The organism is Lysobacter sp. HA35, assembly GCF_054061195.1.
Map to the genome: position 1 here is coordinate 779,486 of NZ_JBSSDY010000001.1, position 57,671 is coordinate 837,156.

Annotated in this window: 42 protein-coding genes and 1 pseudogene (2 of these 43 running past the window's edge); 20 read left to right on the forward strand and 23 right to left on the reverse strand. The window is 66.8% G+C overall.

Annotated elements, in window-relative coordinates; translation table 11 throughout:
• The 6 genes and pseudogenes from nusA to pnp form a co-directional block, all read left to right on the forward strand.
• Positions 1-382 carry the 3' portion of a transcription termination factor NusA gene (nusA, locus tag ACVWZN_RS04030; protein ID WP_027082993.1) on the forward strand. Its footprint begins 1,130 nt before the window's first position, so only the last 382 of its 1,512 coding nucleotides appear in the window; its start codon lies beyond the left edge, outside the window; its stop codon occupies positions 380-382.
• Positions 383-507: 125 nt separating this feature from the next.
• Positions 508-3,096: a translation initiation factor IF-2 gene (gene infB / locus ACVWZN_RS04035; protein ID WP_456952709.1), complete on the forward strand. Its 2,589-nt coding sequence runs from the start codon at positions 508-510 to the stop codon at positions 3,094-3,096.
• A 3-nt stretch (positions 3,097-3,099) separates the two neighbouring features.
• Positions 3,100-3,495: a 30S ribosome-binding factor RbfA gene (gene rbfA, locus ACVWZN_RS04040; RefSeq protein WP_456952710.1), complete on the forward strand. Its 396-nt coding sequence runs from the start codon at positions 3,100-3,102 to the stop codon at positions 3,493-3,495.
• Positions 3,496-3,504: 9 nt separating this feature from the next.
• A complete protein-coding gene (gene truB / locus ACVWZN_RS04045) occupies positions 3,505-4,488 on the forward strand; it encodes a tRNA pseudouridine(55) synthase TruB (RefSeq protein WP_456952711.1) in 984 nt (327 codons plus the stop codon).
• Between the two features lie 163 nt (positions 4,489-4,651).
• Positions 4,652-4,912, forward strand: coding sequence for a 30S ribosomal protein S15 (rpsO, locus tag ACVWZN_RS04050; protein ID WP_027082997.1), 261 nt, complete (start codon positions 4,652-4,654; stop codon positions 4,910-4,912).
• A 114-nt stretch (positions 4,913-5,026) separates the two neighbouring features.
• Positions 5,027-7,136 (forward strand): annotated as a pseudogene (gene pnp / locus ACVWZN_RS04055) (polyribonucleotide nucleotidyltransferase).
• 874 nt (positions 7,137-8,010) lie between these two features.
• Here the strand turns inward: pnp and ACVWZN_RS04060 are convergent.
• Together ACVWZN_RS04060 and ACVWZN_RS04065 are read right to left on the reverse strand one after the other, a co-directional pair.
• On the reverse strand, positions 8,011-9,471 hold the full coding sequence (locus tag ACVWZN_RS04060; protein ID WP_456952712.1) for a DUF1501 domain-containing protein: 1,461 nt from the start codon (positions 9,469-9,471) through the stop codon (positions 8,011-8,013).
• Positions 9,472-9,481: 10 nt separating this feature from the next.
• A complete protein-coding gene (locus ACVWZN_RS04065) occupies positions 9,482-11,275 on the reverse strand; it encodes a DUF1800 domain-containing protein (protein ID WP_456952713.1) in 1,794 nt (597 codons plus the stop codon).
• A gap of 182 nt (positions 11,276-11,457) precedes the next feature.
• On the opposite strand from ACVWZN_RS04065, the gene ACVWZN_RS04070 reads away from it, so the two are divergent.
• The 7 genes from ACVWZN_RS04070 to mtnA all read left to right on the forward strand — a co-directional run bounded on the left by ACVWZN_RS04070 (position 11,458) and on the right by mtnA (position 19,415).
• Entirely contained in the window at positions 11,458-12,072 is a 615-nt protein-coding gene (locus tag ACVWZN_RS04070) for a CDP-alcohol phosphatidyltransferase family protein (RefSeq protein ID WP_456952714.1), read from the forward strand.
• A 50-nt stretch (positions 12,073-12,122) separates the two neighbouring features.
• Positions 12,123-13,049: a poly(R)-hydroxyalkanoic acid synthase subunit PhaE gene (locus ACVWZN_RS04075; RefSeq protein ID WP_456952715.1), complete on the forward strand. Its 927-nt coding sequence runs from the start codon at positions 12,123-12,125 to the stop codon at positions 13,047-13,049.
• Positions 13,049-14,143 (forward strand): class III poly(R)-hydroxyalkanoic acid synthase subunit PhaC, encoded by a 1,095-nt coding sequence (locus tag ACVWZN_RS04080; RefSeq protein ID WP_456952716.1) that lies wholly within the window; start codon positions 13,049-13,051, stop codon positions 14,141-14,143. Before ACVWZN_RS04075 ends, ACVWZN_RS04080 begins: the two co-directional genes overlap by 1 nt.
• Positions 14,144-14,147: 4 nt before the next feature.
• Entirely contained in the window at positions 14,148-16,499 is a 2,352-nt protein-coding gene (gene ligA, locus ACVWZN_RS04085) for an NAD-dependent DNA ligase LigA (protein WP_456952717.1), read from the forward strand.
• On the forward strand, positions 16,499-17,473 hold the full coding sequence (gene epmA / locus ACVWZN_RS04090; RefSeq protein WP_456952718.1) for an EF-P lysine aminoacylase EpmA: 975 nt from the start codon (positions 16,499-16,501) through the stop codon (positions 17,471-17,473). The genes ligA and epmA overlap by 1 nt, the downstream gene beginning before the upstream one ends.
• A gap of 97 nt (positions 17,474-17,570) precedes the next feature.
• Entirely contained in the window at positions 17,571-18,314 is a 744-nt protein-coding gene (locus tag ACVWZN_RS04095; RefSeq protein WP_456952719.1) for a DUF3011 domain-containing protein, read from the forward strand.
• A 45-nt stretch (positions 18,315-18,359) separates the two neighbouring features.
• Positions 18,360-19,415, forward strand: a complete 1,056-nt coding sequence (mtnA, locus tag ACVWZN_RS04100) for an S-methyl-5-thioribose-1-phosphate isomerase (RefSeq protein WP_456952720.1) — start codon at positions 18,360-18,362, stop codon at positions 19,413-19,415.
• 118 nt (positions 19,416-19,533) lie between these two features.
• On the opposite strand, the gene ACVWZN_RS04105 is transcribed toward mtnA, so the two are convergent.
• Entirely contained in the window at positions 19,534-19,725 is a 192-nt protein-coding gene (locus tag ACVWZN_RS04105) for a hypothetical protein (RefSeq protein ID WP_456952721.1), read from the reverse strand.
• Between the two features lie 73 nt (positions 19,726-19,798).
• On the opposite strand from ACVWZN_RS04105, the gene gyrA reads away from it, so the two are divergent.
• From gyrA to pbpC, 5 genes are all read left to right on the forward strand, one after another.
• A complete protein-coding gene (gene gyrA, locus ACVWZN_RS04110; RefSeq protein WP_456952722.1) occupies positions 19,799-22,504 on the forward strand; it encodes a DNA gyrase subunit A in 2,706 nt (901 codons plus the stop codon).
• Positions 22,505-22,764: 260 nt separating this feature from the next.
• On the forward strand, positions 22,765-24,030 hold the full coding sequence (locus ACVWZN_RS04115; RefSeq protein WP_456952723.1) for an HD-GYP domain-containing protein: 1,266 nt from the start codon (positions 22,765-22,767) through the stop codon (positions 24,028-24,030).
• A 3-nt stretch (positions 24,031-24,033) separates the two neighbouring features.
• Positions 24,034-25,341: a putative bifunctional diguanylate cyclase/phosphodiesterase gene (locus ACVWZN_RS04120; RefSeq protein WP_456952724.1), complete on the forward strand. Its 1,308-nt coding sequence runs from the start codon at positions 24,034-24,036 to the stop codon at positions 25,339-25,341.
• Positions 25,342-25,429: 88 nt separating this feature from the next.
• Positions 25,430-30,376, forward strand: coding sequence for an alpha-2-macroglobulin family protein (locus tag ACVWZN_RS04125; RefSeq protein ID WP_456954709.1), 4,947 nt, complete (start codon positions 25,430-25,432; stop codon positions 30,374-30,376).
• 79 nt (positions 30,377-30,455) lie between these two features.
• Positions 30,456-32,798: a penicillin-binding protein 1C gene (gene pbpC / locus ACVWZN_RS04130; RefSeq protein ID WP_456952725.1), complete on the forward strand. Its 2,343-nt coding sequence runs from the start codon at positions 30,456-30,458 to the stop codon at positions 32,796-32,798.
• A 20-nt stretch (positions 32,799-32,818) separates the two neighbouring features.
• On the opposite strand, the gene ACVWZN_RS04135 is transcribed toward pbpC, so the two are convergent.
• The 10 genes from ACVWZN_RS04135 to ACVWZN_RS04180 form a co-directional block, all read right to left on the reverse strand.
• Positions 32,819-33,877 (reverse strand): protein-glutamate methylesterase/protein-glutamine glutaminase, encoded by a 1,059-nt coding sequence (locus ACVWZN_RS04135; RefSeq protein WP_456952726.1) that lies wholly within the window; start codon positions 33,875-33,877, stop codon positions 32,819-32,821.
• Between the two features lies 1 nt (position 33,878).
• A complete protein-coding gene (locus ACVWZN_RS04140; RefSeq protein WP_456952727.1) occupies positions 33,879-34,724 on the reverse strand; it encodes a CheR family methyltransferase in 846 nt (281 codons plus the stop codon).
• The gene (locus tag ACVWZN_RS04145) at positions 34,724-35,260 is read right to left on the reverse strand and encodes a chemotaxis protein CheW (RefSeq protein WP_456952728.1); all 537 of its coding nucleotides are present in this window, start codon (positions 35,258-35,260) and stop codon (positions 34,724-34,726) included. Before ACVWZN_RS04145 ends, ACVWZN_RS04140 begins: the two co-directional genes overlap by 1 nt.
• Before the next feature lie 11 nt (positions 35,261-35,271).
• A complete protein-coding gene (locus ACVWZN_RS04150; protein WP_456952729.1) occupies positions 35,272-36,897 on the reverse strand; it encodes a methyl-accepting chemotaxis protein in 1,626 nt (541 codons plus the stop codon).
• 10 nt (positions 36,898-36,907) lie between these two features.
• Positions 36,908-39,139 carry a chemotaxis protein CheA gene (locus tag ACVWZN_RS04155; protein WP_456952730.1) on the reverse strand — a complete coding sequence of 744 codons (2,232 nt, stop codon included), beginning with the start codon at positions 39,137-39,139 and terminating at the stop codon, positions 36,908-36,910.
• Positions 39,136-39,519, reverse strand: a complete 384-nt coding sequence (locus tag ACVWZN_RS04160) for an STAS domain-containing protein (protein ID WP_456952731.1) — start codon at positions 39,517-39,519, stop codon at positions 39,136-39,138. Before ACVWZN_RS04160 ends, ACVWZN_RS04155 begins: the two co-directional genes overlap by 4 nt.
• The gene (locus ACVWZN_RS04165; RefSeq protein ID WP_456952732.1) at positions 39,516-41,708 is read right to left on the reverse strand and encodes a putative bifunctional diguanylate cyclase/phosphodiesterase; all 2,193 of its coding nucleotides are present in this window, start codon (positions 41,706-41,708) and stop codon (positions 39,516-39,518) included. Before ACVWZN_RS04165 ends, ACVWZN_RS04160 begins: the two co-directional genes overlap by 4 nt.
• Positions 41,709-41,835: 127 nt before the next feature.
• Positions 41,836-42,480 carry a response regulator gene (locus tag ACVWZN_RS04170; RefSeq protein WP_456952733.1) on the reverse strand — a complete coding sequence of 215 codons (645 nt, stop codon included), beginning with the start codon at positions 42,478-42,480 and terminating at the stop codon, positions 41,836-41,838.
• Positions 42,477-43,820: a CHASE3 domain-containing protein gene (locus tag ACVWZN_RS04175; protein ID WP_456952734.1), complete on the reverse strand. Its 1,344-nt coding sequence runs from the start codon at positions 43,818-43,820 to the stop codon at positions 42,477-42,479. The genes ACVWZN_RS04170 and ACVWZN_RS04175 overlap by 4 nt, the downstream gene beginning before the upstream one ends.
• 96 nt (positions 43,821-43,916) lie before the next feature.
• The gene (locus ACVWZN_RS04180; RefSeq protein ID WP_456952735.1) at positions 43,917-44,396 is read right to left on the reverse strand and encodes a redoxin family protein; all 480 of its coding nucleotides are present in this window, start codon (positions 44,394-44,396) and stop codon (positions 43,917-43,919) included.
• A 139-nt stretch (positions 44,397-44,535) separates the two neighbouring features.
• Between ACVWZN_RS04180 and ACVWZN_RS04185 the strand changes: the two genes are divergently transcribed.
• Positions 44,536-45,015 (forward strand): Hsp20/alpha crystallin family protein, encoded by a 480-nt coding sequence (locus ACVWZN_RS04185; RefSeq protein WP_456952736.1) that lies wholly within the window; start codon positions 44,536-44,538, stop codon positions 45,013-45,015.
• A gap of 123 nt (positions 45,016-45,138) precedes the next feature.
• Complete coding sequence (locus tag ACVWZN_RS04190; protein ID WP_456952737.1) at positions 45,139-46,044, forward strand: DnaJ C-terminal domain-containing protein; 906 nt, start codon at positions 45,139-45,141, stop codon at positions 46,042-46,044.
• 72 nt (positions 46,045-46,116) lie between these two features.
• Here ACVWZN_RS04190 and ACVWZN_RS04195 read toward each other — a convergent pair whose 3' ends face one another.
• The 10 genes from ACVWZN_RS04195 to bla form a co-directional block, all read right to left on the reverse strand.
• Entirely contained in the window at positions 46,117-46,482 is a 366-nt protein-coding gene (locus ACVWZN_RS04195) for a response regulator (RefSeq protein ID WP_027083018.1), read from the reverse strand.
• A 57-nt stretch (positions 46,483-46,539) separates the two neighbouring features.
• Positions 46,540-47,529, reverse strand: a complete 990-nt coding sequence (locus ACVWZN_RS04200) for a YhdH/YhfP family quinone oxidoreductase (RefSeq protein WP_456952738.1) — start codon at positions 47,527-47,529, stop codon at positions 46,540-46,542.
• A 19-nt stretch (positions 47,530-47,548) separates the two neighbouring features.
• Positions 47,549-48,142, reverse strand: coding sequence for a TIGR00730 family Rossman fold protein (locus tag ACVWZN_RS04205; RefSeq protein WP_027083020.1), 594 nt, complete (start codon positions 48,140-48,142; stop codon positions 47,549-47,551).
• A gap of 8 nt (positions 48,143-48,150) precedes the next feature.
• Positions 48,151-49,011 carry a class I SAM-dependent methyltransferase gene (locus ACVWZN_RS04210; protein WP_456952739.1) on the reverse strand — a complete coding sequence of 287 codons (861 nt, stop codon included), beginning with the start codon at positions 49,009-49,011 and terminating at the stop codon, positions 48,151-48,153.
• Positions 49,012-49,083: 72 nt separating this feature from the next.
• The gene (gene lpdA, locus ACVWZN_RS04215; RefSeq protein WP_456952740.1) at positions 49,084-50,514 is read right to left on the reverse strand and encodes a dihydrolipoyl dehydrogenase; all 1,431 of its coding nucleotides are present in this window, start codon (positions 50,512-50,514) and stop codon (positions 49,084-49,086) included.
• A gap of 60 nt (positions 50,515-50,574) precedes the next feature.
• Complete coding sequence (gene sucB / locus ACVWZN_RS04220; RefSeq protein WP_456952741.1) at positions 50,575-51,807, reverse strand: dihydrolipoyllysine-residue succinyltransferase; 1,233 nt, start codon at positions 51,805-51,807, stop codon at positions 50,575-50,577.
• A gap of 60 nt (positions 51,808-51,867) precedes the next feature.
• Positions 51,868-54,696: a 2-oxoglutarate dehydrogenase E1 component gene (locus ACVWZN_RS04225; protein WP_456952742.1), complete on the reverse strand. Its 2,829-nt coding sequence runs from the start codon at positions 54,694-54,696 to the stop codon at positions 51,868-51,870.
• A gap of 232 nt (positions 54,697-54,928) precedes the next feature.
• Positions 54,929-55,747 carry a GNAT family N-acetyltransferase gene (locus ACVWZN_RS04230; protein WP_456952743.1) on the reverse strand — a complete coding sequence of 273 codons (819 nt, stop codon included), beginning with the start codon at positions 55,745-55,747 and terminating at the stop codon, positions 54,929-54,931.
• Positions 55,748-55,821: 74 nt separating this feature from the next.
• On the reverse strand, positions 55,822-56,997 hold the full coding sequence (locus tag ACVWZN_RS04235) for a ribosomal protein uL16 3-hydroxylase (protein WP_456952744.1): 1,176 nt from the start codon (positions 56,995-56,997) through the stop codon (positions 55,822-55,824).
• Positions 56,994-57,671, reverse strand: partial view of a subclass B3 metallo-beta-lactamase gene (gene bla / locus ACVWZN_RS04240; RefSeq protein WP_456952745.1) — the 3' portion only. The gene runs 219 nt beyond the window's last position; only the last 678 of its 897 coding nucleotides appear in the window; its start codon lies beyond the right edge, outside the window; the stop codon is at positions 56,994-56,996. The genes ACVWZN_RS04235 and bla overlap by 4 nt, the downstream gene beginning before the upstream one ends.

Consider the following 57,671-nt stretch of genomic DNA (forward strand, 5'->3'; position numbering starts at 1 on the left):
GGTGTCGGAAGGCTTCAACACGGTCGAGGAAATCGCCTACGTGCCGGTCGGCGAACTGCTGGCGATCGAAGGCTTCGACGAGGACATCGTCGAAGAGCTGCGCTCGCGTGCCCGCGACTCGCTGCTCAACGACGCGCTGGCCGAGGAAGAGTCGCTGGAAGGCCAGATGCCGGCCGACGACCTGCTGGCGCTCGAGGGCATGGACGAGGCGACCGCGCATGCGCTGGCCGCCAACGGCATCCGCACCAGCGAGGACCTGTCGGACCTCGGCGCGGACGAGGTGGTGGAGTTCGGCATCGAGGGTCTCGACGAGGCCCGCGCGGCCGCTCTGATCCTCGCTGCACGCGCCGAAGAAATCGCACGACTCGAGCGCGGCGAGTAAGCCGCGCCATCGGGCCGCTGCCGCAGGGCGGACGGCGGCCCGGGTGACGGGGGCGGACCACCCACCCGCGCTAGAATTCAATGGATAGCCCGGCCTCGGCCGCGCAACGAGAACACGGAAACCGAATGTCGCAGCAAACCACGATTCGCAAGCTCGCCGAACTGGTCAATACGCCGGTCGAGAAGCTGTTGGAGCAGCTGGCGGAAGCCGGCATGAGCTTCAGCGGCCCCGATCAGGTCGTGACCAGCATGGAGAAGGTGAAGCTGCTCGGCTTCCTGAAGCGTGCGCACGGCAAGAGCGATGCGGCGGCCGCCGAGGTCGACGCGCCCAAGAAGATCACGCTCAACCGCAGCCGCAAGCAGGAAATCACTGTCGGCGGTGGCAAAGCCAAGCAGACGGTCGACGTCGTCGTCCGCAAGAAGGTGACGCTGGTGCGCGACGCCAACTCGCCTGGCGGCGGCCCGACCGACGAGCGCGCCGAGATCCTGCGCAAGCTCGAGGAGTCGCGCCAGCGCAACCTCGACGAGCAGCAGCGCCTGGCCGAGTCCGACCGTCGCCGCGCCGAGGAAATCGAGCGCGCGCGTCAGGAAACCGAAGCGGCCGCCCGCGCGCGCCTCGAAGCCGAGCGCGCAACCGCCGCTGCCGCCGAGGGTGAAGCGGAAGTCCGCCGCCCCGCCGCGGCTGCCGGCCATGCGCACGGCCGCCCCGCGCCGCGCGCTGCCGAACCCGCACGTGCCCCGGCGCACGACCCGAAGCACAAGACCCGCGGCTCGCACGCGATGGTTGCGGGCGTCGAGGACGACGACCGCGCCAGCCGCTTCGCCGGCCAGATGCACCTCAGCGCCTCCGAGCGCGCCCGTCGTGGCGCCGCCCGTGGCAAGCCGAAGACGCAGCAGCGCCGCCAGCCGGACCAGAGCCGCACGGGTTCGGGCTTCCAGCGCCCGACCGCGCCGGTGCGCCGCGAAGTCGCCATCGGCGACACGGTGACCGTCGCCGAGCTCGCGCAGAAGCTCGCGCTCAAGGGCGGTGACGTCGTCAAGGCGCTCTTCAAGATGGGCGTGATGGCGACCATCAACCAGACCGTCGACCACGACACCGCGGTGCTGGTGACCGAGGAACTGGGCCACACCGCGGTCCGCGCGTCCGAGAACTCGGCCGAGGAGCTGCTGATCGCGCACGTCGAGGATGTGCAGGGCGACAAGACCCCGCGTCCGCCCGTCGTCACGATCATGGGTCACGTCGACCACGGCAAGACCTCGCTGCTCGACTACATCCGTCGCACGAAGGTCGCGTCGGGCGAAGCGGGTGGCATCACGCAGCACATCGGCGCGTACCACGTCGAAACGGCGAAGGGCGTCATCAGCTTCCTCGACACCCCGGGCCACGCCGCGTTCTCCGCGATGCGTGCCCGCGGCGCCAAGCTGACCGACATCGTGGTGCTGGTCGTCGCTGCGGATGACGGCGTCATGCCGCAGACGATCGAAGCGGTGCAGCACGCGAAGGCGGCTGGCGTGCCGGTGGTGGTCGCGGTCAACAAGATCGACAAGTCCGACGCCGACCCGAGTCGCGTCAAGAACGAACTGCTCGCGTACGACCTCGTGGCCGAGGAGTTCGGTGGTGACGTGCAGATGGTCGAGCTGTCCGCGAAAACCGGGCAGGGCATCGACGATCTGCTCGATGCGATCTCGCTGCAGGCCGAAGTCCTCGAGCTGCGCGCGGTGCCGACCGGTCGTGCGACCGGTGTCGTCATCGAGTCGTCGCTCGACAAGGGCCGCGGCCCGGTCGCGACGCTGCTCGTGCAGTCGGGCCAGTTGCAGAAGGGCGATTACGTGGTCTGCGGCGTGCAGTACGGCCGCGTGCGTGCGCTGTTCGACGAGACCGGCCAACAGGTGCAGTCGGCGGGTCCGTCGATTCCGGTGCAGGTCCTCGGTCTCTCCGGCGTGCCGGATGCGGGCGACGACCTCGTCGTCGTCGATGACGAGCGCCTGGCTAAGGACGTCGCGCAGCAGCGTGACACCAAGCGTCGCGAGCATCGCCTTGTCGCGCAGCCCGGCAACCGCATGGAAGACATCCTTGCGCAGATGGGCGAGGGCGCCGGCCAGCTCAACCTCAACCTCGTCGTCAAGGCGGATGTGCAGGGCTCCGTGCAAGCACTGCGCGATGCGCTGACCGGCCTGTCGAACGACCAGATCCGCATCAACGTGATCGGTTCGGGCGTCGGTGGCATCACCGAATCCGATGCGCAGCTCGCGGCGACGTCGAAGGCCACGGTCATCGGCTTCAACGTCCGTGCCGATGCGTCGGCGCGCAAGGTCATCGAGAACCAGGGCGTCGACCTGCGCTACTTCTCGATCATCTACGACGTCATCGACCAGGTGAAGCAGATCGCGTCGGGCGTGCTCGGCGTCGAGATCCGCGAAGAGATCATCGGTACGGCCGAGGTTCGCGACGTGTTCCGCTCCTCGAAGTTCGGTGCGGTGGCGGGTTCCATGGTCATCGAAGGCGTCATCCGTCGCGGCAAGCCGATTCGCGTGCTTCGCCAGGAAACGGTCATCTTCGAAGGCGAGCTGGAATCGCTGCGCCGCTTCAAGGAGAACGTCGACGAAGTGCGTAACGGCACCGAGTGCGGCATCGGCGTCAAGGCGTACAACGACGTCAAGCCGGGCGACAAGATCGAGTGCTTCGAGCGCATCGAAGTGCAGCGCACGCTGTAATCCATGCCTTCCAAGAGCTTCCATCGAACCGATCGCGTTTCCGCCCAGCTCCGTCGTGAGCTGGGCACGCTCGTGCACGAGGCCGTGCGCGAGCTGGGGCTGCCGTCCGTCAGCGTTTCCGACGTCGAAATCACCCGCGACATGGCGCACGCCAAGGTCTTCGTCACCGCGCTGCAGCCCGAGCGTGCGGACGAAGCGCTGAAGGGCCTGAAAGAGGCCGGCAAGCAGATCCGTTACGAACTCGGCCGTGCGATGAAGCTTCGCCACGTGCCGGAACTGCATTTCCATTACGACGCCTCGTTCGACCGCGGCGAGCGCATCGAGCAGTTGCTGCAGGCGAATCCGCGCATCGACGACACGTCGGGCACCGACGACGCTGCGTCCTCGCCCGACGCCTGAGCAACGCGCGTGAGTCGCAAGACGCGATTCCGTCGTCTCGACGGCATCCTGCTGCTCGACAAGCCATCGGGCATGAGCTCGAACGAGGCGCTGCAGCGCGTCCGCCATCTCTTCCGCGCCGAAAAGGCCGGGCATACCGGTAGCCTCGATCCGCTGGCGACCGGGCTGCTGCCTGTGTGCTTCGGCGAGGCGACGAAGATCGCGGGCCTATTGCTCGGCGCGCACAAGGCGTACGAGACGGTCGCTCGACTCGGCGCTACCACCGATACGGACGATGCAGACGGCGTCGTGCTGCGCGAGCGGCCGGTACCGTCGCTCGATGACGACGCGATCCGATCTGCGATGTCGTCGTTCGAAGGCCGAATCCGCCAGCGTGCGCCGATCTATTCGGCGCTGAAGCAAGGTGGCGAGCCGCTCTATGCCAAGGCGCGACGCGGCGAGATCGTCGAAGCACCGGAGCGCGAAGTCGACGTCGCGTCCTTCCGCCTCATGCATCGTGAAGGCAACGATCTGACGGTATCGGTCGAATGCGGGTCGGGCACCTACGTACGCAGTCTTGTGCGCGATCTCGGCGAGCTCCTCGGCTGCGGCGCGCATGTCACGTCGCTGCGGCGACTGTGGGTCGACCCGTTCCGCGCGCCGCGGATGTCGACGCTCGAGGCGTTGCAGGCGCTCGCAGCGGACGACGAAGCGGCAATCGACGGCTGCCTGATGTCGATCGAGGAAGCGGTCGCGCATCGCGCGCAGGTCGCCCTCGACGCCGATGAAACCCGCCGGTTCGGGTATGGGCAGTCCATCGACTTGCCGCAAGCGGCCGTCGCACAACTGCCAGCCGTGCAGAGTCCGGTGGAATCGAGCGCTGCCGCGCATGGCGACGCCGGTTTGCTTGTCGTAACCGGGCCCGACGGTCGCGTCATCGGCTTGGCGAATGTCCAAGACGGCCGCCTGCGTCCCCAGCGGCTTTTCAGTTGGGCGTCGACGTCCGCCGCTTAGCGGTCGATCGATGTTTCGCCTTGTTGGGGTCGAGCCCCGCGGCTACAATACGCGCGCCCTTTCGGGCACCCCTTTATTTCACCCGGCGGACCATGCGGTGCGTCGGCTCGGAAAATTTCCGTCGCCGATTGCCTCTGCGGGTCCCGCGTCTCAAGGAAAACTGATGTCCATCGACACCTCCAAGGTTATTGGCGAGCACGCCCGCGGCACCAACGACACGGGCTCGCCGGAAGTGCAGGTCGCTCTGCTCACCGCGCGCATCGAGCAGCTCACCGGCCACTTCAAGATCCACAAGCAGGATCACCACAGCCGTCGTGGCCTGCTGCAGATGGTCAACCGCCGTCGCAGCCTGCTCGACTATCTGAAGCGCAAAGACAACGAGCGCTACAAGGCCCTGATCGAGAAGCTCGGTCTGCGCCGCTAAAGAAACACCGACCGCGGCGCAGTGATGCGCCGCGGTTCGTTTTTGGGTAACGAAAAGCAGTACGGCTGGGGCAGGGGCTCCGGACGAACCAAAGCGATACAAGGGAATAACAACGTGGCGAAAATTACCAAGACCTTCCAGTACGGCGCCCACCAGGTCACGCTGGAGACCGGCGAAATTGCCCGCCAGGCGGGCGGCGCGGTCCTCGTGAAGATGGACGACACCGTGGTGCTCGTTTCGGCCGTCGCGGCCAAGACGGCACGGGAAGGCCAGGACTTCTTCCCGCTCACCGTCGACTACCAGGAGCGTTTCTACGCCGGTGGTCGCATTCCGGGTGGCTTCTTCAAGCGCGAAGGCCGGCAGACGGAGAAGGAGACGCTGATCTCGCGCCTCATCGACCGTCCGATCCGCCCGCTCTTCCCGGAAGAGTTCAAGAACGAAGTCCAGATCATCGCAACCGTGGTTTCGATGAACCCGGAAGTCGACGGTGACATCCCGGCGCTGCTTGGCGCGTCCGCCGCAATGGCGCTCACCGGTGCCCCATTCCAGGGCCCGATCGGCGCTGCGAAGGTCGGCTACATCGACGGCCAGTACGTGCTGAACCCGACCGCCGCGCAGCTGAAGGAATCGGCGCTGGAACTCGTCGTCGCCGGTACGAAGGACGCCGTGCTGATGGTCGAATCGGAAGCCGACGTGCTGTCCGAAGATGTGATGCTCGGCGCCGTGATGTTCGGTCACCAGGCGTCGCAGATCGCGATCAACGCGATCAACGAACTCGTCGCCGAAGCCGGCACGCAGTCGTGGAACTGGGAAGCGCCCGCGAAGAACGAGTCGATGATCGACGCGCTGCGTAACGCCGTCGGCGATCGCCTGAGCGCCGCGTACCAGATCGTCAACAAGGCCGAGCGCCGCACGTCGATCCAGACGCTGAAGAAGGCGGCGATGGAAGTGCTGCAGCCGCACGTCGAGTCGAACGGCTGGAACACCGCCGACGTCTCGAAGGAATTCGGCGAGCAGGAATACCAGACGATGCGCAACTCGGTGCTTCGCACTCGCAAGCGTATCGATGGCCGCGACCTGACGACGGTCCGCCCGATCACCTCGCGCGTCGGCGTGCTTCCGCGTACGCACGGCTCGTCGCTGTTCACGCGTGGCGAGACGCAGGCGCTCGTGGTCGCGACGCTCGGTACCGCGCGCGACGGCCAGATCATCGATGCCGTCTCGGGCGAGTACAAGGAACACTTCCTGTTCCACTACAACTTCCCTCCGTACTCGGTGGGCGAGACCGGCCGCATGATGGGCCCGAAGCGTCGCGAGATCGGCCACGGCCGTCTTGCCAAGCGCGGCATTCTCGCCGTCATGCCGACGATGGAAGAGTTCCCGTACACCATCCGCGTCGTGTCGGAAATCACCGAGTCGAACGGTTCGTCGTCGATGGCGTCGGTCTGCGGTTCGTCGCTGGCGCTGATGGACGCCGGCGTGCCGATCAAGGCGCCGGTCGCGGGTATCGCGATGGGCCTGATCAAGGAAGGCAATGACTTCGCCGTGCTGTCCGACATCCTGGGTGACGAAGATCACCTCGGCGACATGGACTTCAAGGTCGCCGGGTACGTCGGAAGGCATCACCGCCCTGCAGATGGACATCAAGATCCAGGGCATCACCGAAGAGATCATGCGCATCGCGCTCGACCAGGCCAAGCAGGGTCGCCTGCACATCCTCGGCGAGATGGCGAGCGCGCTGACCACGCCGCGCACCGAGCTGTCCGAGTACGCGCCGCGCCTGCTCACGATGAAGATCCACCCGGACAAGATCCGCGAAGTCATCGGCAAGGGTGGCGCGACCATCCAGTCGATCACCAAGGAAACCGGTACGCAGATCGACATCCAGGACGACGGCACGATCGTCATCGCCTCGGTCAACGCCGCTGCCGCGCAGGCCGCGAAGGCGCGCATCGACCAGATCGTCTCGGACGTCGAGCCGGGCCGCATCTACGAAGGCAAGGTCGCGAAGATCATGGACTTCGGTGCGTTCGTCACGATCCTGCCGGGCAAGGACGGCCTGGTGCACGTGTCGCAGATCTCCAACGAGCGCGTCGAGAAGGTGTCCGACAAGCTCAAGGAAGGCGACGTGGTAAAGGTCAAGGTGCTGGAAGTCGACAAGCAGGGCCGTATTCGCCTCTCGATGAAGGCTGTCGAGGAAGGCGAGGGCGTCGCGGCGGAGTAATCGCGGCGGTCATTGCTGGAATTGGAGGAAGCGGGCTTCGGCCCGCTTTTTCTTTGTGTGGTGTTTCGACGTTTCTACGTTTGCGGTTCGCGCGTGCCGGGAAGAGCAAGGGCGTTTCGTCCGCTGAAGCGGCCGAGTCACTTTTCTTTGCTCGTGCAAAGAAAAGTAACCAAAAGAAAGCACTTTTCCCCGACGGATCTACAGCTCGCGATCGGGCCGCCTTATCGAGATCGCCACACTCGCCATCCTGGCTCGGGTGGCGACGGCGCGCGTCCTGCGCGCCGCCCCGTCGGGGTCTTCACGAATTGGGCGGCTGTTGATGTGAAGTGGAAGCGCGCACGCATCTCACGCGACGGCTCGGCACTCGAGAGCCCACATTGGCGTTCGGCGCCTGGGCGTGACATCGCGAAGTCGCGTTTACACGCAGTCCTTGTCGAGAGCACTGCGCCGATGACGTCGCGCGTTCAGTGGTTGCGTTTAGATCGATTGCCCCGCGGAACAACTGAAGACTCGGCCAGCACCAAAGCTGCTAGCTGCAACGCGTTAGTACTACTGGCCGCAATACGGCGACGCGCAAGCGAGCGCACGTGCGCGTTCGCGTCGCGACTCAAATCGTGGGACCCGAAGGGCGGCGGCCATGGAGGGCCGCCGTCCGCACCCGAGCCAGGATGGCGAGTGTGCGGATCGTGCGGAACTACGAGCTGCGCGCTGTAGATCTGATCGGGGAAGGTGCTTTCTTTTGGTTATCTTTTCTTTGCACCAGCAAAGAAAAGTAACTCGGGCGCGTCAGCGCACGAAACGCTTCTAACGCGGTGCCGCGACGAAATAGATCAGTCGACCAGACGCACCCTGCGGCCAAACGACAGGCGCGCGATCAGAACATCCGCCGCAACACCTGATCCCGCACCGCCCCACCGCGTGCCCGCAGACCCTGCTCGATCGCAACATCCTGCTCGCTCTGCACCGGCGCATCGACCGCGCTCGCCGACGAACTCGCCATCATCGGTGCGATCGCAGCCGCCACGTCGGCACCCTGCATGATGCCGAGCGGTGTGTAACCGCTGTAGCCCGGAAAGATCGTCGACAGGTTGTTGTTGCCCATGCGGCGAATCAGGATCTCCGAGACGACGCGTCGATAGTCGGTTGTGACCGGAAGGTCGCCATTCGCCGCTGCGATCACGGTGTCGGTAAGCCCCGGCCACTGTCCGTAGAAGCGGCGTCCATTCACCGCGCCGCCCATCACGAGCATCAGATTGCCGTAGCCATGGTCAGTGCCGCCCGCGGCGTTCTGCCGCATGCGTCGACCGAATTCGGACATCACGATCGTGGTGACTCGTGGCGCATTGCCGTTCGCTTCAAGCTCGACCTGGAACGCCGACAACGCCTGCGAGAGCTCGGCGATCTTGTTCTGGTAGTAGTGATAGCCCGAACCCGCCGTGCCTTGTGCGTCGTGCGTGTCCCAGCCGCCGAGGTCGACGGCGGCATAGCGCAGGCCGACGCCGAACCTGATCGACTGCGCGACGGTCCACAGCTCGTTGCCGATCTGCGTGCTCGGCCACGTCGACGGCAGCGCGCCGTACGGCTGCGCCGCGACCACGCGCAGTGCTTGCTCGGCGAGCGCGCCATTCGATTCAATCGACGTCTGCCCGCCCCACAACTGCTTGAGGGTTTCCTGCATGCCGACGAGGCCAGCCGGCGAATCCGAGCGGGTCTTCATCCACGCCCATGCGCCGAGGTTGAGCTGGAAGTCCGACGGACTGTCCATCGTGATCGCGCGCGTCGTGCCGTTGAGCGATACCGGCTCGCGCGGCATGCAGGCCAGCGCGGCCATGCTGGAGGCTGCGATATTCGGCTGCGTCGCGATGGCGCGCGCCATCCAGCCCGTGTTGAGCCCGCGCGCGACGCCCTGTTCGATCGCCATCTGCGCATCGAAGTGGCTGCGCGATGCCGACGTCATCAAGCCCGCGGCATGCACCACGGCGACGCGCCCGGCATTCCACAGATCGCGCAGGCCCGTCGCCGACGGATGCAGACCGAAGCTGCTCGCGGTTCCGTCGCTGTACGTCAGCGGCAATGCGCCGTACGTGCCGCTGGCGGCGATGTTGAGGTTCGGTCGAACGGTCTCGTAGTACGCGCGGTCGCTGCTGCCGAGCGGTACAACGAAGTTGAGGCCGTCCATCGCGCCGCGCAGGAACAGCATGACGACGACATCGCCGTCGCCACTCGCCGCGCGTGCGTCGTTACCGAACATGAGCCGCGGGCCCGCCGCGGCCGTTGCAGCGGTCGCGCAGACGCCCTTGAGGAACTGGCGACGGGTGAATCGTGGCGTATGCATGGCGTCGCCCTCAGCGGCTCAGGAATTCGGGCGAGAGCAGGATCATCGACACCGTGCTCTTGAGCCGCGACTGGTTGTAGTGCTTCTTGAAGTCGCTGCCGGACCAGACTTCGTTGTCGGCGATCACGTATGTCGCCGGGTCGCCGTTCTGCGCGAGGAATTTCGTCAGCACGTTGCGACGAGTGGCATCGGGCGTGTAGCCGAGCAGGCGGCCGCACCAGTAGTCGACGAGGTTGTTCGCGGTCCACGAACCGGCGGCGACGTTCGCGCGGGTTTCCTGCAGCACCGGCAGCAACGAAAAACCGCCGTCGGTGGTGTCGGTCAACCAGTCGAGCATTCGCCACGTCTGGCCGTAGCTGTTCGAGCCTGACCACGGCGCGGTAATGTCGGGATACCCGTTCGGCGCGGGCCAGCCGAACGGCGTATGGCCGGTGAAGCCGAAGCGCCAGACGAATTCGTCGCTGCGTTCGCCGGTGGTCGCGAGCGTCCAATCCGAACCGCCGGCACGCATTGCAGCGACGATCGCGGTGAACGGCTTGCGCGTCTTGTTGCCCCACGCGTTGTACATCTCGGTGGAGTTGAGGATGTGGCGCAGAACCTTCGTCAGCTGGTCGGGGGCCTGCCAGTTGTCGCGGAACACCTGCGCGGCGCTCCAGATCAGCGACTGCGACGGCGTGTCGCTGATGAAGCGACGAATGATCTTCGCGCAGATGTGGCGGGCGACCGCCGGATGCGAGGCGAGGCGATCCAGCACGTCGCGACCGTCCTTCATGTCCGGCTGCTCGGGAAAGAGCTGCTTGCCGAGGATGGTCTTCGGGTTGGTGTCGTGCCACGCGGCGCGATAGACGAAGCCGCCGTCGTTCTCGTTCGGGAACTGCCAATTGCCGTCGCGCAGCGTCCAACCGGTAAATGCGGCGGCGACTTCGTAGACGTCGATGTCGGTGTAGCCGGCGGGGTAGCTCGAATCGGCTGGGTCGCGCGGGATCGTCGCCGGGTCCTGGAAGCCGTAGTAGTTCTCGCTGCCGAGCGTGTGCAGCTCCATCAGCTCGCGCGCCCAGTTCTCGTTCTGGCCGGCCTTGGTATTCGAGTAGTTGTCGAGGAAGTAGAGCATCGACGGGCTCTTGGCCACGTCCTCGAGCATGGTGCGGAAATTGCCGAACGCGTTCTTGCGGATGACATCGCGATCGAAATGCGGAAACACCGGCCCGGCGGAATAGTCGTAGCCGAACACGCTGAAGTGGTCGTGCCAGAAGTCGACGGTCATCTCGAACAGCTGGCGCCGCGAGTACGTCGCACGCACGAACGCGGCGCGCTGCATTTCGAGCGCGGGCAGCATGCGGACTTCCCACGCCGGGTTCGGCACGACGTGGTCGGCCCAAAGCTGCGCGAGTGGCTTGCCGAGCGTGACGTAGCCGCCGCGCGAGAGACGTGCGGCGACGGCGCTGTCGTCGATCGATGTGTAGTCGAGCTGCCAGTCGACCCAGTTCGCGAGGCGCTGCGGGTCGGTCGATCCCAGCCCCTGGAATTCGGCGAGCGATGTCTTGGTCGGGCCGAAGCTCAGGTTGCGCAGCATGCGCACTGCGAACGGTGCGCGGGCGAGGGTGAGCACCTCGGCGGGCAATGCGGCACCGGCGCCGACTTCGGGCGCAACGCTGCGCACGAAGGGCTGGCTGCGGATGCGCAGGCCGTCGCCGTACTTCTGGGCGAGGGAGTAGACCGGGGCCGGGGCGCGGCGCGTGACCGTCCAGAACCCACCACGGCGGGCGACGCGGGCGGCCCGCATCGCATACATCGAACGCTTCATATCCTTCCCCTGGATCCCCCTCCAGTAGGAAGCACTATAGAAATCAACAGCTTGCCGAACCGGGTACGCCGTCACGGCTACGTGTCAAAAATTTGGCGACCGCCGGTTGGAAATGTGAAGCAGCAGTGTTGCGTGCGTCACACTCGGTTTGGCACGCTGCCACGAAACCGCCGGATGCCCCGATGAAACGCCACTTCTCGATGATCCGCGACTTCCAGCTCGCGGACTGGTTCACCCTCGGCAACGCGTTCTGCGGCTCGGGCGCGGTCTTCGCGGCCATGCGTTTCCTGCAGGACGGCGTGGTGCGCGACCTGCTGTTCGGCATGGCGCTCATCCCGCTCGCGTTCGTGTTCGATGCGCTCGATGGGCGCGTCGCGCGCTGGCGTCAGTCGGCATCGACGCTGGGTCGCGAACTCGATTCGCTCGCCGACGTGATCTCGTTCGGCGTCGCGCCCGCCGCGCTGGCCTATGCCTGCGGCCTTCAGGGCGGCTGGGACTGGGTCGTGCTCAGCTACTTCGTCTGCTGCGGCGTCAGCCGCCTCGCGCGCTACAACGTCACCGCCGAGCAGCTCTCGGGTGGCGGCGACAAGGTGAAGTACTTCGAAGGCACGCCGATTCCCACCAGCCTGCTGCTCGTCATCGTGCTGGCGATCGCTGCGATGCGTGGCGCGCTTGGGTCCAGCACATGGGGCGGCGTCGTGCAGCTCGGGCCGTGGCAGCTGCACCCGCTGGTGCTGATGTTCGCGCTGTCCGGCTCGCTGATGATCAGCAAGACCGTGCATATCCCGAAACCGTAACCGGGCCGTACGACGCGTTCGTTATCATCGACGCTCGATCGGAGAACACCATGTCGACATCCCCGTTCGGAGCCGCCGGCTTCGGATTTCCCGCGTTCGATCCCGCCACGTTCGAGCGTCTCGGGCGTCAATGGCTTTCGGCTATGAGCCCGCAGCCCGCCGCGCCTGCGCCCGATCCGTTCGCATGGTGGAAGCCCGCGGCGCCGCAGCCAGCTCCGGGCTTCGACCCCACTGCGCTTGCGAGCCAGTGGATGACGCAGATGCAGCAGCTCGCCGCGCAGTTCGGCAGCAGCGGCGAAGCGCAGGCCGCCGACATCGCGCGCGCCTGGCGTTCGATGCTGGGCGACAACCCGTTCGCGCAGTCGGGTTTCGCCAGCGCGTTCATGCCGGCGGCGTTCTTCGGTGGTGCGCCTGGCGCCACGCGCGGACCGTTCGAGATGCCGGCGTTCGGCTTTACGCGTGAGTCGCAGGAACGCATGCAGGCGTTCGGCAAGGCGACTGCCGACTTCCAGCAGGCATCGCGCGCGTTCAACACGATCGTCGCCGAAGCCGGGCAGGACGCGTTCTCGCGTTTCGAATCGCTGCTCGCCAAGCGCGGTACCGACGGCAAGCCGGTCGAATCCGCACGCGCGCTGTTCGATCTCTGGATCGACGCCGCGGAAGACGCGTACGCCGACATCGCGCTGAGCGATCGCTTCAAGGCCGCGTTCGGCGAATACATCAACGCACAGATGCGCGTTCGCGCGGCGATGCAGCAGGAAGTCGAACTGGCCTGCGCGCAGTGGGGCATTCCCGGCCGTTCGGAAGTCGACGCCGCGCATCGCAAGGTCGCGCAACTCGAGCGCGAACTTCGCCGTCTTCGCGAAACGGTCGAAGCGATGTCGCAACCGGCATCCGATACACGCACCGCAGCGGCGCCCGAACCCGCCAAGCCCCGCGCCGCCAAGGCCGCGCCCCGCAAGACCGGTAAACGCTGATGGACAACCCGTTCGGATCGCCGATGAACATCGGCCTCGACGCGCTCGCGCGCGAAGCGCTGCAGACGCAGGCACGCCTGCGCAAGGGCATGGAAACGCTTGCGACGCTCGATCCCGTCGACATCGGCGCAAGTGAACGCGAGGAGGTCTGGCGCGACGGCAAGGTCGCGGTCTACCGCTTCCACCGCGACGGCGTTACGCCGACCGAAACCGTGCCGCTTCTGATCGCCTACGCGCTGGTCAACCGCCCGTACATGGTCGACCTGCAGAGCGACAAGTCCATCGTGCGCGGCCTGCTCGAGCGCGGGCAGGACGTCTACATCATCGACTGGGGCTATCCGGATCGTTCGGACCGTTACCAGACGATCGAGGACTACATCCAGCGCTACCTCGGCGGTGCGGTGGATTACCTGCGTCGTGCGCATGGCGTCGATGCGATCAACCTGCTCGGCATCTGCCAGGGCGGCGCATTCTCGCTGTGCTACGCCGCTCTGAATCCGCGCAAGGTGCGCAACCTCGTCACGATGGTGACGCCGGTCGACTTCCACACCGACGACAACATGCTCGCCGGCTGGGCGCGTTCGCTCGACATCGACCTGATGGTCGACACGCTGGGCAACGTGCCGGCGGACGTCATGAACTGGTGCTACCTCACGCTCAAGCCGTATCGGCTGCTCGTGCAGAAGTATGTTGGGCTGGTCGACATCCTCGAGGACAAGCGCGCGGTCGAGGATTTCCTGCGCATGGAAACGTGGATCTTCGATTCGCCGGATCTCATCGGCGAAGCGTTCCGCGAGTTCATGAAGCAGTTCTACCAGGAGAACGGGCTGGTCAACGGCACGGTTCGCGTTGGCGATCGAACCGTCGACCTGAAGGCGATCGACATGCCGGTGTTCAACATCTACGCCGAGCAGGATCACCTCGTGCCGCCGTCGGCATCGAAGCCTTTGCGTGGTCTCGTTGGCACGAAGGATTACAGCGAGCTCTCGTTCCGTGGCGGCCACATCGGCATCTACGTGTCGGGCCGAGCACAGCGCGACATTCCGCAGGGCATCCACGACTGGTTGTCGCAGCGATCGAAGGGCGCCCGCTGACCGCATGGCCAAATCTGCTGCACGCATCGACGAACTGCGCCGGCTGATCGCCGACGCGAACCATCGCTACTACGTGCTCGACGATCCGTCGGTGCCCGACGCTGAGTACGACCGCTGGATGCGCGAACTGCTCGCGCTGGAATCGGACAATCCCGACCTTGCGACGGACGATTCGCCGACACAACGCGTTGGTGCGGTGCCCGCTAGTGCGTTCGCGCAGGTGCGCCACGTCGTGCCGATGCTGTCGCTGTCGAATGCGTTCGCGGATGAGGAAGTCGCCGACTTCGTGCGCCGCATCGAGCAAACGCTCGAAGTGGATAATCCGGCGTTCTCGGTTGAACCCAAACTCGATGGTCTCGCGATCAGCCTTCGCTACGAACAGGGTCGACTGACGGTCGCGGCGACACGCGGCGACGGTGCAACCGGCGAAGACGTAACGCTCAACGTACGCACCATCCGCAGCGTGCCGCTCAGCTTGCGTGGCAGCGGCTGGCCGGACGTGCTCGAAGTGCGCGGCGAAGTGTTCATGCCGATCGCGGCATTCAACGTCTACAACGAGAAGGCGCTCGCGGAAGGGACGAAGCCGCTCGCGAATCCACGCAACGGCGCTGCAGGCTCACTTCGCCAGCTCGACCCGCGCATCACTGCGCAACGTCCGCTCGCGTTCTACGCGTATGCGATCGGCGCTGTGGAGGGCGGCACGTTGCCGGACACGCACTCGCAGGTGCTGGCGAAGCTGCGTGACTGGGGCTTTCCCGTCAGCGCCGAGAATGCGGTCGTACGCGGGGCGAATGGCCTGCTCGATTACTACCGCGGCATGGGCGAACGCCGCGCATCGCTGCCGTTCGACATCGATGGCGTCGTCTACAAGCTCGACGACTACGCCGGCCAGCGCGAGTTGGGTTTCGTATCGCGTGCGCCTCGATGGGCGATCGCGCACAAGTTTCCGGCGCAGGAACAGATGACCGTTCTGGAGTCGATCGAAATCCAGATCGGTCGCACCGGTGCCGCGACGCCCGTCGCTCGCCTGCGCCCGGTGCAGGTCGCCGGCGTCGTCGTGACCAGCGCCACGCTGCACAACGCCGACCAGGTCGCACGCCTCGATGTGCGTGTCGGTGACACCGTGATCGTGCGGCGCGCCGGCGATGTTATTCCCGAGATCGTGCGCGTCGTCGAATCGGAACGTCCACGCGGCGCCACCGCGTGGCAGATGCCGACGACGTGCCCCGTGTGCGGCTCGGAAATCGTGCGCGAGGAAGGACAGGCGGTCTGGCGTTGTTCCGGCGAACTCACCTGCGCGGCGCAGCGAAAGGAAGCCGTGCGTCACTTCGCCTCCCGCCGCGCCATGGACATCGAAGGTCTCGGCGATCGCTTCATCGAGGATCTCTGCGACCTCGGCTACGTGAAGCAGCTCGGCGATCTGTATGCGCTAACGCTCGACGACCTGCTCGCGATGAAGCGCGAGGTGGATGCGCGCGGTGCGGAGGCCGAAGACGTCGAACCCGCGACAAAATCGCGTGGCAAGGTCGCGACCAAATGGGCGGAGAACCTGCTCGTGTCCATCGACCGCAGCCGCAGCACGACTCTCGAACGCCTGCTGTTCGCACTCGGCATAGAACACGTCGGCGAAAGCACCGCGAAAGCACTTGCCGCATGGTTTGGCTCGCTCGAGGTCGTGCGCCGCCTGCCTTGGCCGCTGTTCAAGGCGCTGCCGGACATCGGCGGCGAGGTCGCACGGTCACTCGGCCATTTCCTCGATCAACCAGGCAACCAGCAGGTGATCGATACGCTGCTCGAGCGCGGCGTCGCGCCGACCGATGAGCATTCGCCATCGCCCAAGCTGCGCGAGCGACTTGATGTCGCGACGCTGCTGGTCGATCTGGAGATCCCGAAGGTCACGCGACTGCGCGGAGAACAGATTGCTGCTGCGACCAAGCCCGATGCCCTACCGACGGTCGAGGCGACGACACTCGTCGACGGCGGCGTGCCGGAAGCGGTCGCGGACGCGTTTGTCGCGTGGCGCGACATGGACGCGAACCGCGCACTTCTGGACGCAGCCGTCGCCGCGCAGGCTCGACTTCTCGACGCGCTACCCGCGGTCGCGGAAACGGCGGGACCGCTCGACGGCACCACGGTCGTGCTGACCGGCTCCCTGTCATCGATGACCCGCGAGCAGGCGGGCGAGAAACTCGAAGCGCTCGGCGCCAAGGTGTCCGGCAGCGTGTCGAAGAAGACGGCCTTTGTGGTCGCGGGCGAAAGCGCAGGTTCGAAGCTCGAGAAGGCGCAGCAGCTCGGTGTCGACGTGTGGGACGAAGCGAAGCTGATCGCGTTCCTCGCACAACACGGCGCCGCCTGATGGACGTCGCATGGCAGCCATCGGCGACGCCGGAGGCGCTGCGGCTGCGTGCATCGGTCAATCGCCGCATCCGCGAGTTCATGGCCGAGCGTGGCGTGCTCGAAGTCGAAACTCCGGTGATGTCGCGCGCCGGCAACACCGATCCGAACATCGCATCGTTCGCCGTCGAGTTCAGCGGTCGCACCGACGGCGCGCCTCGCACGCGATGGCTGCGTACGTCGCCGGAGTTTCCGCTCAAGCGCCTGCTCGCGGCGGACATTGGCGATTGCTACGAGCTCGGTCGCGTATTCCGCGACGGCGAGGCGGGTGGGCGGCACAATCCCGAATTCACGATGCTGGAGTGGTATCGCACGGGCATCGATCACGTGGCGCTTGCACGCGAAGTCGCGGATCTCGTCGAACGATGCCTGTCGCTGGTGGGGCGGAATGCCCGCGTCGACGAGACCACCTACGGCGCGCTGTTCCATGCGCACCTCGGCGTCGACGCGCATCGCGATGGCGTCGAAACCCTGCGTGCGGCGCTCGGCGACGTGCACGTCGATCCGAACGGCCTCACGCGCGACGACTGGCTCGACCTGCTGATGACGCACCGCATCCAGCCGACGTTCGCCGCCGACACCATCCACGTCGTGCATGACTATCCGGCGTCGCAATGCGCGCTCGCCCGAGTGCGCGAGGGTGATCCGCCGGTCGCCGAACGTTTCGAGGTCTACCTCGGCGCGCTCGAACTCGCGAACGGCTACCACGAGTTGGCAGACGCCACGGAACAGCGTCGCCGCTTCGACGCGGACATCGTGCGCCGCAACATGCACGGCGCCCCGAACGTGCCGCGCGACGACGCGCTGCTCGATGCGCTGGCGAATGGTTTGCCGGACAGCGCGGGTGTCGCACTCGGCGTCGATCGCCTGCTGATGGCGCTGCTGGGCGCGTCGCGTATCGCCGACGTGCTCGCGTTCGATTTCGCGCGCGCCTGACGGCACATAAATGAACGCCGGCCGGTCGCGATCTGGACGAGCACCGTTCACCTTGGCGCGCTACAGTCGGTATGCAACGAACTGCTGGAGACGAACGATGATGACGCGCGGAGCGATCGGTTTTGCGATCGCGGTCGGGGCATGCGTCGTCGCGCCGTGGCCAGCGCGCGCGTGGGGGCCGCCGCCCGACGGCCGCACCCTGCGTTGCGAATCTTCGGACGGCCACACGAAGGAATGTCCGGTCGATGCCAGCGGCGGCGCGCGTCTGCTGCGCCAGCTGTCGAAGACGCCGTGCATCGAGGAACAGACCTGGGGCCGCACGCGTCGCTCCATCTGGGTGACGCAGGGCTGCCGCGGCGAATTCCTCGCGGTTTCCGATGGTGACGGCCGCGGACCGATCGGCCCGATCAGTGGTGGCGAGCGACTGTTCCGCTGCGGCTCCGATAGTGGCCGCTGGACGCACTGCACGACGCGCACCGGTGCGCAGGTCGAGATCGTCCGCCAGCTCTCGCGCTCGCAGTGCATCCGCGGGCAGTCGTGGGGCATGGATCGCGAAGGCGTCTGGGTCAGCGGTGGTTGCCGTGCCGAGTTCCGCATCGTCGGCGGCTGGAACCGGCCTGAAGCGGTCGCGCCGTCGCGCGTGCGCTGCGAATCCGACAAGGGCCGCATCCACAGCTGCGCGATCGCGCCGCGTGCGAATGTGCGCTTGCTCAACCAGCTTTCGCACACCGCCTGCGTCGAAGGGCAGACCTGGGGCGTGGACGACCGCGGTCTCTGGGTCGACGGCGGTTGCCGCGCCGACTTCGAAGTCGGTGGCGGCGTACTCGCGAGTGGCCGCTGACGCACGACTGCGGGGCCGTCGCACCGCCGCGCTTAGAATGCGTGCATGGACCCCGCATTCGATTTCGACCGCTACGACCGCGTCCGTCCCATTCGCTGGACGGGCGACGCCCTCGAACTTCTCGACCAGCGCAAGCTTCCGTTCGCGGTCGAGTACGTGCGCTGCGACGACTACGCGGCAGTCGCGGACGCGATCACCAACCTGACGGTGCGCGGTGCGCCCGCGATCGGTATCGCGGCGGCTTGGGGCGCGGTGTTGGCGTCGCGCGATGTCGATGCGACTGATGGCGCGGACGCGATGCAGAAGCTCGATCCGGCATTCATGCGACTCAACGCATCGCGGCCGACTGCAGTGAATCTCGCATGGGCGCTCGCGCGCGTGCGGCGCGTCGTACAGACGGCGGGTGCCGATTGGCGCGACGTACTGCTTCGCGAAGCCGAAGCGATTGCGACCGAAGACCTCGCCGCGAACCGTCGCATGGGCGCGCTCGGTGCCGCGATGATCGCGCCGGGAAGCCAGGTGCTGACCCACTGCAATACGGGCTCGTTGGCGACCGCGGGCTTCGGCACCGCGCTCGGCGTGATCCGCGCCGGCGTCGCGCAGGGCCGCATCGACAAGGTGTACGCGGGCGAGACGCGGCCGTGGCTGCAGGGCGCGCGTCTTACCGTCTGGGAACTCGAGCAGGACGGCATCGTGCCGACCTTGATCGCTGACGCGGCGGCCGCGCACCTGATGCGCACCGGTGCCGTGCAGTGGGTCGTCGTCGGTGCGGACCGCATCTGCGCGAACGGCGACACCGCGAACAAGATCGGCACGTACCAGCTTGCGATCGCCGCGCGCCACCATGGCGTCAAGTTCATGGTCGCCGCACCGTCGTCGACCGTCGATCTCGACACGCCGAACGGCGACGCGATCCACATCGAGGAGCGCGAGGCCACGGAGCTGTTCTCGCTCGGCGGCGTACGCACGGCGGCCGAGCGCGTCGAGGCATGGAACCCGGTGTTCGACGTCACGCCTCACGACCTGATCGACGTGATCGTGACCGAGCGCGGCGTCATCGAGCGCCCGGACGAAGCCGCGATGCGGGTGGCGTTTCGGTAGCTGAGGACAGCGGTTCGGACGGGTAGATGTCCTAGCCGAACGCGCAACGGCGCGGTCGGTGAGGCTGCGTCGACACGGTGCGGTCGAGGCGGCGTCCCACCGATCCGTGTCACCAAGCTCAGCCGGTGTTGGGCCGTTCCGCTATCCGGTTCAGCGCCTCGAAACGGGCTTCCTGGTCGCAGCAGTTGCGACCCGTCTGAATCGCCCCGTGTTCCACGCGTAAGTACTTGTTTTGCGGCCGGAAATCGCGTGCTTCCGGCCGCCGCGCGTGATAGAATTTCACCACTTCCGGACGCGTATCCGAAGGCATGGCACGGCCGCTTGGAAAGCGCCCGCACGCCAGCCGCTTCGGCCGGCGCGTCCTCGCCCCAAACGGAATCCCGATGACGGAACTCGCCCGAGAAATCATCCCGGTCAATCTCGAAGACGAGATGCGCCGCAGCTACCTCGATTACGCGATGAGCGTGATCGTCGGCCGCGCTCTCCCGGACGTGCGCGACGGCCTGAAGCCGGTGCATCGCCGCGTGCTGTATGCGATGCACGAGCTCGGTGCGCATAGCAACCGGCCGTACTACAAGTCGGCCCGTATCGTCGGCGACGTCATCGGTAAGTACCACCCGCACGGCGATACCGCGGTGTACGACACGCTGGTGCGCATGGCGCAGCCGTTCTCGCTGCGCTACATGCTGGTGGACGGGCAGGGTAACTTCGGCTCGATCGACGGCGACTCCGCCGCAGCCATGCGTTACACCGAGGCGCGCATGTCGCGCATCGCGCACGAGCTGATGGCGGATATCGACAAGGAAACCGTCGATTTCCAGCCCAACTACGACGAGAAGGAACTCGAGCCCACCGTCATGCCGACGCGTGTGCCGAACCTGCTGGTCAACGGTTCCGCCGGCATCGCGGTCGGCATGGCGACGAACATCCCGCCGCATAACCTCAGCGAAGTCATCGACGCGACCATCGCGCTGATCGACAACGCCGACATCGACGTCGACGGCCTGATGGAGTACATCCCGGGCCCGGATTTCCCGACCGCCGGCATCATCAACGGCACCGCGGGCATCATCGCCGGCTATCGCACCGGCCGCGGCCGCGTGCGCATGCGCGCGAAAGCCGAGATCGAGACGATGGACAACGGCCGCGAGGCCATCATCGTCACCGAGATCCCGTACCAGGTGAACAAGGCGCGGCTGATCGAGAAGATCGCCGAGCTGGTGAAGGAAAAGCGCCTCGAAGGCATCAGCGAACTGCGCGACGAGTCCGACAAGGACGGCATGCGCATCTACATCGAGGTCAAGCGCGGCGAATCGGCCGACGTGGTGCTCAACAACCTCTATCAGCAGACGCAGATGGAGTCGGTGTTCGGCATCAACATGGTCGCGCTGGTCGACGGCCGCCCGAAGCTGCTGAACCTCAAGGAATTCCTCGACGCGTTCGTGCGCCACCGTCGCGAAGTGGTGACGCGCCGCACGATCTTCGACCTGCGCAAGGCCCGTGCGCGTGCGCACATCTTGGAAGGCCTGACGGTCGCGCTCGCGAACATCGACGAGATGATCGACCTGATCAAGACGTCGGCGAATCCGGTCGAAGCGCGCGAGCGCATGCTTGCCCGCACGTGGGAGCCGGGCCTGGTCAGCGCGCTGCTGGCGTCAGCGGGCGCCGATGCATCGCGTCCGGATGACCTGCCCAACGGCGTCGGCCTGCTCGACGAGAACGGCGCGCAGCGTTATCAGCTCACCGAGACGCAGGCGCAGCAGATCCTCGAGATGCGCCTGCATCGCCTCACCGGGCTTGAGCAGGAAAAGCTCACCGACGAATACCGCGCGCTTCTGGAGACGATCCGCGGGCTGATCGAGATTCTCGTGAATCCCGATCGCCTGCGCGAAGTGATCCGTACCGAGCTCCTCGACCTCAAGGCCGAGTTTGGCGATGCGCGCCGCAGTGAAATCCGTCCGAGCGAAGAGGATTTCGACATCCTCGACCTCATCGCGCCGGAAGACGTGGTGGTCACGCTGTCGCATTCGGGCTATGCCAAGCGTCAGCCGGTCGCCGCGTATCGCGCGCAGAAGCGCGGTGGTCGCGGTCGTAATGCGGCCAAGACCAAGGACGAGGATTTCATCGACCAGCTGTGGCTGGTGAACACGCACGACACGCTGCTGACGTTCACCAGCACCGGCCGCGTGTTCTGGCTGCCCGTGCACCAGTTGCCGGAAGCCGGTGCAACGTCGCGCGGCCGCCCGATCATCAACTGGATTCCGCTGGAAGCCGGCGAGCAGGTGCAGGCCGTTGTGCCGGTGCGTGAGTACACCGAGGGCAAGTTCGTGTTCTTCGCGACGCGCAACGGCACGGTCAAGAAGACGCCGCTTACCGAGTTCTCGTTCCGCCTGCAGCGCGGCAAGATCGCGATCTCGCTCGACGACGGGGACGCGCTGGTCAACGCCGAGCTCACCGACGGCACGCGCGACATCATGCTGTTCGCGAGCAACGGCAAGGCCGTGCGCTTCTCCGAGTCCGAGGTGCGCCCGATGGGTCGTACGGCGACCGGCGTACGCGGCATGCGCTTGGCGGAAGGCGAGGAGGGCAGCGACGGTGCGCGCGTCGTCAGCCTGATCGTGGTCGACGGCGATGGCGATGTACTGACCGCCAGCGAACACGGCTACGGCAAGCGCACGCCGCTCGAGGAATACCCGTGCAAGGGTCGCGGCATCCAGGGCGTGATCGCGCTGAAGACCACGGACCGCAACGGCGAGCTCGTCGGCGCGATCCAACTCAGCGACCACCACGAGGTGCTTCTGATCTCCGACCGCGGCACGCTGGTGCGCACGCGCGCGTCGGAGATCTCGCAGGTCAGCCGCAATACGCAGGGCGTCACGCTGATCAAGCTCGGCTCGGAAGAGTCGCTGCAGGCGATCGAGCGCGTCGACGTGTCGCTTGAGGAAGAGGACGAGATGCTGACCGGCGCGGTCGTGCCGACGGAGGAGGGCGCCGATCCGACGATCGACCGCCACGTCCTGAACGTCGCCGGCCATGACCCGGACGCGATCGAGCCCGACGCCTCGGCGGACGACGAACCCGCGGTCTGATCGCCGATTCGCGCCGCGAAACGCCGACCTCCGGGTCGGCGTTTTCGTTTGTGCCGCCGGTCGGCACGCGGACGCGCGATGAATCTTTCAGCGCTTTGGAAGCGCGACGGGGGTCAAGCTTGGGCCGTGGCGGCCGTTAGGCCTTCGAGAGGCTCCCAGCGATCGCGAATGCACCACCTGACCGTCCCCTGCCGCCGTGTCCTGTCCGACGTCGCGACGTGCGTCGTTGGCGACGCGTGTCCTGCCCGAGGCCCGGCGCGATGAGTGGCGCAACGGCGACGACGGATTTTCGCCAGGAACTGCGCATCACCACGGCAGGCCTCGAGCGCGGCATGTTCGTCAGCGAACTCGATCGCCCGTGGCTCGGCAGCGGCTTCGCCTTCGAAGGCCTGCTGGTCGAGACCGAGGACGAGCTGCGCCGCGTCAGGGCCATGTGCAAAGAAGTGCGCGTCGACATCGCGCGCGGCAAGGCGCCGTCGCCGCAGTTCGTCATCTTCGATGGCGACTCGCCGGCCGCAACCCTCGATGCGATGCCGCCGCCTGCAGCGAAAGGCCCGATGCGCTCAATCCTGTCGCGCGTGTTCGGGGCCGAAACCGCCGCCGCCGAGAAGGCGCATGAAACGCTTGAAGCCGGCGTGCGCGACGTCATCGACGGCCTGCGCAGCGGCGGCAAGCTCGACGCCGACAAGCTGCGTGAAGGCGTCGACACCATGCTCGACTCGATCACCCGCAACCCGACCGCGTTGCCGTGGGTGATGGAGATGCGCCGCAAGGGCGACTACGTCTACCAGCACGGCATCGCCTGTTCGATCTGGGCGGCGGCGTTTGGCCGCCACCTCGGACTGGAGCGCGACGACCTGCGCGATCTCGCACTCGGCGCATTGCTGTGCGACGTCGGCAAGGTGCGCTTGCCCGATTCGCTGCTTACGAAGACCGAGGCGATCGACGACGACGACCTGCAGCGCCTGCGCGGACATGTCCGCGAAAGCCGCAGCATCATGGAGGAGACGCCGGGCCTGTCGCCCATCGTCCACCAGATCGTCGAAAACCATCACGAGCGACACGACGGCTCGGGTTATCCGCGCGGCCTTCAGGGCGCGTCCATTCCGATGTTCGCGCGCATCGCCGGCATGGTCGACAGCTACGACGCGATGGTCAGCCAGCGCCCGTACGCGCGTGCGCGTTCGCCGCACGAAGCGGTGATGGAGCTGTACGAAACGCGCGACCGCCTGTTCCAGTCCGAACTCGTCGAACAGTTCATCCGCACCTGCGGCGTGTATCCGACCGGCACCCTGATCGAGCTATCGGACGGTTCGGTCGGCGTCGTCATGTCGGTCAACACGCTCAAGCGCCTGCGCCCATCGGTGATGCTGATCCTTGCGCCCGACAAGCAACCGCTCGCGGAATTCCGTCTTATCGACCTCGCCGAAGTAGCGACCGACGCTGACGGCGCGCCCTTGAACGTGCGCGGCGGACTGCCGGCTGGCGCCCACGGCATCGACCGCGCTGCGCTGTTCCTGGACTGACGCGTGCTCGCGGCAAACAACGATGAAGTGACCGGTCTGCGCGATCGACGCGCGTTCCTGCCGTTGCTCGGTCGCCAAGTCGTGCATGCGTCCGACAAGCGCACCGCGATGGCATTGCTCATCATCGACATCGACGGTTTCGCGCAGATCAATGGCGTGCACGGGTTTGCCACGGGCGACAGGCTGCTCAACCATCTCGCACGCCAGCTCGAATTCGTCACGCGTCCGCAGGACTACGCCGCGCGCATCGGCGACAACCGCTTCGCGCTGATCCTCACCGGCATGATGAATGCCGGGCACGTCGAACTCGCCGTGCAGAAGTTGTTCCGACTGCTCGCGCGGCCGATGCGCGAAGGGCAGGCGGAATTGCATGTGCCGGTGACCGTCGGCATCGCGATGGCGCCACGGCATGCAACGCATTCCGAGTTCCTGCTGCGTCGCGCCGAGGCCGCGTTGTCGCGTGCGCGACGTGCAGGGGTTCGCCACATGTTCGCGCCCGATACCGCTGGCGATGTCGACATCTCGGATCAGTGGGACCTCGAAGTGCAGCTCGGCGGCGCGATCGAGCGAGGCGAGCTTTCGCTCAATTTCCAACCGAAACTGATCGCTGGCTCGCTGGTGCCCGTCGGTGCCGAAGCGCTGATGCGCTGGAACAGCCGCACGCGCGGCATGGTGCCGCCGTCGGTGTTTATTCCCGTCGCCGAACGCATCGGGCACATCAAGAAGCTGACGGTGTGGGCGCTCAACACCGCACTGCGGCAGGCGTCGCAGTGGAAGTTCCCGTCGGGGCCGTCGTCGGTGTCGATCAACATTCCCGGCATGCTGGCCACTGAGCCGGATCTTCCGGAACTCATCGAAAACGCATTGCGCCTTTGGGGCGACGGCGTGCAGCTCGTCGTGGAGATCACCGAAAGCTCGCTGATGGATGCGCGCCTCGCGTTCCCGGTGCTCGAACGCATTCGTGCGCTCGGCGCGCGCATTTCGATCGACGACTTCGGCACCGGCTACTCGTGTCTGTCGTACTTCCGCAACATCCCGGCCGACGAGTTGAAGATCGATCGATCGTTCGTCACCGAACTCGCGACCGATCCATCGTGCGCCGACATCATCCGTTTCGTAGTCGACCTGGCGCATCGCTTCGGCCTGACCGTCGCGGCTGAAGGCGTGGAAGACGAGGCCACGCGTGACCACCTGACCGAACTCGGCTGCGACGTCCTGCAGGGCTATCTGTTCGCCAAGCCGATGCCGCCGGCGGACCTGGTGCGCTGGCTCGGCGAGCACCCGAAACAACCGGTTTCTCCCGCCGACTGACACGTTGCAGCCGTCCGTCGGCATGCGATTTCGCGCGTCGGCGGATGCCTATACTGCGTGCATTCTCGAGGGGGCACGCATGCCGAGCATGCAACGCGCGGACGGATCCGCAGCCTCGCGCCGCATCGGCGCGATGATCGTGATGTTCGTCGTCCTGGCTCTCGGCATCGGTGCGTGCAAGCGCGACACCGACGGCGAACTGCCGACGCCCGGCGGCGAGGCGATCCACGCCAAGCGCGTTGCAGCGGGCGAGTTCGGCATCGCCTCGGTCTACCCCGACAAGTCCGGCGACGAGCTGGCCATCGCGGTCGAGTTCAGTCGACCGCTCGCGCCGACGCAGGAGTTCGACCGCCTGATCGTCGTACGCGACGACAAGGGCGGCCGCATCGATGGCGGCTGGGTGCTGGACGAAGGCGCGAAGATCCTGCGCTTCCCGCACGTCGAGGCGAGCCGGCATTACGTCGTCATCGCGTACCCCGGCATGACGGCGGCGGACGGCAGCCGCATCGGCAACCAGATCGAACGCAAGGTCTACACCGGCCCGCTCGATCCGGTGGTCGGTTTCGCGTCGCAGGGCAGTGTGCTGCCGGCGCGGGAAAGCCGCGGCCTGCCAGTGGTGTCGATCAACGTGCCGGAAGTCGACGTCGAATTCCTGCGCGTGCGCGACGGCGAACTGCCGAAGTTCTTCGCCGAGTACCAGCGCGGCGGGCGTCGCGGCAGCTGGGATCTCGACAACGACGGCAAGGAGCACGCGGCGCTGTCGCGCATCGCCGACCCCGTGTACGTCAACCGGTTCGTGCTCGGCGGCAAGGCCAACGAGCGCGTGCTCACCTACCTGCCGATCCAGGACATCAAGGAGCTGCAGCAGCCCGGCCTCTACTTCGCAGTGATGAAGCGCGCCGGCGCGTTCAAGGACGACTTCGAGACCGCGTTCTTCACGGTCAGCGATCTCGGCCTGCATGTGCGTGCCTACAAGGATCGCCTGTTCGTGCACACCGCGTCGCTGCTCGACGGCTCGGGCACGGGCGGCGTCGATCTGCGCGTGCTCGATGCGTCCGGCAACCCGGTGTTCAAGGGCACGACGGATGGCAACGGCAACGCGCTGCTCGACTACAAGCTCGACGCCGCGCACGTGCTGATCGCACGCCACGGGAGCGACGTCACGATGCTGCCGTTCAGCCAGCCCGCGCTCGATCTTTCCGAGTTCGCCGTCGCGGGCCGCGAGCAGGCCTGGTTCGACGTTTTCGCCTGGGCCGGTCGCGACCTTTATCGCCCCGGCGAGACGGTGCACCTGTCGGCGCTGTTGCGTGACCACGACGGCAACCCGGTCGCGGTCGCTGCCGGAAAGACGGCGCAGCCCGTGTACGTGCGCTACGTGCAACCCGATGGCAAGACGCTTATCGAGTCGCGCCTGCAGCCCGACGCGCAGGGCTATGTACGCCAGGACCAGCTGATTCCCGAAGATGCGCCGACCGGTCGTTGGCGCATCGAGTTCCGTACCGACCCCGGAAGCAAGGAGGCGGTGCAGGGCATGGCGCTGCGCGTCGAGGAGTTCCTGCCGGAACGCCTGAAGCTCGACCTCAGCGCGCAGCCGGTGGTCGCGCCGGGTCAGCCGCTGAAGCTGCACGTGCAGAGCGACTACCTCTATGGCGCGCCGGCCGCGGGCAATCGTTTCACCGCGCGGCTCGCGATCGCCGTCGAGCAGCATCCGCTCGAACAATTGCCCGGCTACTTCTTCGGCGACGCCACGCTGCAGCTGCCGGACAAGGCCGAAGACGTCGTCGATACCACGCTCGATCCGAACGGGCGGTTCGACGTCGATGTTCCGTTGCCGAAGGAAGCGAAACCCGTCTCGCCGATCGCCTTGATGCTGAGCGGCAGCGTGTATGAAACCGGCGGCCGCACCGTCAATCGCAGCGTCAAGCGAGTGATGTGGCCGGCGGATGCGCTGGTCGGTGTGCGTCCGATGTTCGATCCCGAAGACGGCGCGAACGCGAATTCCAATGCGCGCTTCCAGCTCGTCCGCGTGGATGCGCAGGGCCGTCCGCGGCCAGCGACGGGAATGCGCGTCACGCTGGTGCGCGAACGTCGCGACTACCACTGGGATTACGACGAGGACAACGGCTGGGACTACGCGTTCACCCGTCGATTCGAGAACGTGCAGACGCGCAACGTCGATGTCGGCAACGACGCGGCGAGCGTCGATTTCCCGCTGGAGTGGGGCGACTACCGCATCGACGTCTACGACCCCCAGACCAAGCTGACGTCGCGATATCCATTCACCGCCGGCTGGAGCTGGAACGACGAGAACCGCGGCCTCGACGCGCGGCCCGACAAGGTCAAGCTCGCACTCGACAAAACCGGTTATCGCGCCGGCGACACGCTGAAGGTGACGGTGACGCCGCCGAATCCGGGTCGCGGCCTGCTCATCGTCGAGTCGGACCACATGCTGTACGTGCAGTCGGTGGACGTTAAAGCCGGTAGCACGTTCGAGATCCCGGTGACCAAGGACTGGGAGCGGCACGACGTCTATGTCACTGCGCTGGTTTTCCGTGGCGGCAGTGCGTCGAGCAAGGTGACGCCGGCGCGTGCGGTGGGTGTCGCGTTCGTGCCGGTGGATCGTCGCGATCGTCGAGTGGCTGTGGGCATCGCGGTGCCCGACAAGATGCGGCCCGAACGCGACCTGCCGGTCACCATCGCGGTGCCGCAGCTCGCGGGGCAGCGCGCGAACGTCGTGGTGTCGGCAGTCGATGTCGGCATCCTCAACATCACGCAGTTCCCGGTGCCGGACGCCGCCAAACATTTCTTCGCGCAGCGTCGCCTCGGTGTCGACGCATACGACATCTACGGGCGCGTGATCGAGAGTTTCGAGGGCGGTACCGCGCACCTGAAGTTCGGCGGCGACATGGCGTTGCCTGCATTGCCGCAGGCGCGACGTCCGACCGCGCATGTACAGACGGTGGATCTGTTCGCCGGACCCGTTGCACTCGACGCCAAGGGCATCGCGCATCTGCGCGTGCCGGTGCCGGACTTCAACGGTACGCTACGCGTGTCGGCCGTCGTGTATTCCGCCAACACGTACGGCAGCGTTGCGAAGGAAAGCATCATCCGCGCGCCGATCTTGGCCGAGCCGAGCATGCCGCGCGTGCTCGCGCCGAACGACACTAGCCGCGTCACGCTGGACGTGCAGAACTTCACCGGCCGCGCCGGCACGTTCCGCGTCAATGTCGATGCGACCGGGCCGCTTGCGATCGCCGACGGTGCACGCAACCTGACGCTCGCGCCCGAACAGAAGATCTCGCTGACCTTCCCGCTGACCGCGAAGGAAGGCTTTGGCGTCGGCCGCGTACATATCCGCATCGACGGCAATGCATCGCACGTCGATCGCGGCTTCGAGCTGCCAGTGCGTCCGGCGTGGCCACAGGTGGTGCGTACGCAGACGTCGACCGTCGAAGCGCCGGCCGCGTTTACGCTGCCGGCCAGCGTCGCCGACGGCCTGATCGCGGACGCTGTCGCGGCGCGCTTGAGCGTCAGCCCCGTGCCGCCGATCCCGTTCGCGGCTGCGCTGCAGGGCGCACTCGAATATCCCTATGGCTGCGTCGAACAAACCACCAGCAAGGGCTATGCGGGACTGATGCTCGACGATGCGACCGCACGCATGCTCGGCGTGCCCGGTCTCGATGCGAAGACGCGGCTCGCGCGCATGAACGGTGCGTTCGCGCGCCTGTCCGGCCTGCAGGTGTCGTCGGGCCACTTCTCCATGTGGGGCGATGACGACGACACGGTCAATCCGCTGATCACGCCGTACGTAGCAGAGTTCCTGCTCGACGCGCGCGACGCCGGCTTCGCGATTCCCGACAACGTGCTGCGGAAGGCGTTGAAGGCGATGAGCGACGACCTGCTGGGCGGCAGCAGCGGCTTCTACGGCTACGACAATCGCGAACACCTGCGGTTCGCCTACCAGGCGCACGCCGGCTACGTGCTCGCACGCGTGAACCGCGCGCCGCTAGGCACCTTGCGCGGGCTTTACGACAACGACCGCAAGCAGAGCATCACCGGCCTGCCGCTCGTGCATCTCGGCCTCGCGCTCGCGTTGCAGGGTGACCGCGCACGCGGCCTGCGCGCGATCCAGGACGGCTTCGATCGCGACCCCGATGCGCGTCCGTCGTACCTCGGCGATTACGGCAGCCGTGTTCGCGACGACGCATTGATGCTCGCCCTCACGCGCCGCCATGGGCTCGCGCCCAAAGCCTTCGACACGCGCCTGATGGCGCTGGTGCGCGAGATCGACGCGCGCCGCTCGCCGTACGGCATGTACTTCAGCACGCAGGAGCAGGTCGCGCTCGCGCGTCTCGGCAAGCAGTTGATGGTGGATACGTCGCGCCAGGTCGCCGGGACGTGGCGCGTCGGCGGCGTTGCGACGAATGCGACGGCCGCCAAGCTGCAGGCGCGGCTGTTCGACGTCACTGCGCTGCGCGGCGGTGTGTCGTTCGTACCGACGGGCACCGGCACGCTATACGGCACCATCGACGTCGCGGGAATTCCGCGCGATGCACCAGCATTCGACGACTCGCGCATCGGCATCGTCCGCCGCTGGTACAAGCCCGACGGCACGGCGTGGACCGGTGGTCGCTTGGAGGAAGGCGACGCGCTGATCGCGTCGGTGTCGATCACGCCACAGGACGACGTGCCCGACGCGCTGCTCACCGACCTGCTGCCCGCGGGGCTGGAGATCGAGAACTTCAATCTCGGCGACGAGAAGCAGTGGGCCGACGTCGCCATCGAAGGCATCGAAATTGCCGACCGCAAGGACGCCGCCGAAGTGCAGCACGAAGAGTTCCGCGACGATCGTTACGTCGCCGCGCTGAAGCTGTCGGCCGGCAGTACCTCACGCGTGTTCTACCTGGTGCGTGCGGTCACGCCCGGCACGTACACCGTGCCGCCGCCGCTGGTCGAGGATATGTACCGTCCGTGGATCCGCGGCGTCGGCAAGTCGGTGCCGGCGAAGATCGGCGTGGTCGAGCCGGGGCACTGAGGAGTGGCTGCCTGTGTCGCAGCGATGCGACGCAGGCGCGGCAGCAACGATGAAGCGGGTCGGGTGGCGAACAGGGTTGATGGGTAGTAGCCGGCGTGGCCGATTGCTTCGCGCAGCGCTGGCGATCGAATCGCTGCTCGTCGTCGCCATGCTTCTCGACCTCGCGTTCCCGCTGCCCTTGCCCGATGCACGCGACGGCGGCGCGGTAGTGCTCGCGCGCGACGGCACGCCGCTGCGCGCGTTCGCCGACAGTCGCGGCGTGTGGCGGTATCCCGTGCGTGCCGACGCGGTGTCGCCGCTCTACCTGCAGGCCCTGATCGGCTACGAGGACCGCTGGTTCTGGCGGCATCCCGGCGTCAATCCGTATGCGCTCGGGCGCGCCGGTCTGCAGATGCTGCGTTATCGGCACGTGGTGTCGGGTGGGTCGACACTGACCATGCAGGTCGCTCGCATCCTCGACCCGCATCCGCGCGACGTCGGCGGCAAGCTGCGGCAACTGTTCCGCGCCGCGCAGCTCGAAGTGCATGTCGGCAAGCGCGGCATCCTGCAGCTCTATCTCGATCACGCGCCGTTCGGTGGCGCGATCGAGGGCGTGGAAGCGGCAAGCTGGGCGTATCTCGGAAAGCCCTCGTCGCGGCTGTCGCACGCGGAAGCCGCGCTGCTTACCGTGCTGCCGCAGGCGCCGAGCCGGCTGCGTCCGGATCGACATCCCGAAGCCGCACGCACGGCACGCGACAAGGTGCTCGCACGCATGGCGTCCCTTGGTGTGTGGTCAACCGCGGACTCGCGGGATGCGCGTATCGAACCTGTCGTCGCGCGATCGCTGCAGGCGCCGCGTCTCGCACCGTTGCTTGCGCAGCGGTTGCGCAGTGCATCGCCGCGCCAGGCGCGCATCGCATCCACCATCGACCTCGACCTTCAGCGCGTCGTCGAAGATCGCCTCACCGCATATTTCTCGACGCTGCCGGAACGCACGTCCGCCGCGCTGCTCGTCGTCGACAACAAGACGATGGAAGCGCGCGCCTATGTCGGTTCCATCGATATAGGCGACGCCGCGCGGCTTGGCCACGTCGACATGGTGCGCGCATGGCGGTCCCCGGGTTCAACGCTGAAGCCGTTCCTGTACGGCATGGCGCTCGACGACGGGCTCATCCATTCCGAAAGCCTGCTAGTCGATGCGCCGCAGTCGTTCGGTGATTACAGGCCCGGCAATTTTGATTCCGCGTTCAACGGGCCGATTGGCGCGGCGGAAGCGTTGCGACTGTCGCTCAACGTGCCGGCCGTCGACCTGCTCGATCGGCTCGGTCCCGTGAAGTTCGACGCGCGGCTCGAACACGCGGGCTTGCGACTGAAGTGGCCCGACGGCGCGTCGCCCAACCTGTCGATGATCCTCGGCGGCACCGGTGCGAAGCTCGAGGATCTCGTCGGGGCGTATGCGTCGCTTGCGCGCGGCGGTGTCGCCGGGCGGGTGCGTTACACGCCGCGCGACGCCCACGTCGACCGGCGCGTCATGAGCGAAGGCGCGGCGTGGATCATTCGCGACATTCTCGAACGCACGCCGCGGCCCGGCAGCGTCGGCGATCTGTTCGATGCGCATGGCCGAACGCCGCTCGCGTGGAAGACCGGCACCAGCTACGGCTATCGCGATGCGTGGGCGCTGGGTGCGACGCCTGCGTACACGGTCGGCGTGTGGGTCGGCCGGCCCGACGGCACGCCGATGCCAGGCCAGTACGGCGCGGTCACCGCGTTGCCACTGCTGTTCGAGATCGTCGACAGCCTGCCGCATTCGCGCACCGCGCCTGTCACGCGAAAGCCAGCGTCGGTGTCGGAGGTCGACATCTGCTGGCCGCTCGGTATCGCGTTCGACGCGCAACCTGCTGCGCTGTGTCATCGACGCATGGCTGCATGGTCGCTCGACGGCACAGTGCCGCCAACGTTGCCCGAAAGGCAGGCGCGCGCGTGGAATGCCGGACGCGAAGACATCGACGTTGATGCGAGCTCGGGTCTACGGTTGTCAGCCGACTGTTCGAAGCCGCACGACCGTCGCGCGATTTCGCTCGCGCGTTGGCCGGTTCTGGCATCGCCCTGGATTACGCAGCGCGAGCGCGAGGCGTCATCGCTGCCCGCGCTCGCCCCCGACTGCATGGACGACGGCCGCGGCGCAGCGAACACGCTGCACATCGACGGCGTACGCGACCACGCCGGGCTTGCGTCCGGCGACGGCAAACCCGTGCGCGTTGACGTTCGCGCGTTGGGCACGGACGAAAACGTGCGCTGGTTGCTCGATGGCCATGTCGTCGCGCAAACGTCGGGCACGGCCACGACGTCGCTTGAGCTCGCGGAGCCTGGTGAGCATGAGCTGACGGCTCTGACCGAAGACGGCGCCTGGGCGCGGATCGCATTCCGCGTGCTCGGCCGCTGAGGCCGCGCACTACGCAGTGATCAACCGGCCGACATGATCTCGTCGGCAATGCGCCCAAGCGGCACTTCGCGTGAAGCGGCGCCGAGCTTTACCGCTTCGCGCGGCATTCCGTGCACCACGCACGTGGCCTCGTCCTGCGCAATCGTCGGTGCGCCGGCCTGATGCATTTCCAGAAGGCCGCGTGCGCCGTCATCGCCCATGCCGGTCATGATCACGCCGAGCGCGTTGCGACCGGCATGTCGCGCGACGGACCGGAACAGCACGTCCACCGATGGGCGGTGGCGGTTGACAGGCGGGCCATCGATCACGTCGACGAGGTAGTGCGCGCCGGAACGACGCAGTTGCATGTGGCGCCCGCCCGGCGCGATCAATGCGAGCCCCGGAAGCATGCGATCGCCATGACTCGCCTCGCGCACGTCGATGTCGCACAAGCCGTCGAGCCGTTGCGCGAGCGATGCGGTGAAGCGCTCCGGCATGTGCTGCACGATCGCGATGGCCGGGCATACGCGGGGCAGGGCGGTCAGGACGCGTTCGATGGCCTGCGTGCCACCAGTCGATGCGCCGATCGCCACGATGTGTTCGGTCGTCTTCGCCATCGCGCCGCTGCTTGTCGCAGCGGGCAAGCGTCCGCGTGACGCCAAGGCCGTCATCGCCGACATCGCGGCACGTGGCCGCGCACGTGACGCCCCGCGAACCGCCATGCACAGCTGGTCGCCCGAGTCGCTGAGGAAGTCCTTCAGGCCAATCGTCGGCTTGGTGATGATCTCGACTGCGCCCGCTGCGAGCGCCTGCAGGCTGGTCTGCGTGCCAGTCCCTGTGAGCGTCGAACAGATCACGACCGGCGTCGGCCGCTCGGCCATCAGCAGCCGCAGGAAGGTGAGCCCGTCCATGCGCGGCATTTCGATGTCGAGCACGATGACGTCGGGCCAGTTCGCGGCCATCTTCTGCTGCGCGAAGATCGGGTCGCTCGCGGTGCCGATCACCTCGATGTCGGGCTCGGCATCGAGGATGGCCTGCACGCCCTGCCGTGCGACCGCGGAGTCGTCGACCACGAAGACGCGAATGCGGCGGCCGGGCATGTCAGGCCCGCACGTAGACGGACGGCGACAGCGCACGCACGGCCAGGGTGACGTCGCCCAGCGTTTCCGAATGGCCGACGAGCAGATGTCCGCCGGGACGCAGATGCCGCAGCACGCGCTCGACGACGCGACGCTTGGTGGCGTTGTCGAAATAGATCATCACGTTGCGCAGGAAAATCACGTCGAACTCGCCGAGTTCGGGCAGCGACGACGTCAGGTTCGCGTGCTCGAAACGCACGCGCTCGCGCAGCCGACGATTCACCAGCAGCGTGCCGGCCTGGCTGCCCGTGCCCTTCAGGCAATAACGCTCCAGCATCGGACGAGGAATGCCGCTCGTGCGCTGCAACCGGTAATGGCCTGCACGCGCTGCCTGCACCATGCGTGCGGAGATATCCGTGCCTACGACTTCCCACGGACGCATGCCGAGCTTGCTGTCGAGCAGCATCGCGATCGAATACGCCTCTTCTCCGCTCGAACTCGCCGCGCTCCACACGCGCACGGTCCGCTCGGCCGGCAATTGCGCGACGCGCGTCGCGAGGAAGTCGAAATGCGCCGCCTCGCGGAAGAAGTAGGTTTCGTTCGTCGTCAGCAGGTCGATGGCGACCTGTCGCTCGGCCGCGTCGTCGAACACGCGCGAGAGGTATGCGGAGAACGTGGCGTCTCCCGCTTCGCGCAGGCGACGCGCCAGGCGGCTCGTCACCAGCGTCTTTTTCGCGGCGGTGAGATGGATGCCGGTGGCGTCCTGCAACCAATCACGTAGACGCGCGAATTCGGCGTCGGTGATCGACGGAGCACGCGCGGCGCTCCAGCCTGCATCCGTCGTCGTGCGTTCCATGACGGCCGACATCAGGCGGCCTGTGCGCTGACGGCTGCGACGCCGGCGAGCCCGGCCATGTCCTCGACCGACAGCACGCGCTGCACGTCGAGCAACATCACGAAGCCGCTACCGAGCAGCGCCATGCCGCTGATGAACTCGGTGCGGATGCGCGGGCCGAAGGCGGGCCGCGGCTCGATGCTCGACGACGCGATCTCGAGCACTTCCGACACCGCGTCGACCACCACGCCCACGTCCTGCCAGCCGCCGTCTGTCGCGATTTCGATGATCACGATGCAGGTGCGTCGGCCGAGCACCGTGGGCGCGCGCCCGAAGCGCACCGACAGGTCGATCACCGGCACGACCGCGCCGCGCAGGTTGATCACGCCGCGGATGAAGCCCGGCATCATCGGCACGGTGGTGAGGCCGCCGTACTCGATGATCTCCTTGATGCCGCGGATATCGATCGCGAACATCTCCTCGCCGAGTGCGAAGGTGAGGTACTGCAGGTCAATGCCCTCGTCGGGACGCGCGCCGAGGAACTCCTCGGCGTTTTCAGAAACGCTCATGCGCGGCCTCCTCAGAACTCGACGAATTCGGATTCGTCCATCGGACCCGCCACCCGCACGGTCTTGCGCGGAGCGGGCTTCGCTGCGGCGGGGCGCGTCGCCTGGCGTGCGATGCGTCGGCCTTCGGCGTGCGCCTGCAGAGTGAAGAACGACATCGCCTGCTGCAGCTGTTCGGCCTGGGCGCTCATCTCCTCGGCAGTCGCCGCGAGCTCCTCGCTCGACGCCGCGTTCTGCTGCGTCACCTGGCTCAGCTGGCCCATCGCGCCATTGATTTGGCCGACGCCGGCCGTCTGTTCCTGCGATGCGGCGGTGATTTCCTGCACCAAGTCGGAGGTCTTCAGGATGGACGGCAGCATCAGGTCGAGCAGGTCGCCCGCACGTTCCGCGAGATCAACGCTCGACGCAGACAGCTCGCCGATTTCCTGCGACGCTACCTGCGAGCGTTCCGCAAGCTTGCGGACTTCCGCTGCGACCACCGCGAAACCCTTGCCGTGCTCGCCGGCACGCGCGGCTTCGATCGCCGCGTTCAGCGCGAGCAGGTTCGTCTGGTAGGCGATGTCGTCGATGATCGCGATCTTCTTCGCGATCTGCTTCATCGCATCGACGGTGTTGCGCACGGCCTGGCTGCCTTCGGTGGCTTCCTTCGCCGCCTTGCCGGCCATGCCGTCGGTGACCTTGGCGTTGTCGGTGTTCTGCGAGATCGACGCCGACATCTGCTCCACCGACGCGCTCGTCTCTTCGACGCTGGACGCCTGCTCGCTGGTCGACTGGCTGATTGACTGTGCGGTCGACGCGACCTGCTCGGCGGCGCTCGACAGGTTGTCCGCGGAACCGCGCACTTCTCCGATGATCTGCCCGAGGCGTTCGACCATCGTCTTCATCGCGGTCAGCATCTGGCCGCTCTCGTCCGTCGAGTCGACCGTGATCTTCGCGGTGAGGTCGCCTTCCGACAGCTGCTGCGCAGCCTGCGCGGCCTGCAGGATGGGGCGCGAGATCATCCGTGCGATCAGTGCGGCAAGTGCGACGCCGAGTAGCAGCACGGCGATCAGGCTTGCGATGACGGCCGTACGTGCTTGTTCGTACTGATGCTGCCCAGCGGCCGCGGCGTTGGTCGCGCCCCGATTATTCAGGTCGTCGTCCTTCTGCAGCGTCTCGCTCATGCGCGTGTAGAGCTGCTTGGACGGTCCGCTCAGAAGCTCGCGTGCATCCTCCTGCTTGCCTGCGCGCGACAGCGCCAGAACCTTCGTGCGCAACTCCACGTAACTGGCCCAGTCGCCTTCAAACTGTGTGTAGAGCGCCTTCTCTTCAGGGCTCGAGATCACCTTTTCATAGTTGGCACGGGAGGTAGCGAGTTCCTTGCCGTAGTCGGCGATCGCACCTTCGACTGCGGTCATGTCCTGGTCGCTCGTCGCCAGGACGTGTTTGAACTCCTGGATACGCAGGTTCGCCACGTTCTGCTGCACGTCGGCGAGCGTGCGGACGCTCGGCAACCAGCTGTCGCGGATTTCAACGGAGACGCCGTTCACCTCCGCGAGCCGGCTGATGGCGAATACGCCCAGCCCGCCAGTCAGTGCGATGAGCAGGCCGAACGAAGCGAACAGCTTCGTGGCGATCTTGAGATTGCGGAACCACTGCATGGGTCGATCCTCAGGACAGTAACGGTGCGGTCGGCGCGACAGGTGTCCCGTGCTGTCGTCCGGCAAGTGAGTCGATCTCGCCGGCAACGGCGGCATCGACCAGTTCGGGAAGGTCCAGGATCAGTGCGACGTCACCGCCGCCGAGGATCGTGGACCCGCTGATGCCCCGCAGGCCTGCGAACAGCGGGCCCAGCGGTTTGATAACGGTCTGGAACTCGCCGAGCAGCGCATCGACGACGATGCCCGCGCGCCGGCCGCCGCAGTCGACGACGACGACGTTCTCGCGGCGGGTGCGCGATGCACCGCTGATGCCCAGCTGCTCGCGCAGGCGAAGCAACGGAAGCGCATGGCCGCGCAGGTCGAGGTAACCGCGATGCGGTGCGAGGCCCGCCGGCATTTCCACGCATTCGATGACGCGGTCCAGCGGCATCACGTACGCCGCGTCGCCGACGCCGACGAGGAAGCCTTCGATGATGGCGAGCGTGAGCGGCAGGCGGATGCGCACAGTCGTGCCTTCGCCCTGCGCGCTGTGCAGCTGGATGTCACCGCGCAGCGCGGCGATGTTGCGGCGGACCACGTCCATGCCGACGCCGCGGCCGGAGAGGTTGGTCACGGTCTCTGCGGTCGAGAAGCCCGGCTCGAACACCAGCTGCAGAATGTCGTGGTCCGACAGCGTCGTGCCGTCTGCGACCAGACCGCGCTCCCGTGCCTTCGCGAGGATGCGTGAGCGGTCCATGCCTGCGCCGTCGTCGGCGATCTCGATGACAACTTGCCCGGATTCATGCGCGGCCGTAAGGCGGATGGTGCCGGTGCCGGGCTTGCCGGCGGCAAGGCGCGCGTCACGCGATTCGAGGCCGTGGTCGGCGGCGTTGCGCACGAGATGCACGAGCGGATCGGCGAGCTTCTCGACGACCGACTTGTCGAGCTCGGTGTCCTCGCCCTCGATGCAGAGTTCGATCTCCTTGCCGAGCTCGCGGCCGATGTCGCGCACCACGCGGTGGAAGCGCGAGAACGTTTCGCCGATCGGCACCATGCGCAGTCGCAACGCGCGCTCGCGGATGTCCTCCATCAGGCGCGACACCAGCGACTGCGATTCGCGCAGCGCGGTGTCGCCGCTTCGTTCGGCGAGCATGGCGGCGCCGGCTCCTGCGATGACGAGCTCACCCACGCGGTTGATCAGTTCGTCCAGCTGGTCCGCACGGACACGCAGGAACGTGGAGTCCGCGCATGCGGGTGCCGTGCGCGACGGCGCGGGCGAGCGGCTACCTGTCTGATGTTCCAGCGCCGCCTGCACTACGACCGGCGCAACCACCTTGTGTTCGACGAGCAGGGTGCCCAGCGCCGGCTGCAAGCCTTCGCGCATCCCACGCTCGCGCTGTTCGGCGAGGCCGGCCTCAAGTTCTGCGCGCGTCAACGTGCCCGCGTCGACCAGGATGTCGCCGAGTCGCGCGTCCGATTCCGGCAGGTCACGGATCAGGTCGAGGAAGTCCGTGACGTGCGACTGCGGCGGTAGGATGCGCAGCTGGCTGCAGTCGGCGACAAAGTCGAATACGTCGGCGATGCGCGCCTTGTCGAGATCCCCGCGCAGGTCGATTTCGAAGCCGAGATGGCAGTCTTCCGGGTTGAACCCGTCGGCCGCGGGCAGCGCATCCACCGTGGTCAGCGCGACCACTTCGCCGAGCGACTCGAGGTCGCGGACGAACGACAACGGATTGATGCCGTAACGGAAGATGTCGACGCCGAAGCGGACGGAGACATGCCAGCAATCGTCGGAGCGCAGCGCGTCGTCGTGCTGCGGGTCGGCAGCGGGCTGCCGAGCTATCGTCGTCGGGTACGCGTGGGCCGGTTCGTCGTGCTGCGCCAGCACGCGACGCAGCGCCGAGTCGCGCACCATCATCTGCTCGTCGGGCTGTTCGCGACGTGCAACAAGCACGTCCACGAGGTCGGCGATGTGGTCGCAGCTCTCCTGCAGCGCGGACACCAGCCCGGCATCAGGCTGGAGTCGCCCGCTGCGCACGCGGTCGAGCAGGGATTCGACGACATGCGTGAACCCCACCAGCGGCGCAAGCCCGAACATGCCGCCGGAGCCTTTGATCGAGTGCGCGGCGCGGAACAGCCGGCTGACCAGCTCTTCGCTGTGGTCGCCGGCCTTCATCAGGCGCAACCCCGCATCGAGGTCGCGCACAAGGTCACCCGCTTCCGCGAGGAACGTCTGCAACATGCGTTCGCGCATCCCGTTCATGCGGCCCTCCGGATCGCGGCGGGCAGGGCGTCGTTATGACGTTGCTGGCGAATTGGACGCAGGTCGACGTGCAGGCGTGCGAGCGCGAGCACGGATGCCACGGCTCGGCTGGGCTCGATGCGCTCGAACGCGAGCGCGCGTCGATCCGCCTCGCGTCGCAACATGAGCAGCAGCTGCAGGCCGGCGCCGTCGATATGGGTGACGTGCGTCAGGTCGAGCGTCGCGTCACCGCATTCGAGCCAGGCCAGCAGCTCGTTGCGTGCGGACATCGCGTTCGCGATCGTCAGCTCGTCCAGCGAAATCGCTGGCGGGCTGTTCGGCGCGAGGCTGTCGTGGGCTGAACTGGTCGACGACATGTCGTTCGCCTCGAAAGGAATCATGCGCGGCACGCGATGCCTCCACGCGGGAGAAGCAGCGCTGCGTCGTGCGATGTGCGTGCGCCGTGCAGGAGATCGGCCATCGCGTCGGGCGCGATCGGGCGGCAATACAGGTAACCCTGCGCGCGATCGCACTGCAGCGACGCGAGGCAGGCGTGCGCGACCTCGTCCTCGATGCCCTCCGCGACGGTCTTCATGCCGAGGGTCTGCGCCATCGAGATGATTGCGCCGACGACGGCCGCGTGCTGCTCGCTCGCCCCGAGGTCGGTGATAAAGCTGCGATCGATCTTGAGCGTGGTGACCGGCAGGCGCCGAAGCGCCGCGAGCGATGAATAGCCGACGCCGAAGTCGTCGATCGCGAGGCCGACGCCGGACTCACGCAGCTCGAGTAGCAGGTCGTCCATCGCGTGATCGGCTCGCGGCAGTGCGGATTCGGTGAGCTCGAGTTCGAGCGCGGTGGCTTCGATTCCGTGACGACAGAGCGTCGCTGCGACCAGCGCGGGAAACTCGCGCGTCAGCTGCATTGCAGAAACGTTGACGGCGATGGTCGGCGGATCGAGCCCATCGGCGCGCCACGACGCCATCTGCGCGATCGCCATGTCGAGTACGCTCGCGCCGAGATCGACGATCAGCCCGGTCTCCTCCGCGAGCGGAATGAACATGTCGGGCGGCAGCAGGCCGCGCTTTGGATGGTTCCAACGCACCAGCGCTTCCATGCCGATCACGCGCCGCGTCGCGATGTCGATCTGCGGCTGGTAGGCCAGTACGAGTTCGCCGGCGGGAATGCCGGCACGAAGGTCGGCTTCGAGAATCACGCGATCGACGGCGCGGACGCTCATCCAGCTCGCGTACTGCTGACACATGTTGCCGCCGAGGCGCTTAGCCTTCTGCATGGCGAGTTCCGCATGTGCCGTGATTACGGGTGCGGTGATCGACTCCCCGGAACCGGACGCCATGCCCACGCTGCAGTGCATGCGAACGGGCCGGCCGTTCACGACCATCGGCGTACCCACGGCTTCGGCGAGCGACTCGCCGATTCGCGTCAGCGCGTCGACGCCGTCCACGTTGCGCAGCAGCACCGCGAACTGATCGCTGTCCAAGCGCGCGACGAACGCGTCCGACGGCGCTGCGCGTCGAAGTTCGCGGGCGATCTGCACGAGTGCGATATCGCCGCCGTCCCGGCCGAACGTGTGGTTGAGGCGCGTCATGCGATCGATGCCGATCGACAGCACTGCTGCCTCGCTACCGCGGGTCGCTGCATCTCCGAGGGCAGCAGCGGTCTGCTCGAGAAAGGCGTTGCGGCAAGGAAGCCCGGTGAGAGCGTCAGCATCGGCCGGCGCGTGTTCATGCGTGGGACGCGGCGTCGGCTCGGCGCGCATCTCGTCGATATGCGCCGAAGCGCGGCGGGCGAGGGCGAGAAGAGCGTCGCGTTGTGCGTCCGATAGCGCGCGCGGCTCTGCCGCCAGCACGCACAGCGCGCCGACGATGCGTCCATCGGACAACGTGATCGGCGCGCCGGCATAGAAGCGGATGCCGAATGGCGCGTGCGCGATCGGGTTCAGCGCGAAGCGCTCGTCTGCCAGAACGTCGGGGATCTCGAGCAGGCCTTGCGCACCGGCGACGTGCGCGCACAACGAGATGTGTCGCGACGTAGACGTCAGCGGGGTGCCCAACGTCGACACGAACCACTGGCGGTTCGCGCCGAGCAGCGTCACGCCTGCGGTCGGGCATCCGGTCAGCTCCGCGGTCATCGCCACGATCTCGTCGAGCTTGCTCTGCGACGCTGCGGTGTTCGCGAACGCCTCGATCCGCACCGGCTCGGCGTCGCACACGGCGCCGGTGCTTCGCTCGAGATGCTGCACGAGCAGATTGAGGTCGCTGCACTTGTCGAAGAAGGCATCGGCGCCTTCCTGCAGGCAGCGGATGCGCATCGCATCTTCGGACTGGTTGCTGACCACGAACACGCGTGACGTCGAGCCGGCGTCGCGGATCGTGCGCAGAACCTCGAGCCCGCTGCCGGGGCTCAGCGAAAGGTCGAGCAGCACGACGTCCGGCGCTTGCGACAGGATCATCGCGATCGCATCGGTCTGCGACACCGCACGCCCGACCACGTCCACCGACACGCAGTCGGCGAGCACTTCGAGCAGTGCCGCGTAAACCAGGTCGGAGTCTTCAACTATGACGACACGCATGCATCACCGCCTTCGAGGGCCTGTGAGCATGCTGGGCGTGACGGCAGGTGATTCGAAGCGGCGTTCGGCTGATCCGCGACGTCGCCGATTCCGACAACGCGTGTAGGCATTCGGCCTACACGCCTGTTCAGGTCGGGTCGAGCAGGCCGTGCTGCACGCAGTAGCGCGCCATCTCCGCAGTGCTGCCCAAGCCCGTCTTCTCGCGAATGCGCGTGCGGTACGTGCCGACGGTTTTCACCGACAGATGCATCGTCTCGGCGATCTCACTCGGCGCCTTTCCGTTCGCGATCATCACCATCACGCGATGTTCCTGCGCCGACAGCAGCTCATGCGGCAACGCAGTGACCTTCTCGCCGGTCAGCATGCCGGCAAGGCGGTCCGTGAAACCGGAGCTGAGATATCGACCACCGCTGCGCACGCGTGCAATCGCGGCCAGTAGCTCGGTCGTCGCGTGTTCTTTGGTCAGGTAGCCCGATGCGCCGGCCTGCAACGCACGCGCCGCGTAAGCCGCTTCGTCGTGCATGCTGAGGATGAGGATGGGCGTCGCGGGCATGAGTCGCCGTAACCGCACGAGTCCTTCCAAGCCGGAGCTGTCCGGCAGTGAAAGATCCAGCAGCACCACCGACCAGTCCGGCGATGCAGCGAGTTCCACCGCCGCGGCAAGCGACGTGGCTTCGGCAATCCCAGCGTCGGGCCATTCCTGACGGATCAGGTGCATGACGCCGAAGCGCATCACCGGATGATCCTCGACGATCAACACACGCAGGCTCAAGCCAGCGCCTCGCTCGGGATCAGTACGCGCAGGCGCAGACCGCCGTGCGCGCCGCGCTCCATGTGCAAGCGGCCGCCGGCGAGCGCCGCGCGTTCGGACATGCTCGCGATGCCTGCGGAGCCGCGACGAGGCGCGACGCGCCCGTGGCCGTCGTCCTCGACGAAGAACTCGTAGCCGTCGTCCGCACGTTCACCGCCAATCCAGACGCGCGATGCACCGGAATGCCGCGCAACGTTCGTCAGCGCTTCCTGCACGATTCGGAACAGCTGGATGCGGTGCGCCGCCGGCACGACATCGCCATCGGCGACCGCGACGTCGCATGCGATGCCCGATTCCTGCTCGAAACGCTCGCCGCGCAGTTCGAGTGCGGCGGCGAGGCCGAGATCATCGAGCAGCGGCGGCCGCAACTCGCTCGAAATACGGCGGGCGATCGCGACACCCTCATCGAGCGTGGACATGACGAGACGCAGGTCCGACTCGCTCATCGAGTAGCGCTTCGCCTGGTGCGAGCAGGTGAGCTTCAGCGCGGTGAACACCTGCCCGAGCTGGTCGTGCACTTCGCGTGCGAGCCGCCGCCGTTCGGCCTCGATGCTCTGGTCCAGCCGCGTCGCGAATGATTCGAGCTGTGCGCGCGCCTGTTCGAGTTCGCGGGTGCGCTCGGCGACACGTGTCTCGAGATGATGGTTGGCGCTGTAAAGCTCGAACTCCGCGTCGAGCCGTCGTTGGCGTTCGCGCACGAGCAGCGCCAGGCCGGCGAGGATCGCGAGCGTTCCGAAGACGCCCAAGCCGATTTCGATCCACGCGGCGCGGGACATCACCTGCGCCAACTGCCGTTCGCGCTGCACGCTCTCCGCGCGAAGCAGGACTTCGATCTCGCTGCTCGCGCGACGGATGCGATCCATCGCGACCTTGCCCCGATCGGCGATGTGCAGGTTGGCGGACTGGCGGCCGCTGCGGCGCCAGTCGATGCCTTGCTGTACGAGTGCGAGCTTGTCGCGGATCAGCGGGCGCAGGCGTTGCACGCGCGCCCCAACGGCCGGCATCGATGAGGTCTGTTTCGCGAGATCGTCGACGAGCGCCGCCTGGCGCTGCAGGCCGGTATTCAGCGGCTCGAGAAACGACGGATCGCCGGTCAGCGAAAAACCGCGCTGGCCAGTCTCGACGTCGACGAGTGATGCGAGCAGCTGGGAATTCACCAGCATGCTGTCCTGCGCCTGCGCGCGGATAGCGGTCGATGCACGCACGGACTGCAGCGTGCGCGTGCTGATCACAGCAAGCGCACCGAACAAAACCAGGCCGGTGACCATCAACGATAGAGAACGACGGGTAACGGTCGGCATGCAGGACGCGGTAGCAAAGCGCCCGACACGATACGACAGCTACCCGTCAATTCTCTTTCACATGCGAGCGACGCGCATATCGCTCGCTGAAGCAATTCAGCTCAGCTGTTCGAGCATGTGCTCGGCGGTGGAGACACGGAACTCGCCCGGCGCTTCGACGAACAACTGTTCGATCACGCCGTCGACGACGACCATCGCGAAACGCTTGGAGCGGATGCCCATGCCGTACGACGAGGCATCCAGATCGAGTCCAAGTGCGCGCGAGAACTCCGCATTGCCGTCGGCCACCATGCGCATGCCGTCGGGCACGCCGGCGCTGCGCATCCAGGCCTGCATCACGAACGGGTCGTTCACCGCCATGCACGCCACGTCATAACCGCGGCGACGGAACTCGTCGAAGTGTTCGACGAAGCCGGGCAGGTGGCGTTCCGAGCACGTCGGCGTGAATGCGCCGGGCACCGCGAACACGACGGACTTGCCGGTGCCGAACAGCGAATGCGTGTCGGTCTTTTCGATGCCGCTGTTCGTGATCTGCTGGACCACGACTTCGGGAATGCGGTCGCCGGGCTGTGCCATGGGGGTGCTCCTGTCGAATGTCTGAACGCAGTGTACGGCCGGCCGGTGCGGGCTGTGCGAGGGCTTGAAACGCATTGCGCCGCCACTAGTTATCGCGGCAGAGCGGCAGCGCCGCGATTCAACGATGAGGACATCGGCCATGAGCCTGAATCAGTATCCGCAGCAGCGTCCGGGCCCGCAGCTCCAGGACGAGTTCAAGCAGTTCTTCGAGCGCTTTTTCAACCTCCACGAAGCCGGCAACGACGAGTCGTCGGTGGTGACCAGCCAGTGGGCGCCGCGCGTGGACATCGTCGAAGAGCCGAACCGCTTCGTGATCTTCGCCGACCTGCCGGGCGTCGATCCGCAGGACGTCGAAGTGCTGATGGACAAGGGCATCCTGTCCATCCGCGGCGAGCGCAAGAGCGAGATCAACGCGCAGACCGGCCGCTATTCGCGGGTCGAGCGTCGCTACGGGAATTTCCATCGCCGCTTCGCGCTGCCCGACAGCGCCGACGCCGAGGGCATCACCGCGAACGGCCGCAACGGCGTGCTGGAGATCAGCATTCCGAAGCGTCCGGAGACGACGCCGCGCCGCATCCAGGTCGGCGCCGGGGCGCAGGGCGAGGCGACGCGCCAGTAAGCGCGTGAGTGATCGCGCCGCGCGACGCCGCAACACGGCGTCGTCCCGGAGCGCCCACTACACTGACGGCCCGCCGGCGTCGCCCGCGGGCCGTTTCTGTTTCGACGATCAGCGGAGCGCTGGATGCAGTTCAAGGACTACTACGAGATCCTCGGTGTCGAGCCCACTGCGGGCGACGCCGAGATCAAGACCGCGTATCGCCGGCTGGCGCGCAAGTACCACCCCGACGTGAGCAAGGAAAAGGACGCCGAGGACCACTTCAAGTCGGTGAACGAGGCCTACGAGGCGTTGCGCGACCCCGCCAAGCGCAAGGCCTACGACCAGCTGCGATCGCGCGGGTATCGGCCCGGCGATGACGTGCAGCCGGGCCCGCAGGGCTATGGCGACTTCGGCGGGGGCGGCGTCGACTTCGACGAGATCTTCGCCGGCGGCGGCGCGGGCGGCGGTTTCAGCGACTTCTTCGAAGGGCTGTTCGGACAGGCACGACGTGGCGGCGTGGGCGGACGTCCCGGCCCGGGCATGGGCCGCGGCCCGGCACCGCGCAGCGATACGCGCGCGAAGCTGGCCGTCGCGCTGGAGTCCGTCTACGAGGGCCGATCGGTGCGCATCAGCGTCAACGGCCGCACGCTCGACGTGCGCGTGCCCAAGGGCGTGCGCGAGGGGCAGGTGATCCGGCTTGCGGGGCAAGGCTCGTCCGGCGGCGACCTGCTGCTCGAAGTCGAGTACGCCGCGCATCCGCAGTTCGAGGTCGACGGGCGCAACGTGATCCATGTCGTGCAGGTCGCGCCGTGGGATGCGGCGCTCGGTTCGACCGTGAGCGTGCCGACGCTGGGTGGCAACGTCGAGCTGCGCATTCCGCCGAACTCCGACGCGGGACGCAAGCTGCGGCTACGCGGTCGCGGATTGCCGGGTGATCCGCCCGGGGATCAGATCGTCGAGCTCGAAGTGACCGCACCTCGCCCGCAATCTGTCGGGCAGATCCAGGCGTACGAAGCGCTACGTGATGCGTTCGATGGCGTGCGTGCCTGAGGTAAGCGACCCGTCATCGCGCACAAAAAAGGCCGCGCACTGCGCGGCCTTTTCTTTCGACGCAGAACCCGATCAGCCGGGCATCAGCTGACCGATCACTTCCGCCAGATCGTTATCGTTGAACGGCTTGGTGATGTACGCCTTCGCGCCCTGACGCAGGCCCCACATGCGGTCGGTGTCCTGATCCTTCGTCGTCACCAGCACCACCGGGATGTGCTTGGTGGTCGGCTCGCGCGAGATCGCGCGCGTGGCCTGGAAGCCGTTGAGGTTCGGCATCACCACGTCCATCAGGATGAGGTCCGGCAGCTCGCGCTTGGCGGCTTCGACGCCGGCCGCGCCGTCTTCGGCGGTGAGGGCTTCATGCCCGAGCTTCTCCACGAGGCGGCGGATGCCCATCAGCTGGGAGGGCGAGTCGTCGACGATCAGGATGCGGGCCATGGTGTGCTCTCGGGAATTGACGCGATTCTAACGGGCCGGCGTATCAGGTCGGCAAGCTCACAGGCGAACCAGTGTTCTGCCGAACGATCCGCCGGCCAGCATGCCGTCGAAAACGCCGGCCAAGCCGTCGAGATCGACCTCGCGGGTGAGGATCCGATCGAGGTGCGCCGGTTTCCAGTCCGTCGCCAGGTGCGCCCAGACGCGCTCGCGGATCGATCGCGCCGCGCCGGCCGACGCCACGCCCAATAGAGACACGCCGCGGATGATGAAGGGCATCACGGTGGTCGGCAGGTCGGGCGAGGCGGCGAGGCCGGCGGTCGCGACGTTGCCGTAGGGCGCGGTCTGCGCGAGCAGGCTGGCGAGCATCGTGCCGCCGACGTTGTCCAAGCCGCCGCCGAAGCGCGCGCTTTCCATGGGGCGCTTGGTCGCCAGCGCTTCGCGCGGCAGCACGTCGGTGGCGCCGAGTTCGCGCAGGTAGTCCGCGTGTTCGGGCTTGCCGCTGACCGCATGCACCTCGAAACCGGCGCGGGTGAAGATGTCGACGGCAAGCGACCCGACGCCGCCGGTCGCACCGGTCACGGCAAGCGGGCCGTGCTCCGGCGTCTGTCCGTTCTCGAGCATCCGATACAGGCCGAGCGCGGCAGTGAATCCCGCGGTGCCGAGGATCATCGCCTCGCGCAGGTCGAGGCCCGCGGGCACCGGGATCGTCCATTCCGCTTCGATGCGCGCGTATTCGCCGTAGCCGCCGTCCCGCGTCTCGGAAAGTCCGCTACCGGTAACCAGCACCGCATCGCCTTCGCGATAACGCGCATCACGGCTTTCGACCACATGACCAGCGACGTCGATTCCGCCCACCAGCGGCGCGCGGCGCAGGATCTTGCCTTTGCCGGTGCCCGCGAGCGCGTCCTTGTAGTTCACCGACGAATACGCGGTGCGAATGACGACTTCGCCGGGCGCGAGGTCATCGACCGAAATCGTTTCGACGCCGGCGCGATAACCGCGTTCGTCGTCGTGGATGCGGAAGGCGCGGAAGCTGCTCGGGCTCATCGTCGGTCTCGTCTCGTGCTCAGCGGATTTCGCGGCGACGCTTTTCGTCCATCCACTTGTCGGCCTGCGCCGGCTTGTACGCGCGCATCCAGTCGAGCATCGCGTTCATGTCGTCGCCATGCCACAGGTCGGTGCGCTGCTCGGGATGCAGGAAGCGTTCTGCGACCATGCGATCGAGCATCGACATCAGCGGCGCGTAGAAGCCGTCGATGTCGAGGAACGCGCAGGGACGATCGCCCAGACCGAGCTGTCGCCACGTCAGCATCTCGAACATTTCGTCGAGCGTGCCGAAGCCGCCGGGCAGCGCGACGAACGCATCCGACAGGTCGAACATGCGCGCCTTGCGCGTATGCATGTCGGCGACGACTTCGAGCTTGGTCAGGCCGCGATGCGCGACCTCCCAATTCACCAGCTGCTCGGGAATCACGCCGATCACTTCGCCGCCAGCTTCCAGCGCCGCATCGGCGACGACACCCATCAGCCCGACGTTGCCACCGCCGTACACGACGGCGATGCCGTCCTGCGCAAGACGACGACCGAGCGCAGCCGCGCGTTCGGCATAGATCGGACGGTTGCCGGCATTGGAGCCGCAGTACACGCATACGGAACGCAGTTGACGCATCAGTCGTTGTTCTCCATCAGCACGATGCCGGACATCCGGCGCATCGCGTCGCGCTTCTCGCGCGGTTGAAACACGGAAAGCATTTTCCACAGCGGTGCGAATGGCACCGTGCGGTTGAGTCGAAGCGATTCGTCCCACGACGAGCGGAACTCGCGCTCCTGCCAGCCCATCGGCGCGAAGAACGCGGTGCCTTCGGCCGGGCCGAAACGGAACGGGGCATTGCCCGCAGCGAGCTTCTTGTCGAGGTGACGCGTGTAGCGCTGCAGCAGCAACGGCGACGCGAGATCGGTCAGCCACCAGCGCGCATGCGCGACGTCGTGCAGGTCGCGGGCGAGGGCGGCGACATCGTCGGGTTCGAGATAGACGAGCAGGCCTTCGGTGATGACGAGCACCGGACCGGTCGCTGCAGCGTCGGCGAACAGCGCGCGTCGGATCTCGGCGTCGCGCAGGTCCGCGGTATGGAACTCGACCTGGCAGCGCGGCGTTTCGCCCGCCATCGCGTCGCGGAAGTAGGCGAGCATGTCGGGAAGGTCGACGTGCATCCAGCGCAGGTCGGCCGGCAGGTCGAGTCGGTACGGGCGTGCGTCGAGTCCGGCCGCGAGGTTCAGCACCGTGCGCGCGCCTTCGCGGACGCAGCGCATCACGATCTCGTCCATCACCGCGGTACGTACGATCATCGGCCACGCCATCATGCGGCCGCGCGGCATGTCGCGAACGATCGCTTCGCCGCGTTCGCCACCCAGCTGACGCGCATACGGATCGCGGAAGATCGCGTCGCTGCGCTCGCTTTCCATCGCGCGGTAGATCGCGACCCAGCGTGCGGTGTCGGAGACGTTGCGGACGGGCGTTGTATCGGTCATGTCGGACTCCCGAAACGACGAAGCCGCCATCATCGCAGGATGACGGCGGCCCGGTGTCGCGCGATCGAAAGGTCAGTTGGCCTTGTGGATTGCGCGCTTGTGGACGGCCATGGCGGCGTCGTGCACGGCTTCCGACAGCGACGGATGCGCGTGGCAGATGCGGGCGAGGTCGTCGGCGGAGCCCTTGAACTCCATCGTCAGCACGCCTTCGTGCACCAGCTCCGACACGTTGGCGCCGACGAGGTGCATGCCGAGCACCGTGTCGGTTTCCGCATGCGCAAGCACCTTCACGAAACCCGCCGGCTCGGCCATCGCCACCGCGCGACCGACGGCCGCGAACGGGAAACTGCCGGCCTTGTACGGAATGCCTTCCGCCTTCAGCTGCTCTTCGGTCTTGCCGACCCAGGCGATCTCCGGCTCGGTATAGATCACCCACGGAATCGTGTCGAAGTTGACGTGGCCCGGCAGGCCGGCGATGAGTTCGGCGACCGCGATGCCTTCCTCGAAACCCTTGTGTGCGAGCATCGGGCCGCGCACGCAGTCGCCCACCGCCCACACGCCGTCGACGCCGGTGTGGCAGTGCTCGTCGACGGCGATCTGGCCGCGCTCGTTGACCTGCACGCCGGTACCGTCGGCCAGCAGACCCTTGGTCGCCGCACGGCGGCCGACTGCAACGAGCAGCTTGTCGACCACGATTTCCTGCGCCGCGCCCTTGTCGTCCGTGTACGCGACATGCACACCGTCGGCCTTGACCTCGGTGTTCGACACCTTGCAGCCGAGGCGGATGTCGAGGCCCTGCTTCTTGAACTCGCGCGCGGCGACCTTGCTGGCTTCGCCATCGGCCGCCGACAGGAACGTCGGCATGCCTTCGAGGATGGTGACCTGCGCGCCGAGGCGGTTCCACACGCTGCCGAGCTCGAGGCCGATCACGCCGGCGCCGATCACGCCGAAACGCTTCGGCACTTCAGTGAAATCAAGCGCGCCCACGTTGTCGACGATGTGCTCGCCGAACTTCGCGAATGGCAGTTCGATCGAATCCGAACCGGCGGCGATGATGACGTTCGTACCCTTCAGCTCGACGGTGCTGCCGTCATGCTGCTTCACCACGACGACATTGCCCGGCTGCAGCTGGCCGAAGCCGTAGAACGCGGTGATCTTGTTCGCCTTGAACAGCGCCGCGATGCCGCCGGTGAACTGTTTGACGATCTTGTCCTTGCGACCAACCATCGTGCCGACGTCGATCTTCTCGTTCGAGAACGAAATGCCGTGCTGGTCGAAGATGTGGTGCATGTTCCAGAACTGGCGCGACGAATCGAGCAGCGCCTTGGACGGAATGCAGCCCACGCGCAGGCACGTGCCGCCGAGCGCCGGCTGGCCGTCCTTGCCGAGCGCCGCGTCGATGCACGCAGTCTTGAGGCCGAGCTGCGCGGCGCGGATGGCGGCGTGGTAGCCCGCGGGGCCGGCGCCGATGACCACGACGTCGAATTGCTGTTGTTCGCTCATCTCAAATGATCCTTGTTCGCTGGACGCAAAAGCCCCGCACTCGGCGGGGCCCGGCGGGCATTACATGCCCAGCAGCATGCGGTGCGGGTTCTCGAGCTGGTTCTTGATGTCGACCAGGAACAGCACCGCGTCCTTACCGTCGATGATGCGGTGGTCGTAGCTCAGCGCGATGTACATCATCGGCGCGGCGATGACCTGGCCGTTCTCGACGACCGCGCGCTCCTTGATGGCGTGCATGCCGAGGATGGCGGACTGCGGCGGGTTGACGATCGGCGTCGACATGAGCGAACCGAACGTGCCGCCGTTGGTGATGGTGAACGTGCCGCCCTGCAGGTCGTCGAGACCGAGCTTGCCGTCGCGCGCCTTCTTGGCGTAGTCGGCGATGCCCTTCTCGATGTCGGCGAACGACATGCGCTCGACATTGCGCAGTACCGGTGTCACCAGGCCCTTGTCGGTCGACACCGCGATCGAGATATCGGCATAGCCGTGATAGATCACGTCGTTGCCGTCGACCGATGCGTTGACGATCGGATGACGCTGCAGCGCATTCGCAGCGGCCTTGGCGAAGAAGCTCATGAAACCGAGCTTGATGCCGTTCGCCTTGACGAAGTCGTCCTGCAACTCCGTGCGCATCGCCATGACCTTGGCCAGGTTGACCTCGTTGAACGAGGTCAGCATCGCGATGGAATTCTTCGACTGCATCAGGCGCTCGGCGATGCGCGCGCGCATGCGCGTCATCGGCACGCGCTCTTCCGGACGCGCGCCACCCGCGGCGCCGACGCCAGCGGACTTCGCGTAGTTGACGATGTCTTCCTTGGTCACCGCGCCGCGGCGACCGGTGCCCGACACGTCGGAAGCATTCACGCCCGACGTCTCGGCGGCGAAGCGCGCGCCCGGCGGCAACTGCGCATTCGCGCCCGGAGCCGGCTGCTGCGGTGCGGACTTCGGCATCACCGGCTGCGCTTCGTTCGTCGTCGCAGCGTCGTTCTTCGCGTCGATGACCTTGTCGGCCTTCGACTCGGCGGCTGCCGGAGCTGCAGGTGCGGCTGCAGCGGCGCCGGCTTCGACGATCGCGATGACCTGCTCGCTGTTGACCGTCGCGCCGGTCTCGAACTTGATTTCCTTGAGCACGCCGTCGACGGGCGAGGGCACTTCCAGCACGACCTTGTCGGTTTCGAGGTCGACGAGGTTCTCGTCGCGCTTGACCGCGTCGCCGGGCTTCTTGTGCCAGGTGGCGATGGTGGCGTCCGAGACCGACTCGGGCAGCACGGGAACCTTGATTTCGGTGCTCATGGAAAAGCGTCCTTGAGAAATAGGAGAGTGCGGCGAAGCGTCGGGCGCGGCGTCGAAGGATTACTCCTCCGACACCTCGCCGTTGAGCGGATTGACCAGCGCGTCGGCGATCAGCTGCTGCTGTTCGCGCACGTGGTCGGCGAAATGGCCGGCGGCCGGCGACGGCGAGCGCGAACGGCCCGCGTAATGGATCGCCTGCTTGGCGCCGAGGCATGCAACGAGGTGATGACGGATCTGGTACCACGCGCCCTGGTTCATGGGCTCTTCCTGGCACCACACCACGTCCTTCGCCGAATACTGCGCGAGGGCAGCCTTGAGCTCGTTGCGCGGGAACGGATAGAGCTGCTCGATGCGGATCAGCGCAACGTCGTCGGCGCCGCGCTTCTGCATGTCTTCCAGCAGGTCGTAGTAGACCTTGCCGCCGCAGAGCACGACCCGCTTCGCCTTCTTCGGCGTGGTGACCGCATCGGGGATCAGCTTCTGGAAGCCGCCCGATGCGAGATCGTCCATCGTCGACACCGCGAGCTTGTGGCGCAGCAGCGACTTCGGCGTCATCACCACCAGCGGCTTGCGCGTGGTCATGAGCATCTGCCGGCGGATCATGTGGTACGCCTGCGCCGGCGTGGTCGGCGTGCATACGATCATGTTGTCGAGCGCGCACAGCTGCAGGTAACGCTCGAGGCGCGCGGAGCTGTGCTCCGGGCCCTGGCCTTCGTAGCCGTGCGGCAGGAACAGCGCGAGTCCGCAGAGGCGGCCCCACTTGGCTTCGCCCGACGACAGGAACTGGTCGATGACCACCTGCGCGCCGTTCGCGAAGTCGCCGAACTGGCCTTCCCAGATATCCAGCGTCATCGGGTCGGCGGTGGAGTAGCCGTACTCGAACGCCATCACCGCTTCCTCGCTGAGCAACGAGTCGATGATCGCGACGTCGTTCGGATTGCTCACCAGCTCGCGCAGCGGCAGGTAGTACTCGTCGGTCTTCTGGTCGTGCAGGATCGCGTGGCGATGGAAGAACGTGCCGCGGCCGCAGTCCTGGCCGACGAGGCGCAGCTTGTAGCCCTGGTCGACGATCGTCGCGTACGCGAGGTTCTCGGCGAAGCCCCAGTCTCCCGGCAGCTCGCCGGCCGTCATCTTGCGGCGGTCGTCGTAGATCTTCGCCACGCGCGGATGCAGCGTGATGCGCTCGGGCACGTTGTTGATCGACGTCGCGAGCTTGAGCAGCTCGGCGCGATCGAACGTGGTGTCGACCGGCTCGGTCACCTTGCCGGCGATGAACTTGGTCCAGTCCGGGATGAACTCGTCCGGCGTCACGTCGACGACGTCGGCGGTGACTTCGCCCGCGTCCATCTTCGCGCGGTAGCCGTCGACCATCGCCTGCGCATCGGCGTCGGTGATCACGCCTTCGCCGACGAGGCGCTTGGCGTACATCTCGCGCGGCGTCGCGTGCTTGCGGATCACCTGGTACATCAGCGGCTGCGTGGCCGCCGGCTCGTCGGCCTCGTTGTGGCCGTGGCGGCGATAGCAGACGAGGTCGATGACCACGTCCTTGCCGAAGGTGTTGCGGAAGTCGAGCGCGAGTTCGCCGCAGAACAGCACGGCGTCCGGGTCGTCACCGTTCACGTGCAGCACCGGCGCTCCAACCATCTTCGAGACGTCGGTGCAGTACAGCGTCGAACGCGCGTCCTGACGCTCGCTGGTGGTGAATCCCACCTGGTTGTTGATGACGATGTGCACCGTGCCGCCGACCGCGAAACCGCGCGCCTGCGACATCTGGAACAGCTCCATCACCACGCCTTGGCCCGCGAACGCGGCGTCGCCGTGCATCAGCACCGGCAGCACCTGCTTGCGACCTTCGTCGCCGCGGCGCGTCTGGCGCGAACGTGCGCTCCCCGCGACTACCGGGTCGACGATTTCCAGATGCGACGGGTTGAACGCGAGCGCGAGGTGCACCGGGCCGCCGGGCGTGCCGATGTCGGCCGAAAAACCCATGTGGTACTTGACGTCGCCCTGGTGGGCGAGGTCGCTGTGCACGTGCTCGAACTTGCCTTCGAACTCGTTGAACAGGTCGCGCGGCGGCTTGCCGAGCGTATTGACCAGTACGTTGAGGCGGCCCCGGTGGGCCATGCCCATCACGACTTCCTTCGCGCCCTGCGAACCCGCGCGACGCACCATGTCGTCCAGCAGCGGGATCAGCGAGTCGCCGCCTTCCAGCGAGAAACGCTTCTGGCCGACGTACTTGGTGCCGAGGTAACGCTCCAGGCCGTCCGCCGCGGTGAGGCGCTCGAGCACGCGCTTGCGCTCGTCCGCGCTGCGCGCGTAGCGGCCGCCGGCCTTTTCCATGCGCTCGTAGATCCAGCGGCGCTGGTCCGACTCGGCGATGTGCATGAACTCGGCGCCGACCGTGCCGGTGTAGGTGCGCTTGAGCAGGTCGACGAGGTCGCCCAGCTTCATGCGGTCCTTGCCGCCCACGCCGCCGGTGCTGAATTCGGCCGACAGGTCCTTGTCGGACAGGCCGTGGAAGGCCAGTTCGAGGTCCGGCGCCGGCGGCATCTTCTCGAGGCCGAGCGGATCGAGTTCCGCCGCGAGATGGCCCCGCGAGCGGTAGGCGATGATCAGCTTGCCGACCGCGCGCTGGCGCTCATCGGCCTCGCTGCCGCCACCGGCGACCACGCCGCGTGCAGCCTGTCGACCGGCTTCGGCGATCGACTCGAGGACGGCCGAATGCGGCACCTCGGTGGTCGAGCCGCTCTTCACACCGTCGAAGTAGGCCTTCCATTTCGGGTCGACGCTGTCCGGTGCGACCAGGTACTGCTCGTACAGATCCTCGACGTAGGCGGCGTTCGCGCCGAGTTGGGAGGTCTGGGCAAACTGCTTCAGAAGGCTATCCACGATGGCGGTGGCGTCTGGCTCGGCGGAGAAGAGGGATGACGCGCCGCATGTCGCGATCGGGCGCGAAAGACGCGGAATTATAGCGGGATGAGGCCGCCCCGTGCCCGGATCGTGGTGTTCCGGATGCGTTCGACCGGCGCGATCGGGCGTCGTCAGCGGCGTCGAAGTGCCTGCGGCAAGCGGTTATGGGCGTCCGAGTACGACGCCGAGCCGAGCCGCCAGTGGCTGGGTTTCAGATGCCCAGCGCGCGGAGTTCGCTCGCGGGACGGGCCCGCTCCCAAGCGCTGTCGAACACCGTCCGCAGCTGACGAACCCGCGCCGCGCCGTCCAGCTGGGTCTCGCCGTCCAGCCGGTGGCCGAGCGGGCGGAAGTACCAGCCGCCGGTGTCGCTGGCGACGAAGGCCGAGGGATAGGTCAGGTCGACGGGCTCATCGATCACGCGGATCGCGAAGGCCGACGACAGCCGCTGGGCGAGCGCGATCAGCGGCGCGTGCGCGCGTTGCGGGGCGTCGACATCCTGAAGCAGCACGCGGATTTCGCCGCCGCGGGTCGCGAGCCGGCGCAGCGCGGTGACGACGTCCGGGTGGTCCAGAAGGCCCGGATCCATCTCGCGGCTGTAGATCACTATGTTGCGACGCGCGTTCGTGGCGATGCCGATGGTCGCGGCGATCGCCTGTGCGGCGTTTTCGACCGCGGCGGGACGGTCGATCGTGCGGCGCATCTCCTGATGGACGATGCCGGCCTCCTCGAACCGTTCGCCCACCGGCAGGAAGCCGTCCGCGGCGTAGAAACGCTCGGCGTCGACCTGTGCGTGGAGCATAACGTCGGCGAGGCCGGCGGCGCGGGCGGCGTCGAGCAGTCGCAGCAGCATCGCGCGACCGACGCCGCGTCCACGCCACTCGCCCAGCACCGCCATTCGACCGATCTTGCCGCTCGGCGCGAGTCGTCCGGTGCCGATCGGGCGGCCCTCGCCATCGCGCGCGAGAACGTGGGTGCAGGCAGCATCCAGCGCGTCACGCTCGATCTCGACGGGTACGCGCTGCTCCTGCACGAACACGACGTCGCGGATCGCGCGCAGGTCGGGCAGGGCGCTGCCGTACTCGACGAGCTCGACGCTGTAGACCGTCATTCGTTGTCGCCTCCGGCGAGCTGGTAATGACCGCCGGCGGCGAGTTCGGCCACTGCATCGCGCGCCGTCGTGCCCAGTCGCGAATAGATGTCGAGGTCGAGCGCCGACCCCGCGGCCAGACGCTTCGCATCCGCCACCGACATCGCGAACGATTGCCCGGCGACGAACAGCAACGCACCGCGCGAAACCTTGCGCCAAGCAACGCGCGAGAACGGATTGCGATGCAGTGTCTCGCCCTCGCCAAGTGCCTGCTCAATCGATGCGCGATCGACGGCTTCGCCGGGCGCGCCGACGATGCCGGCGCTGCGGTACGCGGTGACGAATCGACCGAACCAGTCGCTCAGGCGATCCTGATCATTCATGCGCAGCGCATTGAGCGCTTCGATCGCTCGCGTCATCGCCGCATCGTCGATCTCGAAGGCGTCCTTCGCAGGCGTGAGGTCGGGGTCGACGTAGCGCAGCGATTCGTCCGCGTCCGCGGCGAGCGTATCGACGAAATCGCCAAGCAGTTCCGCGGCGGCCGGTGCGCGCATGCCGATCGAGAAGGTGAGGCACGGATCCTCGGCGACGCCGTGATGCGGCACGCCGGGCGGCAGATAGAGCATGTCGCCAGGCGCCAGCACCCACTCGTGCGTCGGCGTGAATTCGCGCAGGAGCTTGATTTCGGCGTCGTCGCGGAATTCGAGCGGCGGATTCGGCGACGCATCGATCTGCCAGCGGCGATGACCTTTGCCCTGCAGCAGGAAGACGTCGTACTGGTCGACATGCGCGCCGACCGAACCGCCGGTCGCGGCGAACGAGATCATGACGTCGTCGATACGCCAGCGCGGCAGGAAGTCGAAGCTCGGCAGCAGCGCGGCGACGTCCGCGTCCCACTTGTCGACGTCCTGCACCAGCAGCGTCCAGTCGTGGTCGGGCATGCCGGGGAAATCGTCTTCTGCGAACGGGCCGGTGCGTAGCGTCCAGCGATCGTTGGCGCGGTCGTGCTCGATGATGCGCGACAGCGCGAAGTCCTCGCAGGCGAGGCCGGCGAGGTCTTCGGGTTCGATCGGTGTGACGAGGTCCGGGAACGCGTTGCGGATCAGCAGCGGCTTCTTCTGCCAGAACTCGCGCAGGAAACGCGCGGGCGTCATGCCCAGCGCCGGTTTGCGACGTGCATCGATCTCGATCATTTCGGCTGCGCTTCCTTCGCGAGGCGGGCATCGAGACGCACTGTGGCGGCCTGTGCGTAATCGGGGCATGCAGCCGGGTTGACCAGCGGCTTGGAGTTTTCGGGTGCGACGCGCGACCACAGGTCGCTGGCGGCAGGATGCGGCGTGATCAGTACGTCGCAGGGCAGCGCCGCGACGCTGGCAATCGTCGCGCGGAATACGGCGAGATACGCGGCGTTATCCGAGTAGCGATACACGTCGTCGGACACCGCGGTCAGGCTGTCGACGTAAGCCATGTCGACGCAGCGGCCGCCTTCGCACTCGCGCCACGTCCAGCTGCTTCCGCCCGGTGTGTGGCCCGGCGTCGCGTGGTTGGTCAGGTCGATCGCACCGACGCGCACATGAGCGCCGTCCGCGATCGTTTCGACATGGCCGACCGCCGGAAACGATTTCAGCGCGAGCATCTGCGGATCGCTACGATCGATGTGCGCCGTCGACAACACCGATGCCGCATCGGCGCGCGCATACACCGGTGCGCCCGAGTCCTTCTGCAATCGCGCAAGTCCACCAGCGTGGTCGAAATGCGCATGCGAGTTGACGATGGCGCGGACGTCTGCGACCCGGAAGCCGAGCGCACGGATGTTCGCTTCGACCTGCGTCGCCGACTCTTCGGTGCCGGCATCGATCAGCACGTG

Excerpts from the sequence above, each read along its gene's own strand:
- infB (WP_456952709.1), top strand. The coding sequence starts at position 508 with ATGTCGCAGCAAACCACGATTCGCAAGCTCGCCGAACTGGTCAATACG.
- rbfA (WP_456952710.1), top strand. The coding sequence starts at position 3,100 with ATGCCTTCCAAGAGCTTCCATCGAACCGATCGCGTTTCCGCCCAGCTC.
- rpsO (WP_027082997.1), top strand. The coding sequence starts at position 4,652 with ATGTCCATCGACACCTCCAAGGTTATTGGCGAGCACGCCCGCGGCACC.
- ACVWZN_RS04060 (WP_456952712.1), bottom strand. The coding sequence starts at position 9,471 with ATGCATACGCCACGATTCACCCGTCGCCAGTTCCTCAAGGGCGTCTGC.
- ACVWZN_RS04065 (WP_456952713.1), bottom strand. The coding sequence starts at position 11,275 with ATGAAGCGTTCGATGTATGCGATGCGGGCCGCCCGCGTCGCCCGCCGT.
- ACVWZN_RS04070 (WP_456952714.1), top strand. The coding sequence starts at position 11,458 with ATGAAACGCCACTTCTCGATGATCCGCGACTTCCAGCTCGCGGACTGG.
- ACVWZN_RS04075 (WP_456952715.1), top strand. The coding sequence starts at position 12,123 with ATGTCGACATCCCCGTTCGGAGCCGCCGGCTTCGGATTTCCCGCGTTC.
- ACVWZN_RS04080 (WP_456952716.1), top strand. The coding sequence starts at position 13,049 with ATGGACAACCCGTTCGGATCGCCGATGAACATCGGCCTCGACGCGCTC.
- ligA (WP_456952717.1), top strand. The coding sequence starts at position 14,148 with ATGGCCAAATCTGCTGCACGCATCGACGAACTGCGCCGGCTGATCGCC.
- epmA (WP_456952718.1), top strand. The coding sequence starts at position 16,499 with ATGGACGTCGCATGGCAGCCATCGGCGACGCCGGAGGCGCTGCGGCTG.
- ACVWZN_RS04095 (WP_456952719.1), top strand. The coding sequence starts at position 17,571 with ATGATGACGCGCGGAGCGATCGGTTTTGCGATCGCGGTCGGGGCATGC.
- mtnA (WP_456952720.1), top strand. The coding sequence starts at position 18,360 with ATGGACCCCGCATTCGATTTCGACCGCTACGACCGCGTCCGTCCCATT.
- ACVWZN_RS04105 (WP_456952721.1), bottom strand. The coding sequence starts at position 19,725 with ATGCCTTCGGATACGCGTCCGGAAGTGGTGAAATTCTATCACGCGCGG.
- gyrA (WP_456952722.1), top strand. The coding sequence starts at position 19,799 with ATGACGGAACTCGCCCGAGAAATCATCCCGGTCAATCTCGAAGACGAG.
- ACVWZN_RS04115 (WP_456952723.1), top strand. The coding sequence starts at position 22,765 with ATGAGTGGCGCAACGGCGACGACGGATTTTCGCCAGGAACTGCGCATC.
- ACVWZN_RS04125 (WP_456954709.1), top strand. The coding sequence starts at position 25,430 with ATGCAACGCGCGGACGGATCCGCAGCCTCGCGCCGCATCGGCGCGATG.
- pbpC (WP_456952725.1), top strand. The coding sequence starts at position 30,456 with ATGGGTAGTAGCCGGCGTGGCCGATTGCTTCGCGCAGCGCTGGCGATC.
- ACVWZN_RS04135 (WP_456952726.1), bottom strand. The coding sequence starts at position 33,877 with ATGCCCGGCCGCCGCATTCGCGTCTTCGTGGTCGACGACTCCGCGGTC.
- ACVWZN_RS04140 (WP_456952727.1), bottom strand. The coding sequence starts at position 34,724 with ATGTCGGCCGTCATGGAACGCACGACGACGGATGCAGGCTGGAGCGCC.
- ACVWZN_RS04145 (WP_456952728.1), bottom strand. The coding sequence starts at position 35,260 with ATGAGCGTTTCTGAAAACGCCGAGGAGTTCCTCGGCGCGCGTCCCGAC.
- ACVWZN_RS04150 (WP_456952729.1), bottom strand. The coding sequence starts at position 36,897 with ATGCAGTGGTTCCGCAATCTCAAGATCGCCACGAAGCTGTTCGCTTCG.
- ACVWZN_RS04155 (WP_456952730.1), bottom strand. The coding sequence starts at position 39,139 with ATGAACGGGATGCGCGAACGCATGTTGCAGACGTTCCTCGCGGAAGCG.
- ACVWZN_RS04160 (WP_456952731.1), bottom strand. The coding sequence starts at position 39,519 with ATGATTCCTTTCGAGGCGAACGACATGTCGTCGACCAGTTCAGCCCAC.
- ACVWZN_RS04165 (WP_456952732.1), bottom strand. The coding sequence starts at position 41,708 with ATGCGTGTCGTCATAGTTGAAGACTCCGACCTGGTTTACGCGGCACTG.
- ACVWZN_RS04175 (WP_456952734.1), bottom strand. The coding sequence starts at position 43,820 with ATGCCGACCGTTACCCGTCGTTCTCTATCGTTGATGGTCACCGGCCTG.
- ACVWZN_RS04180 (WP_456952735.1), bottom strand. The coding sequence starts at position 44,396 with ATGGCACAGCCCGGCGACCGCATTCCCGAAGTCGTGGTCCAGCAGATC.
- ACVWZN_RS04185 (WP_456952736.1), top strand. The coding sequence starts at position 44,536 with ATGAGCCTGAATCAGTATCCGCAGCAGCGTCCGGGCCCGCAGCTCCAG.
- ACVWZN_RS04190 (WP_456952737.1), top strand. The coding sequence starts at position 45,139 with ATGCAGTTCAAGGACTACTACGAGATCCTCGGTGTCGAGCCCACTGCG.
- ACVWZN_RS04195 (WP_027083018.1), bottom strand. The coding sequence starts at position 46,482 with ATGGCCCGCATCCTGATCGTCGACGACTCGCCCTCCCAGCTGATGGGC.
- ACVWZN_RS04200 (WP_456952738.1), bottom strand. The coding sequence starts at position 47,529 with ATGAGCCCGAGCAGCTTCCGCGCCTTCCGCATCCACGACGACGAACGC.
- ACVWZN_RS04210 (WP_456952739.1), bottom strand. The coding sequence starts at position 49,011 with ATGACCGATACAACGCCCGTCCGCAACGTCTCCGACACCGCACGCTGG.
- lpdA (WP_456952740.1), bottom strand. The coding sequence starts at position 50,514 with ATGAGCGAACAACAGCAATTCGACGTCGTGGTCATCGGCGCCGGCCCC.
- sucB (WP_456952741.1), bottom strand. The coding sequence starts at position 51,807 with ATGAGCACCGAAATCAAGGTTCCCGTGCTGCCCGAGTCGGTCTCGGAC.
- ACVWZN_RS04235 (WP_456952744.1), bottom strand. The coding sequence starts at position 56,997 with ATGATCGAGATCGATGCACGTCGCAAACCGGCGCTGGGCATGACGCCC.